At 68.7% G+C, this 57,671-nt stretch carries 42 protein-coding genes and 1 riboswitch (2 of these 43 cut by a window edge); of the genes, 11 read left to right on the forward strand and 31 right to left on the reverse strand.

Annotated elements, in window-relative coordinates; all coding sequences use genetic code 11:
• A protein-coding gene (locus tag TU31_RS26610) for a hypothetical protein (RefSeq protein ID WP_042159044.1) crosses the window boundary here: on the forward strand, window positions 1-808 show its 3' portion. 434 nt of this gene lie to the left of the window's left edge; 808 of the gene's 1,242 nt are visible here — the last part of the coding sequence; its start codon lies beyond the left edge, outside the window; its stop codon occupies window positions 806-808.
• A complete protein-coding gene (locus TU31_RS26615; protein ID WP_042159045.1) occupies window positions 792-1,592 on the forward strand; it encodes an alpha-ketoglutarate-dependent dioxygenase AlkB family protein in 801 nt (266 codons plus the stop codon). Before TU31_RS26610 ends, TU31_RS26615 begins: the two co-directional genes overlap by 17 nt.
• Before the next feature lie 131 nt (window positions 1,593-1,723).
• Here the strand turns inward: TU31_RS26615 and TU31_RS26620 are convergent, their stop codons facing one another.
• The 7 genes from TU31_RS26620 to TU31_RS26670 all read right to left on the reverse strand — a co-directional run bounded on the left by TU31_RS26620 (window position 1,724) and on the right by TU31_RS26670 (window position 15,751).
• Window positions 1,724-3,916 carry an SUKH-4 family immunity protein gene (locus TU31_RS26620; RefSeq protein ID WP_042159047.1) on the reverse strand — a complete coding sequence of 731 codons (2,193 nt, stop codon included), beginning with the start codon at window positions 3,914-3,916 and terminating at the stop codon, window positions 1,724-1,726.
• Between the two features lie 126 nt (window positions 3,917-4,042).
• Entirely contained in the window at window positions 4,043-4,663 is a 621-nt protein-coding gene (locus TU31_RS26625; protein ID WP_042159048.1) for a hypothetical protein, read from the reverse strand.
• A gap of 7 nt (window positions 4,664-4,670) precedes the next feature.
• Window positions 4,671-11,882, reverse strand: a complete 7,212-nt coding sequence (locus tag TU31_RS36060; RefSeq protein WP_245698854.1) for a toxin glutamine deamidase domain-containing protein — start codon at window positions 11,880-11,882, stop codon at window positions 4,671-4,673.
• A gap of 291 nt (window positions 11,883-12,173) precedes the next feature.
• Window positions 12,174-12,485, reverse strand: a complete 312-nt coding sequence (locus TU31_RS26655) for an SUKH-4 family immunity protein (protein ID WP_042159057.1) — start codon at window positions 12,483-12,485, stop codon at window positions 12,174-12,176.
• 234 nt (window positions 12,486-12,719) lie between these two features.
• Window positions 12,720-13,190, reverse strand: a complete 471-nt coding sequence (locus tag TU31_RS26660; RefSeq protein WP_042159058.1) for a hypothetical protein — start codon at window positions 13,188-13,190, stop codon at window positions 12,720-12,722.
• Between the two features lie 420 nt (window positions 13,191-13,610).
• On the reverse strand, window positions 13,611-14,036 hold the full coding sequence (locus TU31_RS39945; RefSeq protein ID WP_042159060.1) for a hypothetical protein: 426 nt from the start codon (window positions 14,034-14,036) through the stop codon (window positions 13,611-13,613).
• A gap of 284 nt (window positions 14,037-14,320) precedes the next feature.
• On the reverse strand, window positions 14,321-15,751 hold the full coding sequence (locus TU31_RS26670) for a cellulase family glycosylhydrolase (protein ID WP_042159062.1): 1,431 nt from the start codon (window positions 15,749-15,751) through the stop codon (window positions 14,321-14,323).
• A gap of 333 nt (window positions 15,752-16,084) precedes the next feature.
• Between TU31_RS26670 and TU31_RS26675 the strand changes: the two genes are divergently transcribed.
• The 3 genes from TU31_RS26675 to TU31_RS26685 are packed head-to-tail and all read left to right on the forward strand — an operon-like array spanning window position 16,085 to window position 19,166.
• A complete protein-coding gene (locus tag TU31_RS26675; RefSeq protein ID WP_042159065.1) occupies window positions 16,085-16,474 on the forward strand; it encodes a hypothetical protein in 390 nt (129 codons plus the stop codon).
• Window positions 16,471-18,303 (forward strand): GMC family oxidoreductase, encoded by a 1,833-nt coding sequence (locus tag TU31_RS26680; RefSeq protein WP_042159066.1) that lies wholly within the window; start codon window positions 16,471-16,473, stop codon window positions 18,301-18,303. The genes TU31_RS26675 and TU31_RS26680 overlap by 4 nt, the downstream gene beginning before the upstream one ends.
• Window positions 18,300-19,166, forward strand: a complete 867-nt coding sequence (locus TU31_RS26685) for a hypothetical protein (RefSeq protein ID WP_042159067.1) — start codon at window positions 18,300-18,302, stop codon at window positions 19,164-19,166. The genes TU31_RS26680 and TU31_RS26685 overlap by 4 nt, the downstream gene beginning before the upstream one ends.
• 95 nt (window positions 19,167-19,261) lie before the next feature.
• On the opposite strand, the gene TU31_RS26690 is transcribed toward TU31_RS26685, so the two are convergent.
• From TU31_RS26690 to TU31_RS38815, 5 genes are all read right to left on the reverse strand, one after another.
• Window positions 19,262-20,728: an IPT/TIG domain-containing protein gene (locus tag TU31_RS26690; protein WP_245698856.1), complete on the reverse strand. Its 1,467-nt coding sequence runs from the start codon at window positions 20,726-20,728 to the stop codon at window positions 19,262-19,264.
• Window positions 20,729-21,077: 349 nt separating this feature from the next.
• On the reverse strand, window positions 21,078-21,695 hold the full coding sequence (locus TU31_RS26695; RefSeq protein WP_245698768.1) for a LysE family translocator: 618 nt from the start codon (window positions 21,693-21,695) through the stop codon (window positions 21,078-21,080).
• Window positions 21,696-21,758: 63 nt separating this feature from the next.
• Window positions 21,759-22,973 carry an MFS transporter gene (locus TU31_RS26700; protein WP_052719069.1) on the reverse strand — a complete coding sequence of 405 codons (1,215 nt, stop codon included), beginning with the start codon at window positions 22,971-22,973 and terminating at the stop codon, window positions 21,759-21,761.
• A complete protein-coding gene (locus TU31_RS26705) occupies window positions 22,970-23,632 on the reverse strand; it encodes an HAD family hydrolase (RefSeq protein ID WP_042159071.1) in 663 nt (220 codons plus the stop codon). The genes TU31_RS26700 and TU31_RS26705 overlap by 4 nt, the downstream gene beginning before the upstream one ends.
• A complete protein-coding gene (locus TU31_RS38815; RefSeq protein ID WP_158894730.1) occupies window positions 23,629-23,784 on the reverse strand; it encodes a hypothetical protein in 156 nt (51 codons plus the stop codon). The genes TU31_RS26705 and TU31_RS38815 overlap by 4 nt, the downstream gene beginning before the upstream one ends.
• A gap of 211 nt (window positions 23,785-23,995) precedes the next feature.
• Between TU31_RS38815 and TU31_RS26710 the strand changes: the two genes are divergently transcribed.
• Window positions 23,996-25,300, forward strand: coding sequence for a helix-turn-helix domain-containing protein (locus TU31_RS26710; protein ID WP_158894733.1), 1,305 nt, complete (start codon window positions 23,996-23,998; stop codon window positions 25,298-25,300).
• A gap of 111 nt (window positions 25,301-25,411) precedes the next feature.
• On the opposite strand, the gene TU31_RS26715 is transcribed toward TU31_RS26710, so the two are convergent.
• From TU31_RS26715 to TU31_RS26760, 10 genes are all read right to left on the reverse strand, one after another.
• Window positions 25,412-26,536, reverse strand: a complete 1,125-nt coding sequence (locus TU31_RS26715) for an LLM class flavin-dependent oxidoreductase (protein WP_042159072.1) — start codon at window positions 26,534-26,536, stop codon at window positions 25,412-25,414.
• The gene (locus tag TU31_RS26720) at window positions 26,533-27,924 is read right to left on the reverse strand and encodes an NtaA/DmoA family FMN-dependent monooxygenase (protein WP_042159073.1); all 1,392 of its coding nucleotides are present in this window, start codon (window positions 27,922-27,924) and stop codon (window positions 26,533-26,535) included. Before TU31_RS26720 ends, TU31_RS26715 begins: the two co-directional genes overlap by 4 nt.
• Window positions 27,925-27,942: 18 nt before the next feature.
• Entirely contained in the window at window positions 27,943-29,193 is a 1,251-nt protein-coding gene (locus TU31_RS26725) for an LLM class flavin-dependent oxidoreductase (protein ID WP_181018670.1), read from the reverse strand.
• Window positions 29,194-29,280: 87 nt separating this feature from the next.
• Window positions 29,281-29,832 carry a flavin reductase family protein gene (locus TU31_RS26730; RefSeq protein WP_042159950.1) on the reverse strand — a complete coding sequence of 184 codons (552 nt, stop codon included), beginning with the start codon at window positions 29,830-29,832 and terminating at the stop codon, window positions 29,281-29,283.
• A gap of 94 nt (window positions 29,833-29,926) precedes the next feature.
• Window positions 29,927-30,664, reverse strand: coding sequence for a GNAT family N-acetyltransferase (locus TU31_RS26735; protein WP_042159076.1), 738 nt, complete (start codon window positions 30,662-30,664; stop codon window positions 29,927-29,929).
• A gap of 187 nt (window positions 30,665-30,851) precedes the next feature.
• A complete protein-coding gene (locus tag TU31_RS26740; protein WP_042159077.1) occupies window positions 30,852-31,877 on the reverse strand; it encodes a transporter substrate-binding domain-containing protein in 1,026 nt (341 codons plus the stop codon).
• A 76-nt stretch (window positions 31,878-31,953) separates the two neighbouring features.
• On the reverse strand, window positions 31,954-32,823 hold the full coding sequence (locus TU31_RS26745; RefSeq protein WP_245698769.1) for an amino acid ABC transporter ATP-binding protein: 870 nt from the start codon (window positions 32,821-32,823) through the stop codon (window positions 31,954-31,956).
• Window positions 32,820-33,869 carry an amino acid ABC transporter permease gene (locus TU31_RS26750; protein WP_042159078.1) on the reverse strand — a complete coding sequence of 350 codons (1,050 nt, stop codon included), beginning with the start codon at window positions 33,867-33,869 and terminating at the stop codon, window positions 32,820-32,822. The genes TU31_RS26745 and TU31_RS26750 overlap by 4 nt, the downstream gene beginning before the upstream one ends.
• 343 nt (window positions 33,870-34,212) lie before the next feature.
• A riboswitch (SAM riboswitch) is annotated at window positions 34,213-34,321 on the reverse strand.
• A 241-nt stretch (window positions 34,322-34,562) separates the two neighbouring features.
• On the reverse strand, window positions 34,563-35,069 hold the full coding sequence (locus TU31_RS26755; protein WP_219819226.1) for a DUF6640 family protein: 507 nt from the start codon (window positions 35,067-35,069) through the stop codon (window positions 34,563-34,565).
• A gap of 123 nt (window positions 35,070-35,192) precedes the next feature.
• Entirely contained in the window at window positions 35,193-35,681 is a 489-nt protein-coding gene (locus TU31_RS26760) for a luciferase domain-containing protein (protein ID WP_042159079.1), read from the reverse strand.
• A gap of 178 nt (window positions 35,682-35,859) precedes the next feature.
• Between TU31_RS26760 and TU31_RS26765 the strand changes: the two genes are divergently transcribed.
• Window positions 35,860-36,243 carry a winged helix-turn-helix transcriptional regulator gene (locus TU31_RS26765; protein ID WP_042159080.1) on the forward strand — a complete coding sequence of 128 codons (384 nt, stop codon included), beginning with the start codon at window positions 35,860-35,862 and terminating at the stop codon, window positions 36,241-36,243.
• 131 nt (window positions 36,244-36,374) lie between these two features.
• Here the strand turns inward: TU31_RS26765 and TU31_RS37320 are convergent, their stop codons facing one another.
• From TU31_RS37320 to TU31_RS26780, 4 genes are all read right to left on the reverse strand, one after another.
• A complete protein-coding gene (locus TU31_RS37320) occupies window positions 36,375-37,241 on the reverse strand; it encodes an ATP-binding protein (protein WP_158894736.1) in 867 nt (288 codons plus the stop codon).
• A 576-nt stretch (window positions 37,242-37,817) separates the two neighbouring features.
• The gene (locus TU31_RS36065) at window positions 37,818-38,336 is read right to left on the reverse strand and encodes a response regulator (protein WP_158894739.1); all 519 of its coding nucleotides are present in this window, start codon (window positions 38,334-38,336) and stop codon (window positions 37,818-37,820) included.
• 46 nt (window positions 38,337-38,382) lie between these two features.
• On the reverse strand, window positions 38,383-42,264 hold the full coding sequence (locus TU31_RS36070) for a GAF domain-containing hybrid sensor histidine kinase/response regulator (protein WP_158894744.1): 3,882 nt from the start codon (window positions 42,262-42,264) through the stop codon (window positions 38,383-38,385).
• Window positions 42,265-42,351: 87 nt separating this feature from the next.
• Window positions 42,352-45,228, reverse strand: a complete 2,877-nt coding sequence (locus tag TU31_RS26780; RefSeq protein ID WP_158894747.1) for a helix-turn-helix transcriptional regulator — start codon at window positions 45,226-45,228, stop codon at window positions 42,352-42,354.
• 467 nt (window positions 45,229-45,695) lie between these two features.
• Between TU31_RS26780 and TU31_RS26785 the strand changes: the two genes are divergently transcribed.
• Window positions 45,696-46,736 carry a hypothetical protein gene (locus TU31_RS26785; RefSeq protein WP_042159083.1) on the forward strand — a complete coding sequence of 347 codons (1,041 nt, stop codon included), beginning with the start codon at window positions 45,696-45,698 and terminating at the stop codon, window positions 46,734-46,736.
• A gap of 110 nt (window positions 46,737-46,846) precedes the next feature.
• A complete protein-coding gene (locus TU31_RS26790; protein WP_042159084.1) occupies window positions 46,847-47,443 on the forward strand; it encodes a hypothetical protein in 597 nt (198 codons plus the stop codon).
• A gap of 194 nt (window positions 47,444-47,637) precedes the next feature.
• Here the strand turns inward: TU31_RS26790 and TU31_RS26795 are convergent, their stop codons facing one another.
• Entirely contained in the window at window positions 47,638-48,657 is a 1,020-nt protein-coding gene (locus TU31_RS26795) for a glycoside hydrolase family 113 protein (protein WP_078886001.1), read from the reverse strand.
• Between the two features lie 323 nt (window positions 48,658-48,980).
• On the opposite strand from TU31_RS26795, the gene TU31_RS26800 reads away from it, so the two are divergent.
• A complete protein-coding gene (locus tag TU31_RS26800; protein ID WP_052719074.1) occupies window positions 48,981-49,394 on the forward strand; it encodes an SRPBCC family protein in 414 nt (137 codons plus the stop codon).
• Here the strand turns inward: TU31_RS26800 and TU31_RS26805 are convergent.
• The 3 genes from TU31_RS26805 to TU31_RS26815 form a co-directional block, all read right to left on the reverse strand.
• Window positions 49,359-50,771, reverse strand: a complete 1,413-nt coding sequence (locus TU31_RS26805) for an MFS transporter (protein WP_042159086.1) — start codon at window positions 50,769-50,771, stop codon at window positions 49,359-49,361. The genes TU31_RS26800 and TU31_RS26805 overlap by 36 nt on opposite strands.
• Window positions 50,772-50,834: 63 nt before the next feature.
• Window positions 50,835-52,277, reverse strand: coding sequence for a pentapeptide repeat-containing protein (locus tag TU31_RS36075; RefSeq protein WP_052719075.1), 1,443 nt, complete (start codon window positions 52,275-52,277; stop codon window positions 50,835-50,837).
• A gap of 348 nt (window positions 52,278-52,625) precedes the next feature.
• Complete coding sequence (locus tag TU31_RS26815) at window positions 52,626-53,777, reverse strand: ABC transporter substrate-binding protein (protein WP_042159087.1); 1,152 nt, start codon at window positions 53,775-53,777, stop codon at window positions 52,626-52,628.
• A gap of 716 nt (window positions 53,778-54,493) precedes the next feature.
• Here TU31_RS26815 and rph point away from each other — a divergent pair.
• On the forward strand, window positions 54,494-57,118 hold the full coding sequence (rph, locus tag TU31_RS26820) for a rifamycin-inactivating phosphotransferase (protein ID WP_042159088.1): 2,625 nt from the start codon (window positions 54,494-54,496) through the stop codon (window positions 57,116-57,118).
• Window positions 57,119-57,257: 139 nt separating this feature from the next.
• Here rph and TU31_RS26825 read toward each other — a convergent pair whose 3' ends face one another.
• A protein-coding gene (locus tag TU31_RS26825) for a PI-PLC domain-containing protein (RefSeq protein ID WP_052719076.1) crosses the window boundary here: on the reverse strand, window positions 57,258-57,671 show its 3' portion. The gene runs 579 nt beyond the window's last position; 414 of the gene's 993 nt are visible here — the last part of the coding sequence; its start codon lies off the right edge, out of view — the gene reads right to left on this strand; the stop codon is at window positions 57,258-57,260.

Here is a 57,671-nt window from a genome sequence, read left to right on the forward strand (position 1 = left end):
CCGGCGCAGCGGAATCTATCTGACGCCCGTCACACGAGACGGAGACGCGCTGCATTTCCGCCTGCTCCGGTGCTCCACGAATCTCTCGGGGCCCACCGAGAACTTCGGGCCCACCGACACACGTATCGTCGAGGATCTCAATCGCGAGGCCGCCACTGTCTTCCGGGACCAGGCACCGCTCAATCACGTCCTGGCCCAGATCTACCACAACACCCTTGCCACGGCGGAGCGCAAGCAGTCCAAGGCCCGGATCTCTGCGCATGCCGACAAGACCAAGGACATGCCCGTCAACGGCATCATGGCCTTCTGCACGTTCTACGACCGGCTCGATCACCTGCGGCCGCTGGCCGAAGACCCCTTCGACTTCGGGAGGAAGGGTGTCAGCGGTCTGACCCGGCTCCACTTCCGCCTCAAGGACCGGGCCGAAGAACGCGACGACGTCTCGTTCCCCGCGCAATTCACCGTGACGCTCCACCCCGGCTCCGTCTTCTTCATGCCGCTGTCCACCAACCGCCTCTATACGCACGAAATCCGGCCGTCGGCGTTGGACGCCGAACTGATCCCGACCCGACTGGGATACGTCGTCCGCTGCTCGAGCGCCGAAGCCGTGCATGAGGACGGCCACACCTACCTCAAGGCAGCGGGAGGGGCCGGCGGCCGGGCGCAGCTGAGGCCTCCCACGGAGGCCGGCATGGACGAGCTGCGCAGGTTGTACGCCGAGGAGAACAGGACCTCGTCCTTCATCGACTACGGCGACGCATTCCTCTTCAGCATGAACACGGGAGACTACATTGCCCCCCGAGCCTAGGATTTCGGACGAAATCTTCTCCTGCCCTCTGCCGACTGAAGAGAACCTCTTCGCGGAACTGTCCGCGTCGGTGCGCTGGGAAGATGTAGGAAAAGGCCGGCAAGGCGCCGCACTCACGAAGCTCGGCACATCCGGTGGGGTGCCTCTCGTACGTACCACCGCTCAATACGGCAGCGCGACGCAGCGTTTCAGGCCGGTGCACGAGCGGCTGGCGCAACAGATCCAGGAACGTGCGGAACTTCCGGTCGGCTTCAACAACGCCCTCATCGAGCGGTACACGAACGCATACACGAGGATGGGCAGCCACTCCGACCAGGCCCTTGATCTGGCGGAAGACTCATTCATCGCTGTCTTCTCCTGCTACCGGTCCCCCGAATCCGGGCCGCCAAGGAAGCTGATCTTCGAAACAAAGCAGCCCGGTGGCGAGCAGCTTGAAATCCCTCTCGACCACCACGGCATCGTCGCCTTCTCCGTAGCGTCGAACCGGCGGCTCAAGCACAGGATCGTGCTGGACGCACCCGACCGGGCGGCGAACAACCAGTGGATGGGCGTGACGTTTCGTACGTCGAAGACCCTTATCCGGTTCAGCGGCGGTCTCCCGTACCTGCCGCAGGGCACGCGGCTCACGTCGGCCGACGAAGAGCAGAGGCGCGACTTCTTCCGAATGCGGCGCCGCGAGAACACAGAAACGGACTTCGTCTACCCCTCGCTGACGTACACCGTCAGCGAAGGAGATCTGATGCCGCCCGATGCACCCGAAGGCGCAATGGACAACCTTCAGTGACGATGCCCATCAAGCGAGTTGCCAACCAGTGAAAGGCCTGGCCGATCAGTCACTCGGGCTCCTGAGGAGTGGGATCGATGAGCGGTCGAGGCCCGCAGGCAGGGCGAAGCCCTCGCGGTACGTGGTCGGCATCACGTGTTGTGGAGTACGTACGACCAGGCGGGCTGCTTACCGCCCGCCTCGTCGACTTCAGCGAGCGCTCCCAGCACCCAATAGGCGACCTGCTCCCGCTCGGAACTGGCCGGGGGCGCAAGGTCCCGCGTACGCCACCCGGTGACGTACAGCGTGACCATGGTGAGGAAAACCTCAAGGCTGTGCGCGACGGGAAGGGCGGCGAGGTGATCCTGACCCGGCTCCGTGGGAACGCGCAGGACGTGTCCGGTGGGCCCGTCGACGACGAGCTTGCCGCCCATCCACTTGCCGATCTGGAAGAAGGGCCCACTTTCGGGTACGGGCTCGATTCCCTCGGGCCAGGAGGGCAGTTCGTCGAGAATTCCCATCTCCCAGTTGCCGAACGGGAAAATCCCCATGGCCCCTTCGTTCATGTAGGGCAAACCGAAATCAAGGAGAATTTCGCGCGTCGCCGTATGGGTGAGCAGATCCGGAAGGTCCTCGACCTCGATGGGATAGAGCAGGTCCTCGCCGAACACTGTGATGAGGTCCTCGTGACTCGGTGCCGGCGCGTCGATCGGACTGCACGGCCCCGCGTCCGTGTAATCCCCGCTCAGGGGGAGCAGCCGGGCACCGAAGCCGGAGAGGTCAACGCCGTCCGCGGGCCTGATGGCGATCAGTCCCATGTCGCCCGCGAAGACCACGACTTCACCCACGGCCAGCGGCGCGCAGGGCAGCATGAAAGCGCGGTCGTCTCGTCGGGGCGGCGACGCGGCGAACAGCTCTTGAACACGAGCAGGCGCGGCGGAGCCGCTCCCGGACGACGCGGGCCAGGTGAGACGCGTGCGCTGCTCCTGCGGAATCTCGTCGTGGTCCCAAGGGCCGGCGACCTGGTCTCCCGTCTCCACGTCCCAGATCGAGACGTACGGCTGCTGTTCCTCGTTCACCGTCCGCTGCTGCAAAGCGGCAATGGCGGGTCGCCCCTGCCATCGCACCTCCGACAGGGCGGCGAATCTCCCCGCCTGCAGAAAGCGCGGGTGATAGCCCCCCGGCGGCAGCCAATGCGCCCACGTGGCCTGCCAGGACAGTGCCACACCAGAGGAGGCGACCGCTGACGCGAACTCGAGATCGTCGCGTGAGAGCGCCATCAGGTGCAGCCACGAAGCCCACTCCGTCTGATGCCGCGGAGTGACACCCCAGCCCCACAGATGAATGGCGTCGGCGGCGGCCGTGTTTCCGGGGATGAGGAAGGTGATGCTGCGTGCCGCGTCCATGAGTGCCGTTTGCGGCAGATTGGCGATGACGCGTCCGTCCCGAAGAACTTCGTCGTACTTTCGCGCCTGTACGGCGTGCATGGCGAGCCCAGTGGCCGCGTACAGGCCGACGGCACCGCGCCTGGCCCATCCCTCGGGGTGGCGAAAGTCTGGAGCCGAGCTCGTCAGCCAAGCAACCACATGCTCATGGACATGGCGGGTTTCGGCGGATTCGGCCTCCCGGCGCAAGGTCTCGGCCAGGCCCTCGTCGACGAAGGAAACCCCGAGTGGCCCGATCCGAAGAATTCCGGACTCTTCCCTCGCGAATTCGGCGAGTTCGTCTTCGGATGCCGCTTCACCGGTGAGCGCGGTGACCAGTTGGGCCCAGACGGGGAGAGGCACGATACGGGGCTCGGCCAGGGCCAATGCCCGTAGGGCGGCCGAGTCCGGCGCCACCGTCGGCTCGGTGGCGGGCGGGGAAACCCGGAACACCGCCTTGGTATCGGCCCTCGTAGGTAGCAACCGGGGAACCACATGGACCATCACGGCCAACTTGCCACGCGCCAACTCCCGGAGAGTCCGGGTCACCAACCGCTCGGCCTCGTGCGACCGCCGTGTCGGCCCGGCACGGTGGGCATTGACGACCAGCAGCAAGCGCTCTTCGGGCCACGCGCCGAGCGCGAAACGCCAGCCCTCCCGCTTGTCCGTGGACAGGTCGACTCCGAGCGCCGTGAGGGCCTGCTGGAGGACCTGCTCGGCGGTGAGACCGGTGGCGTCGACGAGGACGCTGTCGGGTACGTGCTCGTGAATCTCCCGCACGACAGCCGAGGCGTCATGGCCGGCCAAAGCGACAAGAAACGCCACTTGGCCGGCGTGCCCACCCTCACGCCACCATGCGCCGACGCGACCGGCGACCTCTTCCTCGGGGATTCCGGGGGTGTCGGTGGTTGGCTCGGGCACGATGCCCCTCCCTGGCTTGCGTCGACTCTTTGCAGCAGGGGACGGGCTCACGGATGCGTGTACAACGTGCCCCTCCCGCGACATTCAGAGTGTCACGCGGTCACCCGCACTGCTCCATGACCCCGACTACCCGCCGAGGAGCGGGATCGACGAGCGGTCGATGCCCGCAGGCAGGGCAAAGCCCTCACGGTAGAAGTCCGGCATGTCAACGTCATCAAGGGCCGCCGCCAGCTGCGGCGTGCTGCCCTCGGGCGAGTCATGGATGCTCACGACGTCACCCTCCGGGTTGTACTCGAAGACGTAGTGCAGTTGACCGTCGCTGTCGTAGGAATTCTTCTCGATTTTTTTCAACTGCCGCTGAAGGTCGATCTGTAGCGTCATGAGCGCGGCATCGTAGGTGTTGATTCGCTCCAAGTGGACCAGATATCCGGCGAGATCACCTGAATTGGCGTACCTGTGAGAGACGCTCCAGCAGTAATTGCCGATGTGTTGAACGGTCAACTGGATTCCGAAGGGGATGCCCGGATGGTGCAACAGGTGATTATTCCTGACGCTCTCCGGATCGCTCGTCCAGTAATCAACGTGGAAAAGACGGCCGGAATCGTAGAATTCGGCGAACAAGGGTGCGCCGGATTCGTTGAGCTGGGCCCGCGTGTAGTCGCCCTCGTCCAGGGCTTCCTCGCGAGTTACCTCTTCGCCGGGGTAGATTCCCCAATCCAGGTAGAAGCGCTGAATTTCGCTGGACACTTGGACCTCACAATTCCATGCTCGGGTACATGGCGTACCTGCTGCTCTCACGCATGACCGAAAAATCGATTCCCGGAAGACCGAATTCTTCAGTCAGTCTATATGCCTCGCTTGCGAAGGTGCGACCAGGATCGCCAGGGATCCTGTCTAGCAGGAAGCTGGGGACGAAACCCTTGTTGTTGTATCCGCGGAGGTCCTTCCGCAGCTTGCGGCTGCCCTCCAACGTGGTGCGATCGATGAGGCCTTGCTTGCACTTCTCCACGTATGTGTCGAATGCTTCGTCCGGCACGAAGATCGCGAAGTCGACATCCTTTGCATCCGGCTTTCGCAGGGAAGACCCTTGTACCACGATGTTGCCTTCGGGGAGGCCGAATTCCCGGGCGAGATCTCGCAGTCGAGAGGTGAACCGATCGAATTGCTCTTTACTCTCGAAGTGGTACGGATAGCCTCGGGGTTCGACCTCATTGGACCAGTTTTGCATCTGTTCGATCACGTTGGCATCGGATATGAGGGTATCCCCTTCCTTTGCCTTTTTGTTCTTGATGGCGGCCACGTTGACGAAATCCGCGATCTGTAGCGGACTGAGTCCGAGCTCTTGGCCGACACGGAACACCCTGATCAGATCTCCCGGGAGCGACGGGAGGGGTGTGGCGTTGCTGCCCGAGTTCAGAGGGATGAAGCTCTGCGATCCCGTCAGCGGATCGGTATAGACGATCTGGCCGTTCTGATTCGTCGCGGTCAGTGGGTGGCTCTGGTTGTTGGTGTCCTGCGTGATGAAGACCCTTTGAGCGCCGTGGCCCTCATTGGCGAGCGAAGTTTCCAACTCGCTGATCGTGGTGCTTTGTTGCTGATTGGGCCGTGGAGTGCTGCCGGTCGCGTCGCGTGTGGCGGTCGCCTCGGGGGTCGACCGGGCCTCCGCCCGCTGCGCATCCGGCCGGTCTGACGATTCCCGCTGTGCTTCGTTGTCTTCCTGGGTTTCGTTGCTCGTCCGGTCGTTGCTCTCCTCTGGGGCGCGCGACGGTGTGCGGTCGGTCTCGGCCGGTTCGGCCGCGGGCGTACGGTCGGGGCCCTCTGGGTCGGCCGGGGGCCTGCGGTCCGTGCCTGCGGGGTCGGCGGGGGGCCTGCGGTCCGTGCCCGCCGGGTCCGATGGGGGTGTGCGGTGGGGGTCCGTGGGATGGGACGGGCCCGACTGAGGCGCCTGGGTGGGCGGTGTGTTCTGGCCGGGCGTCGGGGCCGGCGGTGTGTTCTGGCCCGGATTCGCCAGCGTCTGTGCCAATTCGTTGACGAAGTTCAGGTGTTGCTGAATCTCCGCGTCCTGGATCTGCTGGCTCGGCGTGCGGTACTTGCCGAGCGCAGTCCTGATTTGAGACTCGGTCTTGCCTTCCGCGCGCAGCCTGTCCCGCTCGGCCGCCTTGAGCTTCTTGAGGTCCGGGTCCGCTCGATAGGTCGTGCTGTAGTAGACGGGAACGCCGTCCATCGCCTGGGAATCGTTGATTGTCCTGGAGCAGTTGGCGTGGCCGGTGGGATGACCGGATTTGGTGTTGGGCAGGCCACAAGGCTCACGTTCGGTGTAGAGGCCCTTGACCTCGACTTTGTTCTGCTCCCGAGCTTCGCGATTCTCGTTGAGCTGGTCGATCCAGTTGAGGATGTGGGACTCGGAGTGCATCGGGTCGGCGCCGTCCACGGCAGGGGGAACCGACGAATCGACGATGTAGTGACTTTCCTTGGTGTCCGGGTCGAAAACTTCCACGACCGCGTAGTTCTTGCCGGAGAAGTCGGGCGAATTGCCATCCGTCTCCTCAAGCAGCCGCTTGAGGTCCTCCACATCCCGAAGGTTCGTCCCGTCCGGGTGCGATGCGAGTTCACGTCGCCAGGGAGCCGCTGATTCGTGGAACTTTCCGTCATTGTACGCGTCGTTGTTCGCGGCCGGGTCAGGGTTCACGCCAACGGCGTTGTTGGCATGGAAGGACTGGCTGATGCGGGCCAGAGTGGCGATCGCGGCGTACCGCTGGCCGTCGTTCATGTGCGACCACGCGGGATCAAGATGCTGCCGGAGATCACTCTCGGTGAAGTTTGTCGACGGCATCGGAACATTCCGGTGCGCCGTCATCGCGGCCTTGTGGGCGGCCGCAGCCTCGGGGAGAGCCTGCTGGGCATTGGCGAGCCGCTGCTCCGCCGCCGCCCGCTTGGCCTGAGCCGCCTGCTTCGCGTCGTCGGTCTTGGCTTTCCGCTCCGCGGTCGCCGCCCTGGTCCGCTCTGCCTTGGCGTCGGCGACTTCCTTCAGCGCCCTGTCATAGTCCTGCCTGGCTTCACGTACCTGCTGCGCCGACTCCGCGTGCGCCTGGCGGCGATCGATGGATTCCCGCAGCACGTCGGCCAAGGGCACCCGGGGCGGGTCGCCTTGCGGCTGCGCCCACTGCCGCATCTGCGCCTGGACCGGGTCCAGACCGATCCGATGGACGTCGTGCGCGTCTCGAAGGTCGCCCTGTGCCGCGTCCGGAGGAAGGTTCGCATGCGAATCGGTCCGTGATTCCGGGTCGGGAAGGCTCTGGTTCCGCCGCTCGCGAGTGGCTTCCGCGCTGGGGTCGTTGGACCCAGGGGTCGAACCGGCCGGGCGCTGGGGCGATGTGTGGTCGGTATCGGCAGGTGTGGACTGACTCTGGTTTTGCGTGGTGGGCTGGTTGGTGGTCTCGATGGGGCGACGGTTGGCGTCCAGCGGGATCGCGAAGACGCCGTTGTTGCCGTTGTGGAGCGGGGTGGTGCTGCTCTGGCCCGTCTGCGGGTCGGCGTAGACGATCTGGCCGTTGTGGTTGACCACGTTCCAGGCGTGGGCACGGCCGTCGGCGTTCTGGGTGATGATCACGGCCTGTGAGCCGTGGCCCTCGTTGAGGAGGGCGGTCTCCAGGTTGTTGTACGCGTCGCGGCCGTCGCCGAAATCGTCGAACTCGGCGCCCAGGGCGTCCTCGATACGGTCGCGCCCGTTCGGCTCGGGAGTGTCGGCGGGGGTACCGTCCTCATTCGGGCTGCGGCGGGCGGCGACCGTGGGGCTGCCCGCGTACGACTCGACGAACGCCAGTGCTCCGTCGGGGCAGTTGACGTCGCGACCGGACTCGTCCGGGTTCTGGCCGCGGATGTCGTCGAGCCAGGTGCCTTCGCGCGGGTCAGGGGCCCGCTGGAACGAGCCGTCCTCGTTGCGCGGGAATCGCTCTTGCTGCGCACGGTTGTCGGCATCGGTGGGGTCGTCGTAGCCGTCCGGCGGACCGGAGGGGCGCGTGGCGGTGGACGGGAAGACTGGTTCCGTCGACTCCGGTTGCTGGTCGGTGTCGTGAGGGTCCTGGGTGTCCTGGGAATCCTGAGGGGCTTGGGATTCCTGGCTGTCCTGCGTGTCCTGCGCGTTGTCGGGCTGCGGGCTGTCCTGGTCCGTCGCGTCCGAGTCCTGGGTCGTTTCCGAATCCTGGGTCGTTTCCGAGTCCTGGGTCGTTTCCGAGTCCCGGTCCGTGGTGGAGTCCGTGTCCGGGGCGGTCTCGGACACCTGGTCCGGGTTGGACTCCTGGGTGGTGTTCGTGTCCGGAGAGATGCCCTCGTTCTGCGGTGATGACGTCTCCGGGGTCTGCGTCGTCTCCGGGGTCTGCGTCTTTTCGGGGGCCGGCGTCGTCTCCGGCGTTGTGGAGGATTCCGGGGTCGTCGACGGCGGTGCTGTGTCGGTGCTGCCGTCGTTCGCGTTCTGTTCGGCGGTCGAGTGGTCGTTGTCAGAGGGCGTCTCGTCGGTGGACGGCTCAGTGGACGGCGAGGTGTTGGAAGGTCCGTCCGACTGAGCGTCGGGAGTCGACTGATCCGTTGACGAGTCGGGGCCCGGGCTGTTGTTGGTGTCCGGAGTGTTCTGGGTGGACGGTTGAGGCGTCGACGGGGTCAGGAAGTACGGAGTGATCGGATTCCGATTGGCGTCCAGCGGGGTGTAGAAGACCTCTTTGGCGCCCAGGTGAATCGGATTCTCGCTGACGACGCCTGTTTGCGCGTCGACGAACAGGATCTGGCCGTTGTGGTTGACCGCGGCGAAGGCATGGCCGCCACCACCGGGCCAGTTGACGCCGATCACGGCTGCCGAGCCATGCCCCGCCTGCGACAGCTCGTGGGCGATACGCGCGTACGGGTTGGGATGGTCATCGCCCGCATACGTGCTGGGTGCGCCGGCCCAACGCGCCTGGTTGTCGACCGAGTCACGCTCCGCGGAAAAGGTGTTCAGACTGCCGTCCGCATTGAGGTCCAAGGTGCGCGGGGCGGATACCGTCGGGCGGCCGAACCATGTCTCGAGGAACGAGCGGGTGCAGTCGGCACAGTTGTTGGACCGGCCGGGCACCCCCACGCCGCCGTCGTTCTGCAGACCGACCCAGTTGCCTTGCCGCGGGTCCGCGTACACCTGCGGGGTGCCGTCGGGGTTCCTCGGGTGGGCGTTCTCAAGGTCCTGCTGATGGGCGGGGTCGGGTGTGGTCAGACCTTCGAACGGGATGTTCAGGTTGTTCCGGATGTCCGAGAGGTTGTCTGCCTGGGGCGGAGGCGGAGGCGCCGTGGGTTGCTGGGGCGCACTGTCGTCAGCGGGGGGCTGGTTCTGATCGGGCGTCTGGTTGGTGGCGTCCGGCTGCTGATTGTGCGGCTGCTGGTTGTTCGGTGCCGGCATCCCCTGGTCGTTCGGCGTGGAAGCGGGGGACTCGGCCGGTGACTGCCGGTCCGTCGGACGGTTCGTCGGCTGCTCGCCGCGGGGCGGCGTGGTCGGGCGCCCGGGCGTCTCGGTCCGCGGAGTCTCGGCACGCGGCGTGTCAGTGCGTGGTGGTGTGGTGGGGCGGCTGGGTGTTTCAGTACGCGGTGTGTCAGTGCGCGGCTGCGTGGTCGAGCGGCTCGGTGTCTCGCTGCGCGGCGGCTCGGTGCGCGGCGGCTCGGTGCGCGGCGGCGATGCGGGACGGTTCTGCTGGGTGTCCCGCGACGGCGTCGTGGGCCTGGTGCTCGGCTGTTCCGTACGCGGCGTCGTGGCGCTGGGCGTGGTGGCCCGCGGTGTCCTCGTGGGGTTGCCTGCCGCCGGCGCCTGCGTCGGGATGGGGCCGGCCGCCGGTGGTGGCATGGCACCCGGGGTCGACGTTGAGGGCGTCGCGGACGACGGGGCCGCCTGCTGCGGGATGCCCGCCTCACCGGGCTGCGTACCGGGGGCCGGGGGCGTCGCCGTGGCGACGTTGCCCATGAGGCCCATGTTTTCGTCGTCCGGGTTTTGCGGGGTCGGTGTTGACGGTGTCGGCGCGTGGCCCTGACCAGGGCTGGGGTTTGCGTGGGGCGTGTTGCCGGGCATGGCGCCGCTCGGCATGGCGCCGCGTCCGCCGGCCTGGTTCTGGTTGTCGTTGGTGGTGCCGTCGTTGTTGGTGCCGTCGTTGGAGTCGCCCGGCACGGGGCCCTGGTCCGGTGCGGGCATGGCGCTGACCGAGTCGCGGTCGCCCTGATGCCCGCCCGGTTCAGGGCGGGAGTCGTCGGGAGCCGGGGCCGGTGCGGCCTCGGGGCGGTCTGTCTCCGGCGGCGGGGACGGCATGGGCGCGGGCTCGGCGTTGCGCGGGTCCGGGATCGACGCGCCCTGCTCCGGGGTGTGGACGTCGACGCCGTCCGGGCGGCTCGGGCGAGCGCTGTCCGGAGTGGTGTCCGGCGCCGGGGAGCCATCGACATCCGGCGTGGTGCCCGGGCCCTCGATGGGCGAGGAGTTGGAGGGCATGGACGGCTCGTTGCCCGGTGCCGTGCTCGGCGGAGCGTCCGGTGTGCTGTCCGGGCGGGCTGGGTCAGGGGTGGTGTCGGGGGCCGGTCCGCCCTCGACGTCCGGCCTCGTCGTGGTGGACGACGTGGAGTCCGGAGACGAGTCGGGAGTGGCCGAGTCGTCGCCCAGAGGACGACCGATGCTCTCGTTGTAGGCCTGGGTACCCACGTCGAAGGGGCTGGGCGAGTCGGAGCCGCGGCTTGGTGAGGGCGAGGACGACGAGGGGTTCGACGAGTCCGGGCTGCCGGTGCTGTTCGTGCTGCTGTTGGACGGCGTACTCGTCGAGGAGGAGGGCGAACTCGAAGCCGACGGGCCATCGGACGACGAGGACGGGCTCGACGAAGAGCCGTCCGAACCGCTCGACGGAGACGAGGACGACGGACCGCCGATATCCGGCGCCCTGCGCCCGGAGTCGCCGCTGCTCGAACTCGGCGAACTACTGGAACTCGGGGAGTTGCCCGACGAACTGCTGTCGTTCGATGACGAGTTGGACGAGCTCGGCGAGTTCGACGAGTTCGACGAGTTCGACGAATTGGAGGAGCTGGGAGAGTTGTTGGACGAACTGCTGTCGTTGGACGACGAGTTGTTGTTCGACGACGAGGAATCGTTCGACCGCGAATCGTTGGACGAAGAGTCGTTGGAACTGCTGTCGTTCGACGAGCTGTCGTTGCCGGAGTCCGACGAGTCGTCGCCGCCGTCGTTTCCGCTGTTGGTCAGTCCGTGGCGGGCGCCATGCCCCGCACGGGAGCCGGCGCCGTCGCGCAGGGACTCACCGAAGGTGGAACCGGAGTTCTTCAGGGCCTCCTTGCCCTCTTCGTAACCCTTCTTGGCGGTGCGGCCCAGGTCGTAGCCCGACTGCTTGCCGAAGTTCTGCTCGACGGTCTGGGCGACCACGTCGGAGACCATGGCTTCCAGAGCGGAGACAAAGGGTTCCTTGGCGGTCTCCAACACCGCCTGCAAGATCTGTTGGGCTATCTCCTTGAGGAGTTTGCGCAGGATCATCCGCGTGGCGGCGGCCGCGCCCATCGCACCGAGTTCGGACAGACCCAGGGTAAATGGAGCGGCGGCCTGGGCCGCGGCGATCTCGATCGCCAGGATGACCAACTGGGCGATCACCGCCACTTTTAGCCCGATGATGAGCATCGCCGCGGCGTCCATGCATATGGCGATCAGCTCGGCGCCCTGGCGGGCATCGTCGAAGTAGCCCGAGCCGCCGGAGAATTTCTCCCAGGTCTTGTTGAAGCCCTCGATGGAGTCGCCGGCGCTCTCGGCGAGGACGTTGCCGGCGGCGCTCACGCCACGGGCCTGGAGGCTCTCCACATCAGCGGCGAACTGGCGCCAGGTGTTGGCGCACTCCATCATCTTGTCTTCGTTGCCTGTGGGCCAGTCGAAGCCACACATCTCGAGAACCCACTCAAGTGCGTTCGGCAGCATCAAAGCCACGACGAAGACCCCCGTTATCGCCCATGTAGTTCATGTTGTTCCGGCCCTGTGGGCCGACCGACCCCATCCGCCTCACCACCGACGGAAGGGCCCTGCTTCTCTGCTGCTGCCGGAGGCGCCATTCGGAGCCTCGTGAGTGCTCAACCCGGCTTGCGTCGGGGCAGAGCCATGCCCCTGCCAGAGCCTACCTACCCAACGGCCCTTATGATCCCTCAACTCTGTTGTGCCACAGTGCTGTAGCAGACATCCGGTCCAAAGCTGTCCAGCCCTCAGGCGGCAGCCCTAGCCATTGGGCCGGCGCAGGCTGCGGTACAGCTCGATCGCGGAGTCCGGCGGAAAGTTGGGGACATAGGTGACGGCTCCGTCGCTTTTGGAGATCACCATGTGACTGCCACCCAACGGCGCCTGAGTGCCGGGCGGCGGTGGGGGCATGACGGCGTGGACGAGGAAGCCGATGTCGAACTCCACCACGTACAACGGCGCCGGGTTTCCTTCCAGATCCAGTACTTCGAATCGGGCGCGAGCGGCAGCCAATGCCTCCTCGGCAGTGGTGGGGACGGGCTGTACCGGTTCCGGCGCGGCGGGATGCGACACGGACTCTCTCCTATCAGTGAAGGGGCGGCTGTGGGTCAGGCGCGGTCATGCGGTTGTGAACTCGGACAGGACGCAGGGCAGTTGGTCGTCGAACGTCGAGCCGAAGCCGAGCCGGCGCGCCGAAACCGACACGGCGCAAACACTCAACCCTGGCTGCCGCGCCCGTGCTGCTCTGGCGGCCCTGCGACCCCGCTCGCTGTACGGTCGCCACACACCCCCGTGGTGCGGACCGTGTCACTTGCTCGCGGACTTCAGAATGTGCACCTCGCCGCCGAACTGGTTCTCCGGCTTCTGCTCCTTGATCAGAGCGTTGTTGAAGTCCTCGTTCTCCTCGTGGTTCTTCGCCATCCGCCCCAACGCCTTGCCGATTTCGTTGAGCTTGGTGGCCAGGTGCTCCATCGAGTCCGTCATGCCGTCGCGCAGGCCTTCGTAGACCACGCCGAACTTCTCGCCGAGCTCGTCGTCACCCCACGGTGGGGTGCCTTCCTTGTCGCTGAAGGTGGTCAGGCCCTTCCAGGCGTCCTGGGCGACACTCGAGAACGTCGTCTCCTTCGGCGCTTCGCCTCCGCCGCCTCCACCGTCACCCTGCGCGGCCAGGCCGTTCTTCAGCCTGGTGGTCGCCTGGTAGAAGTCCCTGCCGATCTCGGAGAAGTTCTTCCCCTCGACCTTCAGCATCTCCGGATTGCTCTTGAACCCGTCACCCATGACTGCGCCCCCGTTCACCAACCGGCGTCATCGAGCTGCTGCCGGCTCACGTCCGTTTCATGCCTGTGCCAGCGTACCCAGAGGCACTGACAAGCCCTCAACCCCTGGGTGTCACAGTGCTGTCCCGGGAGCGTCCGGTCGATACACCTTCCGGGACAAAGCGATCGCCGCGTTCGGGGTAGCCGGTGCCCACCCCCCGGCCCCCTCTTCGGCCACGTGACCAGGTTGGTCGAAGGACCGGCGTGCTCGGCGCGCTCCTTCTGCTCTCCCTCGTCCCGCTTGCGCTCCCTCTGGTGCAGACGAGGGTTGCGATGCCAGCTCGTGAGGTGCGATGGGCGCCTGCTCCTGGCGGGCGCGTGCGGACATGCGCAAGGGGCCCGCTCCTGGCGGGCCCCTTGCGGGTGGTGTTGTGCTACCTCATCAGCAGCCCGGGAACGTCGCCGCCGGGGTTTCGAAGGTCCCTTGCCCCTGGACCTTGAGCAGGCCAACGGCCTTTTTGCAGGGCCAGCTCATCTTCCAGGTACTGGTGGCCCGGTCGCCGTCGCTGATGGTCTCCAGCCTGTCGTACGACGACGAACCGTTCATGCGATACCCGAGTTGCGCCTTGATGTTCGCGCCACCCTTTTTGGTGTAGAAGACATCGATGGACTGGGGCCGGCTGTTCATGGCGATGCAGAGTTGTCCCTTGCTCAAGCGGGTGCACTTGACATGGTCCGACCCCGACATCACCTTCTGCGACGCGTGGGTGGGCGTCGCCTCGGCTCCAGCCGCATGAGCCGGAACAGTGAGAAGCGAGAAACCAACGGCCGCACACGCGGCGGCTGCCAGTGAGACACGACGAATCATGAAGATCCCCCCCCGTTCGGAATTTCTCTGACCGTACAAAGGATTGATCACTGGAACGACCCATTTTCGGACAAGCTTCAGCCTTGTTCGAGCCGAAGTCATGAGGGGATACGAAGTCGACCTGGGGCCTCGCGCTGACGTGTGAGGTGAACGTCGATCGCATGGCCTGGAGGAGGTGGTGTCACCGGCTCCGGCGGCAGATGCTTGCCGCAGTGATGTGGAGAAGGCGTTTCTTCCGTTGTTGCGGGGGCCACGGGCCGCAGCCCCCGGGCGAATCGGGTGGGCTACCTCGGGCTGATCGTGACCCTGTAGGTGGCTCCCGCCCTGCCGTGGGTGCTGACGGTGACGGTCTGGCCGTGGTCGTCCCAACTGGCCTTGCTGCCTTTGATGTCGACGCGGTAGCCGCCTGGATAGGTGTCCCTGGGCACGGTGATCTGGGTGGGCCCCTCTGCGTGGTCGCGGGTGCGGAAGGTGAGCGTGTAGGTGCGTGTGGCCGGGTCGTACGCGAACGTGAGCGGGTCGCCCGCGACGGCCCGCGCGTACGGCTGGACGAGCAGCTGGGCGTTGGGCTTCGCGGCGCCCGTCTGGTCGAGGAAGCAGTAGCCGCCGCCCCGGCACCACTGCCACCACGTCCAGCCACTGGAGAAGCGGTCGAGGGAGGCCGTCATGTCGGTGACGAACTGGCGTGCGTGCGGAACGTAGGGGTTGCCGCCCCACTCCCCCACGATCACCGGCATGCGGTGACGGGTCGGGTAGTCGCTGATCGCGGCCTCGTAGGCGGGGATGAAGGTGCCGTTGGGGTCGTAGTCGGCGCCGGTTTCCATCCCGCTCTCGTAGAAGTGCGGCGCGTAGCCGGCGTGCGGGTCGTCGATGTGGCCCATCCGGGTCGGGACGCCGAGACCGACGATGACGGTTGGTTCGACAAAGACCCATGACCTGTGGTCGACCAGGCGGATCGCCCGGGCAAGGCGGTTCCACAGCTCGGTGAGCTCGGTGGCCTCGAAGCGGGCCGCGGCGGCGGGGAGGTCTTCGCCTTCGAGGAACTTCGCGAACGGCTCATTCATCAGGTCGTAGCCGAGCAGCGCCGGGTGCCTGCCCAGGGCGGAGGCGACCGTCATCCACATGCGAGCGTGCGCGGCGCGGAGGTCGGCGTCCTTGTACAGGTGGTCGAAGGCGGTCTGTACGGAGGGCTCGAAGTACTCGGAGAACCAGTCGTCGGGTATCGGCCAGAACGGTAACCCCTCGTCGCGGGTGGCCCAGTCGGGGACGCCGCGGGAGCCGAAGTGGGGGCCGTATACGTCCTGGTGGGCGTCGAGGATGACCTTGATGTGGTAGCGGTGGGCCCAGTCGAGGATGCGGCGCATCTTGGTGAGGTAGCCGCGGTCGTAGTGCCCGGGGGTGGGTTCGAGGTCGTCCCAGAAGAACGCGAGGCGTGCGAGGTTGAAGCCCCGGGCGGCCATGTCTTTGAGGTCGCTCTCGTGGATGGTGGCGAACGCGTTGGTGCCTCGGCTGCTCTTGTCGGCGAGGTTGAAGCCGCGCCACTGGAGCGCGCGGCCTTGGCCGTCGGCGATGAAGGTGCGGTCACCGACCGTGACCCGGTCGGGGGCGCGGTCGGGGGCGCGGTCGGGACGGGCCTGGGCCTGCGCGGGGAGGACGCCGAGCAGGAGAGCGGCCACGGCGAGGACGGCGGGGGCGACGCGGGAGGTCAAGCGCATGCAGGAGCCCCTTTCGAGGAGGGCTGCTTGGGCGACGTGCCACTGGCCGGCCGGATGCTACTGGCGGGTGGGTGAAGTTCCCAGGAGTTCACGGGAGTTGGCGGGAGTTGGCACGAGTTGACGGGAGTTGACGGGAGTCGGCGGGGCTTCCTTCTTCAAGGGCTTCCCGGCGTCATCGCCGCGGGATTCCCCAGGGTCTTCCTCTGGGTCTTCCCCTGGGTCTTCCTCAAGGCCTTCGCTGGGGGTTAGCCGTCCTCATCCTCCGCGTGTGGAACAAGCCAATAACGCAGCGACACCACCTGATCACCGCGCCTTCGTGGCACGGTTGGCCTCGTGCAGACTTCAACTGACGAGACGGACGGCTTCACTGACTTATCGGCGCAACTGACCGGGTTCGATGACGCCTGCATTCGTGCGACGGACCTCGTCGAGGTGTATCGGGCCGTGGCTGTGGAGCAGCTCGGGACGGACCTCTTCGAGCGGCTCCTGGGCGAGCGGGGTCGGCCGGCAGAGGAGCTGAACGGCGACCTGCTGGATGCCGCCCGTGCAGTAACTTTCCTGTGGTATACGGGCAGTTGGCCCGGTCCGCCGCCGTACGTGGTGTCGCCGGGCTCCTACGCCCAAGGACTCGCCTGGAAGGCGGCCGGGCTGGCGGCCCCTGCTACTGCACCTGCTGGACACGGGAGTTGGGCCGAGCGGCCAACCGAGTCGGAGGTCCGGTGAGCCGGTACGACGTGATCGTCGTGGGGGCGGGCGTCGCGGGCTCGCTCGTCGCGCACCGGCTCGGCCGGCACGGTCGCCGTGTCCTGGTGCTGGAAGCCGGTCCGAGCGCAGCCGGGGCCGGACCGGGCGAACCGGACCCTCTCGCCACGTACCTGACGGCGTCCGCGAAGGTGCCCGGCTCCGCCTACCGGCCCGAGCCCGCCGCAGCCTGGCCCGAGGTGACCGACCTCGTAGGCACGGACGACGCCCCCGGCTTCCGAGCGGCCGGACACCTGCTCCAGAACGGCCCGCTGCCGTACGCCAGCAGCTACGTCCGTGTCAACGGCGGCACCGGCAACGTATGGACCGGTCTGGCGCCGCGCATGCTGCCGGAGGACTTCGACACCGAAGCCTTCGGGTACGGCCGGCGCTGGCCGCTCACGTACGACGACCTGGAGCCCTACTACCGTGCGGCCGAAGAGGAGCTGGGCGTGGCGGCCGACGCCGCCGAACTGCGCGCACACGCAGGGCTGCCGCTCCCCGACGGCTACGTCTTCCCCATGCGCCCCCTCCCCGCCAGCTACCTGGACCGGGTCCTCGGGGCACACCTCGACGGGCGGCGCGTCAAGGACCCGGTCGCCCTGAGCGAGACGGCACTGCGTGTGGTCGGCACCCCGCACGCCCGCAACGGCACCCCCGATCCCGCGTACGACCACGGACGGGGCTACGTTCCGCGCGGAGCGCACGGGAGGCCGGATCCGGCCAACCGGTGCGTGGGCAACGCTTCGTGCATCCCGCACTGTCCCGCCTATGCGAAGTACACCCCGCTCAAGACACAAGGGCGCTGGAGCGCCTCGGTCTCACTCCGGGACCGGGCCGTCGTCAGCCGCGTGCTCGTCGACGGGAGCGGCCGGACCACGGGCGTGGAGTACCGGGCGTACGACGGCACGGCGACGGTCGTGCGCGCCGATGTCGTGGTGCTCGCCGCACACACCGTCGAGAACGCCCGGCTGCTCCTGCTGTCCCGGCTCGCCGACCGCAGCGGCCAGGTCGGCCGCAACCTGATGGACCACCCCGTCCTGCTGACCTGGGGCCTGTTGCCGCACGCCGTCGGCCCTTACCGCGGGCCCGGCTCGACCTCGGGCTTCGAGGGCTTCCGCGCCGGGCCCGCGCGCCGGCTGCGGGCGCCGTTCCGTATCGAGATCGGCAACTGGGGATGGGTCTGGGCCAAGGGACCCGTCGACGGCGAGGTGGCCCGGCTCCTCACCGAGCAGGGGCTGTTCGGTGAGGAGCTGCGGCGCGCCGTAGGCGACCGGATCCGCCGCCAGTTCGCCCTGCAGTTCGAGATGGAGCAGAGCGCCGACCCCGCCAACCGTGTCACGCTCCACCCGCACGAGCGCGACGCGCTCGGACTGCCCCGGCCTCTGGTCACGTACGACCTCGCAGGCCACGTCAAGGACGGCATGGTCGCCGCACGGGCGGTCTCCGACCAGATCTTCGCGCTGCTCGGTGCCGAGGACCACACCGACTACGCGCCCGCAGCGGCCTGGCCCGGCCGCTTCTCCCATGGCGGCCGTACCTACGGATACCGCGGCGCGGGGCACGCCGCCGGCACCCACATCATGGGCGACTCCCCCGCCACCTCGGTGGTCGACTCATGGCAGCGCTGCTGGGACCACCCCGGGCTGTACGCCGTCGGCTGCGGCAGCATGCCGTCGATCGCCACCTCCAACCCGACCCTGACCATGGCCGCCCTCGCCCTGCGCAGTGCCGAACGCATCGAGGCGGACCTCGTCGCACGCGACCGCCCCACCCCTCTCACCCCGAGAACCCCAGGAGCGCCCGCATGAGCCCGCTGTCCTTGCCGCCGGTGCCCGAGGCCTTCCAACTGCCGTTCCACTACGGGGCGTTGCATCACCTGGGCATCGACTGGCTGGTCGCTCCGGAGCCGGTCCGTGAACTGCTCGCCACGCACCACCCCGACCTGTCCGCGGCCGAGTTCGACGGGCGGGCGCTGGTGTCGTTCAACTACCAGCTGTACTTCGCCCAGTACGCGTTCGGCGGTGGCGTCACCCAGGAGATCGAGTACAACGTCATCGCCTTCCCGACCGCCGAAGGCGACCGGATCCCGCAGCTGACCTACGCGCAGTACGCGCAGGGCTGGGACCAGACGAAACTGCTCGGTATCGCCCGCATACACGTCCTGTGCGACAACCCGTTCGCCATCAGCGCCGGGCGCGCACTGTACGCGGAACCGAAGTACCCCGGTTGGTTCGAAGTCGATTTGCCTTCTCTGAACGGGCCCGCGGGCGAGACGTGGACCGTGCACGGCAAGGCGGCCGGCACCAGCCCGGACGGAACCCTGGAAAGGAGTGAGACTCCGCTGTTCTCCCTCAGGGCCGCGCTGGACGACACCGCCGCCGCCCTCGCCAACAACACCCCCATCACGGGCTACGGCACCTGCCCGGACGGTCGCGTACTCGCCGGCCCCATGAACGTCTACCAGCCCTACCGCTGGTACGACCTCAGCGCCCCGGAGCACGCCGACCGCGTGCACCTGACCGTCCACGCCGTGGATCACGACCTCGGCCGGGACCTCCGCTCACTCGTCACCGACACCCCGGCCGCCGGCGCCTGGACCTACCAGTCACCCCCCGTCGCGGCTCACAACCGCCCCTACTACCTGCCGACCCGGCGTCCCGCCGATCGTTGATGAGTCGCCGGACCACGCGGCCGGCCACGGTTCAACCGGTCGACGGCAAGGGCCCGGGGCTGCTCTAAGGGCCCCGGGAGCGGGGCGGGCGGACGCTACCGTCCGGTGTAGGTGAACTCGTCGGCCGGGCTGGTGGGAGAGGTGGCCTTGCCGACCGTCACGGTGATGTTCACCGTCTGTTGGACGTCGAGCTGACCGGGCGCTGTTGCGGTGAGCTGGCCGGTGGAGACGAACTTGACCGAGTCGGATGCCTTGTCCTTGAAGTGCACGGTGGCGCCATTGGCGAAGCCCGAGCCGTTGATGGTGACCGGGGTGCCGACCTTTCCGCTGGTCGGGCTGACCGCACTGACCACCACAGGTGCGGGTCCGCCATAGGCGAACTGCCCCATCGCGACGGCCGGGGATGTGCCGAGGGTGTTGGTGACGCGGACGTGGACGACGCCGGATCCGGTGGGGGCCTTGACGGTGATCCTCGTGCCGGAGGGGTCGATGTCGGGCTTGGTGCAGGCGAAGTGGCCGAAGTCGACCATGCTGTCCTGACTGAAACCCGAGCCGTTGATGGTCACCGTGGTGCCTGCTGCGCCGAAGGTGGGGGTCACGTCGGTCACCACCGGCCCGGAAGGGACGTCAGGCGCCCCCACCAGGTCCAGGTAGGTGGAGTTGGCGTGCTGGAAGGCGACCTGGCCGAGGAAGTCCTGGGTGGTCTTGTTGACCAGGTTCTTGGCGAGGCTCGTGTATCCGGTGTTCATCAGGCAGAGCGTGCCGGGCTGGACGTAGACGTTGCCCTTGGTGCGCTTGGAGATCGTCCCGATGAGCAGCTTCACTTCTTCGGTCGCCTGCGGTCCCGGGCTCGGGTACCAGCCGGCGGTGGTGTCGAGATCGGCCCACGCGTGCGGTACCAGGTCGTAGGCGTTGTTCTGGCGCTCGTCGATGACCCACGGAATGGAGTCGAAGTAGTCGACGAAGCTCTGCACGCCGGCGGTGGGAGCGGCATAGGTGATCACCGCGAACTTCGGCTGTTTCGGCCAGGTCTGTGCCTGTAGGTACGGCGCGAGCATGGTGGCGATGCAACCGCCCAGGCTGTGACCGGTCAGATAGACGGTCGGCTGCGGCGAGGAGGGCGCCGACTTGAGCGCGGCGGAGAGCGCCTGAGCGAGCGTGGCGTTCGGAGAGGGGGAGGCGATCGAGCGGGCGTTGACAACTCGTGTGAACGCGTCCTTTGCCCCCTTGGAAACGGCGATGGGCTTCGGCGATCCGCTTTCGGGGAACGGGACGACCGTGCCGACATCGAGGTCTTCGAGGATGTCGGTCGGATCGGCGTCCGTTCCGCGAGCGACCACGGCGAACTCGTTCGAGCCGTCGGTGCTCCGTGCGAGGTAGGCCATATTGGCGTTGGCCTCGCTCAGGGCCAGCCACACCAGCTCCCACGCGCCCTGCGTCGCAAGGGTGGAATCGCTCAGTTGCGCGTCGATGCCGGTGATGATGCGTGTGGTCTGCTGCTCCAGGGGCTCCCCGGACGGACGCGGGGTGGCCCCGGTGGCTGCGAGGGCAGCCAGGGTCATGGTCACCTGGGCGATTGTCGGGTCGGGTGCCATCGTCGTTCCTGCTCCTCGGATGTTTTGCCGGTGCGGAGGCGGGACGGCCTTTCGGCAGCATCAGGGCAGCAGATGTGTGCCGAACCAACCGCCAGAGTGGATCGCAGACCATCAGACCTCCCCTCTGCGTTGTCCGGTGCTTTTCCTGCCTTCAGGTGGGCCAGGTTCACCTTGTTGGCCCTTCGCCATACGTGCATGCGGTTCGCCGAGCCATGTGCTGCTGAGGCTTTCCACGTCGATGTCGCCGCTGCCTCCGCCCGCGGCGTGGCCGTCGTACCGGTCTTCGGCCGCCATGCCTCGGTCGCCCTCCCCCGTGTCAGCCAACCCAGCCGACTTGCCCCGCGGTTGCGGTTCGAATCCCCAGGACGACCAGCACGGCTCCTGCCAGGCGGCTCATCCGGCGTCGGAACCGGGGGGTGTCGATGGCCGTGCGCGCAGCGGCAACCACTGACGTCAACAACAGCAGCCATACAAGGACGACGGTTACATGCGCGACCGCAAGCGCCGCGATCTGCGGCGCGACCTGGCGGGTCGGCATGAGGAACTGGGGTACGAGAGTGAGATAGACCGATGCCGCCTTCGGGTTGAGGGCATTGGACCAAAGCCCCTGGCTGAAGCTCCCGCGCTGGGCCCACGGCAAGCGCCATCGTCTTTGTCCCGTTGCTTCGATGCCTTGCCGTGCCGAGCGCCAGGTGGTCACGCCCAGCCAGATGAGATAGATGCCGCCCAGGAGCTTCACCGCCGTCAACGCCTGAGCCGACGACATGACCAAGGCCGACAAGCCGGCCACGGCAAACGCCGCGTGCACCAGAAGTCCGCACACTGAGCCGAACGCGACGAGCACGCCATCAGACCTTGAGCCAGCGATCACCCGCTGCGTGACAAGGGTGAAGCTGGTGCCGGGGATCAGCGTGAGGGGAATGACTGCCGCCACGAAGCTGACTACTTGGTGCCACTGCACGCGATATGCCCAGCCTCTGGAATGCCCCGAGCCACTTCATTCCCCCTTTCGTGGGGGCCGTCGCCGCGAGAAGGAGAGGCTTGCGGCTGCCGCGCCGCACAGCGCGGCAGCGGCGAATGCTGCGGTGGGAGACGTCAGGTCGACCAGCGTTCCGGCGAGTGCCGATCCTCCGGCGTTGCCTGCGCCGAACGAGGTGATCATCCACGCGTGGGCCTCGGTGAGAGTCCCCTCCGGCGCCAGCCCGGCGACGAGAGCGAACGCGGAGGCCAGGACAGCGGGCAGGGCGAGCCCGCTGGCCAGGGCGAGCGGCGCCATGCCCGGAAGGGCAGGGGTGAGTGTCAGGGGCAGATAGCCGATCGTCAACAAGACCAGAAGGAAGAGCAGTCGTCGGTCTTCCCTCCGCGCCACCGGGGCGGCGGCGTAGAGGACACCGCCGAGCAGCGCGCCGACCGCGTTGAGCGCGATGAGCCAGCTCGCCGCGCCCAGGCTGCCCTCCGCGTCCGCGTAGCCGGGCGTGGCCACGGTGAAGACGCCGATCGCCGCGCCGACGCAGACGAGCGCAGCGAACAGCCGCACCAGGCGCCCGCTGCGCAGCGGGCCCGCCCAGTGACGGCTGCCGGGCCGCGCCGCGCGCCAGGACCGGGCCGGGGAAGCGGTGGCGAATCCGACGGTACCCGCCAAGCAGATCACCGCCGCGGTCAGCAGTCCGCCTGACGAGCCGAGGAGGTGTGTCGCGCCCAGCACCAGCAACGGGCCGCACACGAAGATGAGTTCCTGGGTGGCGGCATCCACGGCGAACGCGGCACGCACCGCGCGCTCGCCGTGCAGAACGTGCTCCCACAACACCCGCAGACACGGTTCGAGCTGAGGTGTGGCGGCCCCCGCCACCACAGCCGCAACGGCGGCGAGCCCCGGGGAGCCGACCGGGTCCAGCACCATGAGTGCCGCAAGCGCGGCGCCAGAGGTGATGGCGCCGCCCAGCAACAGGGGAGGCTGTCGCGTACGGTCGATGAACCGTCCCATAACCGGCCCGCCGACGGCGGCGCCGACAGCGTAGAGCGCCGTCAGCATCCCGGCCAGCCGGTAGTCACCGCCGTGGTGGCGTACGACGAGGACGAGTGCGAGCGGCACCATGCCGGTCGGCAGCCGGCCGATGAGCGAGGCCGACAGGAGTCGGGGGACATGGGGTGCGCGCAGCACCGTCCAGGTGGTGGCGGCGGCCGCGTCCGAGGCGGTGTCGGGCATCGTCATGAGGCGGGCGAAAGAGCGGTGGCCAAGGCATGCTCCAGGGTGTGAACGACGGGGACGCCCTCGGCGTGGAGGGCGTCGGGTGAGTGCAGGCCGCTGGCGTAGAGCACACAGCGGGTGCCGGCGGCCGCAGCCGCACGGGCGTCATCGACGCTGTCGCCGACGAGCAGGACGTCCCCGGGCCGACGGTCCAGGGCGCGCAGATGCGCCACGAGATGGTCCCGCTTGTAGCCCGCGTCCGCGCCCCGTTGCCCGTCCACACGCACCAGATACGGGCGCAGCGCAAAGCGGTCGATCAGCGCGGTGAGGGCGTCGTGCGGATGCATGGACAGGACGGATTGCGTCAGCCCGGCCTCCGCGACGGTGCGCAGCGCGGCGACGGCGTCGGGGGCGAGGCCGATGCCGGGTCTGCGGCGCAGGTAGGCATCGTGGAAAGCGGCGTGCAACTCGGCGCGCAGAGCCGGTGGGACGGGACGGCCCAGCAGCCGGTCGTAGAAGGCGTCGATCGGCTGAGTATGCAGTGTCCGATAGCGCTCGGCCGTGACCGGTGGCAGGCCCAGCCGCGCGAACGCCTCCACGGTGCAGGCGATCAGGGTGTCGGCGTCGTCGAAGAGGGTGCCGTTCCAGTCCCAGACGACGTGGGTGACTTCGCTGTGCGTCACGTGCCGACCTGCCAGGAGCCGAGGTGGTCCCGCCGGCGTGGGCTGAGGCAGTCCTGGGGAATCGCGGCCACGTCGTCCTTCATGCGGCTGTATGTGAAGTCGGCCTTGCGGACGCCCTCGTCGGCGCGCGCGGGATCGCGCACTAGCGGCATGGGATTCCTTCCCCTCGGATGTACGGACGTACGGATCGGGTGGACGACATCGAGTTCACCTGCCGGGCGCGCCACGGACCAGGGCAGGAACCCGGCACTTGCCCTTCAGCGGGTGCGCACCCGGCACACACCAGGCACGCACGGTCTCGCGCCCGTACGCGTCGGCACCTGCCCGGCCGAGGAGCACAGACCACAGGGCTACCCTTCCCCCGTGCCCCCTCTCGCTTCCTCCGCCCTCGCTCGGCAGCGCCGCAGCCGCGGCCATACGCAGGAGTCGCTCGCGCAGCGCCTCGGGGTCGATGTGTCCAGCGTCGCCCGTTGGGAGCGCGGAATCTCCGCCCCGTCACCCGGCATCCGCCGTGCGCTGGCCGGCGAACTCGCGCTCTCCCTGGACGAACTCGACGCGCGGCTGGGCCCGTCTCCGAAGCCGTCCGCCGCACACCGCGACGAAGCCGATGAGCCCTCGGAGTTGATCAAAGACATCTGGGGAGCGGCGGAGCGCGACGACCTCGCCACCCGGCTCGGAGCCGACCCCGCACACACGGGGACGGTCTCCCGCGATCACGTCGTACGGGTGGTGCACCAGTGGCTGATCACTCCGCCCCCGCCCCTCGGCGCGCACCGCTCGCACGGGCGGACCCACCGCATCGGCGCCGCCACCCTGGAGCGGGTCCGCGCACGGCTGCGCTATCTGCACGAGGCCGACGACACCGTCGCCGGCGGCGATCTGTACCCCGCCGTCCGCGACGAACTCGCGCGTACGGCGGCCCTGTTGCGCACCTGCACGTACACCGAAGCGGTCGGGCGCGATCTGCTGCGCATTCTCGCCGAGATGTGCCAGCTCGCGGGCTGGTCGGCTGCGGACGCGGGAAACCCGCGGGCGGGCGAGCACTACCACCTGTACGGCATCAAGGCGGCGCACGCGGCCGACGCCCCCGCACTGGCCGCGCAACTGGTCTCCAGCCTCGGCTACCACCTCGCCGAGCACGGCCACGGCCGCGACGCCGTCACGGTCACGCGTTCCGCGCTCGCGCGGCTGAACGCCCTGGAACGCGGCACGCCGGCAGCGGCTCCGGCCACCCCGGCCGTCCGCGCGCTGCTCCACGCCCGCGCCGCGTGGGCCCACGCTGTCGCGGACGAGCCCATGCGCGCCGACGAGGCGATCGGCCGCGCCCAGGACGCCTACGCCGCCCGCCGCCCCGGCACGGACCCGGACCCGGCCTGGACGTACTGGCTCACCCCCGACGAAATGCAGATCATCGTCGGCCGCCTCGACATCGCCCTCGGACGCCCGCTCGTGGGCCGCGAACGCCTCAGCGCCGCACTGGCCACGTGCGATCCGCGCCGGGTACGCGAGACCGCCCTCTACACGGCCTGGCTCGCCCACAGCCACCTGCACGGGCACGAACTCGGCGCCGCCACGACACTGGCCCGCCACGCCCGCCGCCTCAGCGCCACGATCCGCTCGGCCTACAGCGAGCGCGCCGTACGGCAGCTCGACCAGCATCTCAACTGAGGCGCCCCCTCCATCGGCCGACGGCGGAAAAGCCCGGTTCTGGAAACCGGCAGCCCCGTGCGCGGTGGGGCGGCCTCCGGGTGACCTCCCCACCGCGCACGGGCGCCCCGCTCATCTGCGCTGCCACTCCTCGGCCAGCAGTTCGTAGGAACGCACCCGGTCGGCGTGGCCGTGGGTGATGGTGGTGATGAGCAGTTCGTCGGCGCCGGTGGCCTCCTGGAGCTGCTCCAGTTGGTCGGCCACCCGGCCCGGTGAGCCGACGAACTGCGTTTCGACGCGGTCGGCGACCAGTGCCCGGTCCGCGTCGGTCCACGAATGGGCCCGGGCCTGTTCGGGCGTCGGGAACTCGATCGCGCCCTCGGCGGAGCGGATGCTGCGGACCCACAGGCCGTAGCCGGTGGCGAGTTCGCGGGCGGTCTCGTCGTCCTCGGCGACGACGACATCGGCCGAGACACTCACATGCGGCTTGTCGAGCACGTCGGAGGGCTCGAACGCGGCCCGGTAGCCTTCCGCCGCCTCCAGCACGGTGGCCGGGCTGACGTGGTAGTTCGCCGCGAACCGCAGACCGTTGCGGCCGGCGGCCTCGGCGCTCTGCCCACCGCTGCTGCCCAGGATCCACACCTGTACGTCGGCACCCTCCCCCGGTACGGCGTGTGCCTCGATGCCGTCCGCGGACCGGTACGTACCGGCCAGCAGCGCGAGGATGTCGTCGATCTGCTCGCCGTAGTCCTGCGACTCGGCGCCCGGCTGCTGGAGCAGCTTGCGCTGGAGTGCGACCCTCGGTGAGCCGAGCAGATGCTCGAAGGAGAAGCGCGGCGGGATCCGCAGCCCGTTGGGGGCGCGGCCGTCGACGACGACGGGCGCGGTCGGCAGCGGGGTGGCGGGCGGTCCGGCCGGGCGGCCGCCGGAGCGTCCGAGGCCCAGGTCGAGACGCCCGGGGTGCAGCGCGTCGATCAGGCCGAACTCCTCGACCGTGGACAGTGCGGTCCGGTGGCCGAGCTGTACGGCGCCGGAGCCGAGCCGGATCGTCGACGTCGCGGAGGCGGTCAGGGCGAGGACGACGGCGGGTGAGGTGCCCGCCACGCCCGGGTTGAGGTGGTGTTCGGCGAACCAGTAGCGGGCGTAGCCGAAGCGCTCGGCCTGCCGGGCCAGGTCGATGGAGTTGCGGAGCGCCTCGGTGGCCGTGGAGCCGGACGAGATCGGGACCAGGTCGAGGACGCCGAGGGGCGCGCTCATGAGGCCACCCGCCGGACCCGTGTCCCGGTATCCGGGTGGTCCAGGCCGAGGTGGTCGCGCAGGGTGGTGCCCTCGTACTCCGTACGGAACACCCCGCGCTCCTGGAGCAGCGGTACCACGGTGTCGGCGAAGGCGTCGAGGCCGCCGGGGGTGAGGTGCGGGACGAGGATGAAGCCGTCGGAGGCGTCCGCCTGGACGAACTCGTTGAGGGTCTCGGCGACGGTGGCCGGGGAGCCGATGAACGACTGGCGGCTGGTGGTCTCGATGACCAGCTCACGGATGGAGAGGTTCTTCGCCTCGGCGCGCCCGCGCCACTCCTCGGCGACGGCGAGCGGGTCACGGAACTGCCGTACGCTGGCCCGGCCGAGGGCGATGGTGTTCTCGCCGGGGACCGGGTCGACGTCCGGCAGCGGGCCGTCCGGGTCGTACGCGGACAGGTCCCGGTTCCAGACATGCTCCAGGTACTTGATCGCGGTCGCCCCGCTGACCTGCTGGCGCCGTACCTCGTGGGCGAGTTCCCGCGCTTCGGCATCCGTGTCGCCGAGGACGAACGTCGCGGCGGGCAGGATCAGCAGCTGGTCGCGCCTGCGCCCGTAGCGGGCGAGGCGGGCCTTGACGTCCTGGTAGAACGCCTTCCCTTCCTCGATCCTGCTGTATCGGCTGAAGATCGCGTCGGCGCCGGCGGCCGCGAACTCGCGCCCCTCGTCGGAATCACCGGCCTGGAAGATCACCGGCCGTCCCTGGGGGCTGCGCGGGACGTTGAACTGCCCGCTGATGTCGAACTGCTCACCCTGGTGGGCAAAGGCTCCGGCCTCGGCATCGCGCAGGAAGGTGCCGGTCGCCCGGTGGGCGATGATCTCGTCGCCGCGCCAGGAGTCGAACAGTTCGTGGGCCGTGGCCAGGAACTCCTTGGCCCGGGAGTAGCGCTCCTCCTGCGGCAGGAAACCACCGCGGCGGAAGTTCTCGCCGGTGAAGGCGTCCCAGGAGGTGACCACGTTCCAGGCGGCGCGCCCACCCGACAGGTGGTCGAGGCTGGCGAACTGGCGGGCGACCTCGTAGGGCTCGTTGAAGGTGGAGTTGATGGTGCCGGTCAGGCCGAGGTGTTCGGTGACGGCGGCGAGCGCGGTGAGGACGGTGAAGGTGTCGGGCCGTCCCACGACGTCGAGGTCGTAGATCTTCCCGCCCTGCTCGCGCAGCCTGAGCCCCTCGGCGAGGAACAGGAAGTCGAACTTGGCCCGTTCCGCCGTCCGCGCCAGGTGCGCGAAGGAGCTGAACTCGATGTGGCTGCCGGCCTCGGGGGCGCTCCACACGGTGGTGTTGTTGACGCCCGGGAAGTGTGCCGCGAGATGGATCTGCTTGAGCGGCTTGTCCGTTGACGATGTGCTCATTCCTCAATTCCTTCCGGCTCAGGCGGTGGCAACGGCGTAGCGGTTGGCGGGGCGGGCGAGCCCGAGCAGCCCGCGCAGGGTGTCGGCCTCGTAGGAGCTCCGGAACGCGCGCCGGCGCTGGAGTTCGGGGACCAGGCCCCGGGTGATCGCGCGGAGGTCGTGTCCGAGGACGGCGGGGCGCAGCCGGAAGCCGGACAGCCCGGCCTGCTGCAACTCCAGCAGCAAATCGGCGAGTTGGGTGGGCGTGCCGGTGAAGATACGGGCGTCGCCGGTGTACGCGTACCCCGCGAGGGCGTCGAGGCGCTCCCGGCGTGCCTCCGCCGCGGTGGGGTCGTCGTCCAGGAAGACCACCAGGTCGCCGAAGAGGTGCAGCGGCTCGTCCGCGCGCCCTGCCGCGTCCTGCTCGGACCGCACCGCGGCGACGACGGCGCGCGCCCGCTCGGTGTCGTGCGGCGTGACGTACCCGACGTCGGCGGAGCGGGCGACCAGCCGGAACGGGGCGCCGGTCGCGTGCTCGTGTGCGAGCGCGCTCACCAGGGGCTGGCCCTGCGGCGGCCGGGGCGTGATCGAGGGGCCCTTGACGCTGAAGTGCCTGCCCTCGAAGTCGATGTGGTGCAGCTTGTCGCGGTCGATGAAGCGGCCGGTGGCGACGTCCCGGATCTCCGCGTCGTCCTCCCAGCTGTCCCACAGCCGGCGCACCGCTTCGACGTAGTCGGCGGCCTCGTCGAGGAGGTCGGTCGTCAGTTCCCGTACGGCCGGGCTGTCCAGGTCCCCGGGGTCGAACCGGGGGAACGTGCGGCGTCCGAAGTGCACGGCCTCGTTCGGGCGCGCCGTCACCTGCACACGCAGGCCCGCGCGACCGGTGCTCACGTAGTCGAGCGTGGCGATCGCCTTGGAGATGTGGAACGGCTCGGTGTGGGTGGCCACCACGGTCGGCACGAGCCCTATGTGCCTGGTCAGCGGGGCGACACGGGCGGCGATGAGGACGGCGTCCAGCCGGCCGCGCACCTGGTCGGTACGCCCGTCCGGTTCCAGGAAGTGCGAGGACTGGAGTCCGAGCGAGTCCTCGATCGTCACGAAGTCGAGCAGACCGCGTTCGGCCTCGGCGACGAGGTCGGCCCAGTAGCCGGCGGTGAACAGGTCCCGGGGGCGGGCCACCGGCTCGCGCCAGGCGGCAGGGTGCCAGCCCGCGCCGTCGAGCGCGACGGCCAGGTGCAGCGGAGCGGAGGTAAAGGCCGAAGGGGGTAGCGGAGAGGATGATGAGGACACGATGGGGCGCCTTCCTGAGGGGTCGTACGTACCGGGAGTGGGCTCATCTCGTCGTGTTCGTGGTGAGCGTGGTGTTCGTGGTGATCGTCATGAAGCGCGACGGATCGGTTGTGGGAGCAGTGGACGGGCCGCGGCGAAGGCCCCGTCGTGATGCACCAGTGCCGTCGCCTCCTGATGCACCGCGCCGGCCTCGACCTCGCCGACGACCAGCAGGTGGTCGCCAACGGCCTGACGAAGCGTCACACGGGCGGCGAGCCAGGCGGGTGCGTCGTCGAGTACGGGCAGGCCGTCCTCGTGCGCGGTCCAGGCGACGCCCTGGAACCGGTCGGCGCCGCTGCGCGCGAACTGCCGTGCCACTTCGGCGTTCCGGGTGCCCAGGAGGTGGACGGCGAACCGGTCGGCTTCCCGTACGGCCGGCGCGGTCGATGCGCCGAGGCTCAGGCAGAAGGACACGAGAGGTGGCCGCAGCGATACGGAGGTGAAGGAGGTGGCCGTGAAGCCGGCCGGGCCCGGGACGGTGATCACCGTGACTCCGGCCGCGTGGCGCCGCAGGGTGCTGCGGAGTATGTCGTCGGCGGCAACGTCCGTGGCGGCAAAGGCTGTTGCGGATCGGGCGGGGCGGTTCTCGGAGGTGATCACGTCGGTTCCCTTCGGTGTCTGGGCGTGGTCGGGCACGGCGTTGTCTGGCACGGCGTTGTCTGGCACTGCCTTGTCGGGCACGGCGGCAGTCCGTTCAAGGCGTCGGTGCCGGATGTCGGCCCGGGGTGCGCACCAGCAGGAAGTTCGTATGCCGGCGCAGGGTGAAGCCGATCGACTCGTAGAGGCGGATGGCGGTGGTGTTGCTCGCGTGGGTGTGGAGGAAGGGGGTCTCGCCGCGTTCCCTGATCCCGGCCGCCACCGCCCGGACCAGTCGCGTGGCCAGGCCCCGCCCACGGTGTGTCGGGTGGGTGCAGACGGCGCTGATCTCCGTCCAGCCCGGCGGATGCACGCGTTCCCCGGCCATGGCGATGAGCCGTCCGCGGTGCCGGATGCCGAGATAGGTGCCGAGTTCGACGGTGCGGGGCAGGAAGGGACCCGGCTTGGTCAGGGCGATCAGGTCCAGGATCTCGGGGATGTCGTCGAGCCCGAGCCGTACCGCTTCGGGCGCGGGTTCGGCGCGGAGCCCGGTGTCGACCAGTTGGACGCCCTGCCCGCTCTCCACGATCTCCCATCCGTCGGGGACGGTCCGCGCTCCCGTGACGGCGGTGACGGTGTCCGGGCCGACCAGCGCGGCGAGGTCGTCCCAGGCCCCCGGGTCGGCCGGGTCGGCGAGGGCGGTGAAGGGGCACACGTCCAGGGGGTAGCGGGCGGCGCGGCCGACGCGCTCGGCGATCCGGGCGTGCGGCCCGGTCAGCGCGGCCCAGACGGCGTTGTCCAGGACGTGCGGTGCGGCCGGGCTCTGGGCGAGGGAAGGAGAGACGCTGGTGGACATAGCGGTGAGAAGGCTCCGTGTCATCCGTGGCATCGGTTCATCCGTGGCATCGGTTCATCCATGGCATCGGTGTCGTCCGTGGCAGACATGGCATCGGTGTCGTCCGTGGCGGACCTGGCGGGCCGGTGCGCCCGGAACTCGACGTGACACCGGAGTCCCGGGCGGCAGACGCCCGCGCGAGCGTTGATCAGGAGTTGTCGAGCGGCAGGCCGGGCGGGTTGACCTGGGAGGTCTTGACGGCCTCGTTGGAGAGGTTCCAGGCGGCCAGCCACTTGGCGTACTGGCCGTGCCCGATCAGGTAGTTGATCGCCTCGGAGACCGGCTCGGCCAGCCCGCTGTCCTTCTTGGAGGTCGCGGCGATCAGTCCCTGGAGCTTCGCTCCGGCGCCGGAGAACTTGCCGGCGTTACGGGTCGCGTTGGGGGTCTTCGCCGTGTGGGTGGTGTGATAGGCGATGCTGGGGTTGGGGCCGAAGTGGGCGTCGATCTTCCCGCTGTTCAGTGCCAGGTAGACGCTGTTGTTGTCCGGGTAGTACTTGACGGCAAGGTCCTTGCCCCCCTTCTTCAGCTTCGCCTTCCACTCCAGCAGGACCTTCTCCTGGTTGGTGCCCCGGCTCACCGAGACCGTCTTGCCGGCCAGGTTCTTGTAGTCGCCGTCGAAGTTCCAGGTGCTCTTCTTGGGCACCTCGAACCCCAGGTTGTCCTGCCGGTAGGTGGCGAACTCGTACTTCTTCTTGCGCTCCTCGGTGTCGGTGACGTTGGAGAAGGCCGTATCGACCTTGCCGCTGTCGATGCCGACGAACAGGTTCTCCCAGGTGAAGTTCTTCACCTCGGGCTTGAGGCCGAGGACAGCGGCCACCAGTCGGCCGAAGTCGGGCTCGGCTCCGGTGAGCGTCTTCTGGTCGTCGCCAACGAAGTTCAGCGGCACGGAGCCGGTGGGCAGGGCGCCGACGCCGATGACCAGCGTGCCCTTCTTGGCGACCGACTTGGGCAGCTTGGCGCTGATGGACTTGACCTCGGAAACCTTGAGTTCGGTCTCCTCGGCGGCACCGTTGGAGAGGGCCCCCACGGTGACCTTCCCGGACTGCTTGCTGTCGGACGTACCGGCCGCGTCGCTGTTGCCCCCGCAGGCGGCGAGGCCGGTGGCGAGGGCGGCGACGGTGGTGCCCGCGGTGAGGCCGCGGAGGAGTCTGCTGCGGAGGCTGAGGGTGCGCATGGCTGTCCTTGGTTCGGTGAGCGGTTGTGGTGGCGTGTTGCTTGTTCTTCGGGGGGGCTTCGGTGACGTGGCGGGGTCAGAGCACCTTGCTCAGGAAGTCCCTGGTCCGCTCGTGTTCCGGGTGATCCAGCACCGCGCTGGGCGGGCCCTGTTCGACGATCCGGCCCTCATCGAGGAAGACGACCCGGTCGGCGACCTCACGGGCGAAGCCGATCTCGTGGGTGACGATGATGAGGGTGGTGCCGCTGGTGGCCAGGTCCTTGATGACCGCCAGCACCTCGCCGACCAGTTCGGGATCGAGCGCGGAGGTGGGTTCGTCGAAGAGGATGACCCCCGGTCGCAGGGCGAGGGCGCGGGCGATGGCCACCCTCTGCTGCTGGCCGCCGGACAGCTGTCGCGGATAGGCGCCGGCCTTGTCGGCCAGGCCCACCCGGCCGAGCAGTTCGCGGGCCAGTTCCCGGGCCTCGGGCTTGGTCAGCTTCCCGGTGGCCACGGGAGCGGCGGCCACGTTGTCCAGCGCGGTCAGGTGCGGGAAGAGGTTGAAGTTCTGGAAGACGAAGCCGATCCGGCTGCGCTGGCCCAGGATGACCCGTTCGCTCAGCTCCTTGAGCCTCCCCCGGCCCGCGGCCGGGCGGACCCCCGCCTCGCTGCGCTCGCCGTGCCGGCGTACGCCGATCAGCTCACCGTTCACGCTGACGTACCCGACCTCGGGCTTCTCCAGGTGGTTGATCACCCGCAGCAGGGTGGACTTGCCTGACCCGGACGGCCCGAGAATCACGGTGACCTCGCCCGGCCGCACGGTCAACTCGACGCCGTCCAGCACCCGGTGGCCGCCATACCACTTGTGCACGCCGTGCACCTCGACCGCGGCAGGCCGTATCTCGGTGGTGTCGGTGGTGTCGGTGATCTCAGTCAGCTCGGTGCTCTCAGCAGTCTCGGTGGTCATATCGCCGCCTCCCTCCGGGCTCGCGCCCGCAGATCACGCAGACCCGTCCGCACCTTCTGCAACGGCGTCGGCGGAAGGGTGCGCGTCGCGCCCCGGGAGAAGTACCGCTCGACGTAGAACTGGACGACGGAGACCGCACTCGTGAGGATCAGGTACCAGACGGTGGCGACCAGCAACAGCGGGACGATGTCACCCGGGTAGGTGCTGCCCATGCTCTGCGCGGAGCCGAAGAGATCGAGCAGCGACACGTAGAAGACGAGCGAGGTGCTCTTGATCAGATTGATCAGCAGATTGACGTAGTTCGGGGTGATGGACCGCAGCGCCTGCGGGAAGACGATCTTCGTGAACTGGTAGCTCCTCGGCAGACCGAGTGCCGATGCCGCCTCGTGCTGCCCCTGGTCGACCGCGAGGATGCCGCTCCGCACCACCTCGGACGCGTACGCCGCCTCGTTCAGGCTGAGTCCGACGACCGCGACGACGATGTCGGTGGCGAGCCGGGACTCGTCGAAGGTGAAGAAGGCGGGGCCGAACGGAACTCCGAGGCTCAGCGTCTTGTACAGCGCGCTGAAGTTGTAGAGGAACAGCAGCACCACGATCAGCGGAACCGAACGGAACAGCCATGTGTAGGTCCAGCTGACCGCCCGCAGCACCGGGCTCCGGGAGAGCCTGCCCAGGGCCACCAGGATCCCGCCGAGCAGACCGAGCACGGCGCTGTACGCCGTCACTTCGAGGGTGATGAGCAGACCGTCGAGGATCGTCGGGCGCAGGAACCAGTACTGGAACCGGTCCCACTGATAGAAGGGGTTGGTCACCAGTCCGTGGGCGATCTGGGCGACCAGCACCAGCACGATCGCCGTGGCGATCCAGCGACCTGGTCGGCGCTGCGGCAGCACCCGCTGTGCCGCCAGTGGCCGCGGTGCGGTGTCATCGCCCGGCCGTTCGGTTCCGGCAGGGCGTGCGGTACGAGGCTCGGAGGCGGGCTCGGGGGTGTCTTCGGCAGGAGGCGCTGAGGCGAGGGACACCACAGCGCCAGGGGATTCACTCATGGAGGGCTCCAGCGAATTCGGACACCCCGGACCACGGATGCCGCGACGGCACCGCAGAGCCGTCAGGACTCTGCGTGACGATGCGCACGGGACACGCGGCACGTGGTACGGGGGCTGGGCAGGAAGGGTGCACACCGCGACAGCGGTGGCATCAGAGGTTCAGAGAGCCGTCAGCCTCGGCAGAAGGCACGGCAGGTGCAAGTGCCGGTACACAGTGCGCTGTTGACGCGGAGCAGGTCGACCGTCCGGTTCGCGCACAGCAGCAGGCAGCCGCGACGCCGCCATGCGGCCGTCTCCAGAGCTGCGTACATTCCGTCACCGTCACTGTTCCAGCCCCATGGGGGCCTCGCGCTTACCGAAAGGCTTCCGGTCCGGTCGTCACCTGGGGCACCCCACCGCGGCGCGAGGGTTGCCGGTCAGCAAGCCAGGGCTTGTCGCTGACACTCATGACCGATCTGCGGCGTAAGTTAGACAGATCTCGGACATGGTTGTCAAAGCCTGCCCGACCTGTGGGACGACAAACCGAGTCGGGACGGTCCACATCGACACTGGATGTGCTGGATCACCAGGTAGCGGCACAGGCCGCACCATGGCTGCCGGTTCCCTCCACACCGGCCCGGCGCACCTCGCCCAACTACCGGACACATTTGGATAGTTGCTCATAGCTGGCCGGGCACACGGGTGGGCGGGTGGTCAGTTGCTGTTCTCCGGCACACCGGAGCCCGGCGCCGGACGCGAGAGCAGGACCGCGCCCCCGATGAGGGCCAGAGCGACGATCTCGATGACCGCCTGCACCGGCAGACCGGCGACGTACATGTCGGGCTTGTCGAACTGCGGGTCGAAGTAAGCGGCACCCGGATAGAAGATGGCCAGCGCCTGGCTGACCCAGTACAGGCCGGCGAGAACGACCGCGGCGCGCAGGTTGGAACCCGCATCGCCCCGGCGGCGCCAGACGAAGTACAGCGTGGCCAGGGCGAGGAGGGTCCCCATGGCCATCGTCTGACCGTTGTGGAACTTGGCGTGTGCGGGCCAGAGCGGGTTGAGGACGTGCGTTTCGTTCCAGTCGGCGATGTAGGGCGAAACACCGGTGAAGACGGCGACCAGCGAGAGCATCGCCTTGCCGATCACCGCACGTGAAGGGATGACGGACTGGGGGGGCGCTCCGCCGGAAGCAGGCGTGGAAGAGAGGGAGTTGCGCATCGGAAGCGGCCTTTCGTCTCGTTCGGGCCGGCCGGGCACGGCCGGCCTGGGAAGCCCAGGAGGGCCGGCATGCCCGACCGGCTCGGGAAGAGGTCGGGAGCGGGGGCGGAGGACGGCGCGGTGTCAGGCCGCGGCGGCGTCGGACATCGGCGCCCGGCCGGTCGCGTAGGCATAGGAGGCGGTGATGACCTGCTTGGCCACCTCCAGTTCGGTCCGGTCTCGCGGGGCGTAGAGCATCACGACGTTGATGCCGAGGTCGTAGAGCGGGTGCTTCTCTCCCCAGCCGGAGGCCAAGAAGGCGGCATGGTCGGCCGGGTCCAGCGCCAGATGGAGACTGCCGTCGGCGTGCACATGCGTGAATTCCTCGTCGGCGTTCGGCGGCATCAGCACCGCCCCCGGGGCGGGAGGCGCGCCGTCGAGGAACAGCGCGCGGGAGCTGGGGGCGGACACCTTGCTGCGGCCCCAGGCGGTGCCGGGCAGTGCGGCGTCCATCCACCGCAGCAGGTCCTGCCTGACCTCGGCCGGACTGGTCTGGCTCAACTGCAGGTGCGGGACTTCGGGGCCCGTCCGGGGCCGCTCGCCCTCGCGGGGCGGGAGTGCCGGGAATGTCATGGTGGTGCCTCTTTCATCGTCATGGGACAGCCCGCCTCCACAGGGGCGGCCTGCCTCCGTGCGACCTCCGGGGAACCGGGGTCGCCGTCACACCACCAGGCTAGTTTCCTCGGTATAGTGGTTTCCTATGGGAAAGTGCCCTGGCCGCGATCGTGGGCCAGGAGGGAGAGGAGGCGTCATGACCGATGCGGTGGAGCAGGCGTGCCCGATCAACCCGGTGATCGACCTGGTGTTCAGCCGCTGGACGACGCCGATCCTGTGGGTCCTCGAACACCACGGCCGGCTGCGCTTCAACGAGTTGCAGCGGCACCTGCCGACCATCACCCCCAAGGTCCTCACCCAGCGCCTGCGCCAGCTCGAACGCGACGGCCTGGTCGTCCGCACGTACCACGCCGAGATCCCCCCGCGGGTCGAATACGAGATCAGCGACCTGGGCCGCACCCTGACACCGCTCTTCAGCGCCATCACCGACTGGTCCGCTGCCCACCTCCCCGCCGTCTCCGCCGCCCGGCACGCCTACGACGCGGCACGCGAGGAAGAGGAGAGCTGGGCCCAAGGCTGAGCGGACGACCGGTGCAGAGGACGTCCCGAGCCTTCGACGGGAGCCACGAGCACCGCCCCTCAGGCCGTCCCCCGCACCCTCCAGGACGGTAAGCACGGCCGCTGGAGGACCGCCTGGGCGTGGGGCCCCGCTCACACCCTGCACGCACCTGGCGCTCGACTGCGCCGTTGACGACGAGACAATGCCGACAGCCCCGCGCCGGCCGGATGCCGTTCCGGTCGCGGAGCAGATCGCGTGGCCCTCCCCCGTCTCGATGACGCGGACTCGATGACGAGGTGTCCGAGGTGGACGACGCCGAAGACGGACCGGGCGTCATGCATGGTCATCGGCGACCGGCCAAGAAGACGGCGCACAGACGGTTCTCTCCGCCGCGGCGGAACTCCTTGGGCAGGCCGATCCTGCGGTGCGGCGAGTGCGGCCCGGACTCGGGGCGCGCGTAAGATCCGCCGCCGCAGACGCCTCAGCCGACGGGCCCTGCCGGGGGTGCGCAGTTCGAACCAGATGAGCTTCCCCGCGGGGGTGCGCAGGATGCCCCAGCGGGTCGAGAGCTGCTCGACCAGGTGCAGTCCTCGGCCGTGTTCCTCGTCGGTGCGCGCGGGCGGGCGAGCTGCGGGCGGGGTGGCGGGGCAGCCGTCGGCGATGTCGCAGCGCAGTGTCCGACCATCGACGGAGTGGGACATCCGCAGTCGGATGGGGCCCCAGGCATGCTGGAGTGCGTTGGTCACCAGTTCGCTCACCAGGAGTTCAGCGGTGTCGGCATGCTCGTGCAGCCCCCATCGGGCCAGCTCGGCCCGGATGATCCGGCGGGCCTGAGGCACGGCGCGTACATGGGGGTCGAGCAGCTGGGAGACCACATTGCCGCGCGTCTTCCGCAGGTACCGGGACAGCTGAGTGACCCCTGCGGCGGTGGCCGCCGCCAGCCGCCCCAGCAGACGACACAGCGGGAGCAGGACGCCGTCACGTACGGCATCACCGAGTGCGCGAACGACGGTACTCATGACGATGTGGTCCGGGCGAACGGAATCCGCTGCGGCGGAAGACCGGGATCGATGGGGCTGAGGCTGCCGTACGAGAGCCCTTTCCTGAGGCACGGAGCCGGCGAACGCATACGGGGTCACCTCGGTGCCCGCCATCGGCGGTCGGGTCATGCCTGGGAACGGCTCTGGTTCCGGGAACATCTGTCTTTCCTCGCTTCACGGTGGGGCAGCGGGCGGCCGGGCGAGTCCGGAGGTCACACGGGCTCCGCTGGTGTCCCCGGGAGGGCTGTGGCGTGCGCACAGCGACCCGGGTCATGACGTCCACCCCACCTCTCATGTCCGCTCCATCGGTGGTGACGGGGAGCTGATGTAAATCAGCGTGGACCGGCACCGCACGGGTGTCGTTAGGGGAACCCCCCAGTACGCCCCCTAAACAGGCACGGTGCGGCGGTGTGCGGGAGCCTACGGGTGCGGTGGCGAGGAAGCCGGGGACGGGCCGGTGTCCGCGTACCACGCCCGTCTGCCGGGGCTGATTGCGTGCGGTAAGCGTGGGCTACTCAGCGTGGTGGCTCGTCCCTCACCCCCGCGTCGATGTGCTCATCGCTTCGAGGTCACGGCCGCGAGCTGCTGAAGCTGCCGCGCCAGACGGCCCACGGAGTCGGTTCGCCCGGCGAGCTGGTCCAGGGCCCCGGCCGGAAGCGCATCGCCGGCCATGGCCTGCACGGCGTCAGTGAGGCGACCCAGTCCCTGTTCCACCTGCTCAAGCCGGATCTTCAGCAGGATGTTGTCGACCCTCGATGTCAGCAGGAGGTGATCCAGGGGCTTCGGCAGATAGTCCTCGGCACCCATTTCGAGGCAGCGGACGACACTGTCCAGATCGCCGACGGCTGACATCATGATCACGGGTGTGCGGCTGAGCCGCTGATCGTGCTTCATCACCTCAAGCGTCGCGTAGCCGTCCATCCCCGGCATGAGGATGTCAAGCAGCACCACATCGAAGTCGCTCTCCCGCAGCATCTGGAGAGCCTCGAGCCCGTTCTCGGACGTCGCCGTCTCCAGCCCGGCCATTTCCAGGCGATAGGTGAGCATCATGCGGTTCGTGCGGTCGTCGTCCACGACCAGAACGCGCCCCTTTCTGCCGGTTCCGTCCGTCACGGCGTTGCTATCCGCCACAGCGTTTCCCGTCATGGTCAAGCTCCGCTCTCTGTGCGACCAGCCCGTCTCTCGCCGCGCGGTATTCCCCTTCGATACGGGACACCAGCGGTGCTGCTTCGCTCAGATCCCCGGTGGCGCCGAGGTCCTCCGCGTCCTGGCACGGCTGAACGAGCCGCGGGAATCCAAAGGTGTGTGCGTGGGACTTGAGCGTGTGAGCTGCCCGGCGCAGTTCGCTTGCCTCCCCCTCGTCGAGGCTGCGGTGAAGACTTTCGATCAGTTGGGGGGAGTCCTCCAGGAAGGCATCGACGAGTTGACCGACGAATTCCTCGCCGAAGGAGCCGACCAGGCGCCGGAAAGTGGGGGTGTCGAGGACGGGCGGCGCTGTCTCCTCCGGGCCGGATGCGGGCGCTGCCGCCTCCGGGCCCCGTGCGGGCTGCGCAGCCTCCGGGCTCGGCGCGGGGGGACCGTGTGGCACACGGTCGAGTGCCTCGGCGAGATCGGCGCTGTGCAGGGGCTTGCTCAGGTAGTCGTCCATCCCGGCGGCGAGGCAGGCGTCGCGGTCCTCGCTCATCGCGTTCGCGGTGAGGGCGATGATGTACGGGCGGTCCGCGGCGGACACGGACCGGTGGATCCGTCGGGAGGCGTCCAGGCCGTCCATCACCGGCATCTGCACATCCATCAGGACCACGTCGTAGGGCGTGTGCCGCAGCGACTCCAGCGCTTCGGCTCCGTTGCCGACCGTATCCACTGCGTGGCCGATCTTCCGGAGCATCCGGACGATCAGCTGCTGGTTCACCAGGTTGTCCTCGGCCAGGAGGATGCGCAGGGGCGCGGGGCGGCTCTCCGTTACCCCCGGCCGCTGTGCCGCGCGGGGCGTTTCGATGGATGCCGCGGTGCCGAGCAGTGTGCGGCAGAGGTCCGCGTAGAGTTCAGCCGCCCGGATGGGTTTGGTGTGGTATCCGGAGAACTCCGCCAGGCTCCGCTGGGACGTCAGGGGGCGGCCGACAGAGGTCAGCAGGAACAGCGGCAGTTCGTCCCTGCTCCGGTGGTGGCGGATCTCTTCCGCGAGCATGACACCGTCCATGTCCGGCATCTGCATATCCAGAATTCCAATGTCGAACGGATCGCCCTGCCGGACCCATTCGAGGGCTTCCTGCGGGGATCCGGTGGCCCGTACCACCATCCCCCAGGCGCTCGCCTGGTGGGTGAGGATCATCCGGTTCGTGGATTTGTCGTCCACGACCAGAAGGTGCTTTCCCCGGAGATCGACACGGGGGACCACATGGCTCGTACGCATGGCTTCGGGGACTTTTCGCGCTTCCACGGTGAAGTGGAAAGTCGACCCCACTCCCAGTTCACTCTCGACCCACATCGTGCCGCCCATGAGCGCGGCCAGCCGCTTGCTGATGGCCAGCCCGAGTCCCGTTCCGCCGAAACGCCGGGTGGTGGAGGTGTCGAGCTGTTCGAAGGGCCGGAACAGCTGGCCCAGGCGGTCCGCGGCCATTCCGATTCCGGTGTCGCTCACGGAGAAGTGGAGCCGGATGGTGTCGTCCGCATCCTTTGCAGCGGGCCCGTGGCCCGTTTCCGGCGGCTCCCCGGAGGCGTCCGGTTCCGATTCGGCCAAACCGACCCTGAGGACGACCTCGCCGGTTTCCGTGAATTTCACGGCGTTATTGAGCAGATTGATGATGATCTGGCGCAGCCGGTCGATATCTCCGATAACTTCTTCCGGCAATTCCGGATCAATAATGTACGCCAGGTCGAGATCTTGCTTCTCCGCCGCCATCGGGGAAACGAAGTCGAAGGCCGATTCCACGCACTGACGGAGCTCCAGCGGCTGGAGTCTGAGATCGAATTTCCCGGCCTCGAACTTCGAGAAGTCAAGGATGTCGTTGATGATGGTGAGCAGGCTGTTACCGCTGTTCTGGATGATATGCGCGAATTCGGTCTGCTCGGCATTGAGCGGGGTGTCGAGCAGAATCTCGGTCATGCCGATCACCGCGTTCATCGGCGTGCGGATCTCATGGCTCATGGTGGCGAGGAAGGCGCTCTTGGCCTGGGTGGCGACTTCTGCCGCCTCCTTGGACGCCTGGAGCTCCGCGGCGGCGCGGGACCGTTCCAGTACCCGCCCGAGCTGGGTGCTCACGTCGAGCAGCAACCGCAGCAAGGCGTCATCCGGCTCCATGGCCTCGGGGGTCAGAAAATCGAGGACCGCCGCGACATCCCGTCCGATGATGACCGGGAGGGCGATGCGGCCGGTCACCCCGGAGCTCTCCGCGACCACGGGCGACGGCTTGCCGGCCCCGGAGGAGTCCGCGGTGATGTCACGCACCCAGGCGGGGCGGCCGGTCGCACGCACGGTGGCGGGGAGGCCGTTCGGCTCGTACAGCCCGGCCGCTGCGGCGATGTCGTGCAGCGGCATCCGCAGGTCGCGTTCATCGACGTGCCAGATGGACACCACGGTGAGCTCCGCGTGCGGGGCGGGCCGGCCGGTGCGGGAGCCCGAGCCGGACGCGGGCTCGACGAGGTAGACGTGGCCGACCGGCCACCCCATGTGCCGGCACACCAGGTCCAGGACCGTCCGCATCGCGTCCTCCCAGGTCTCCGCCTCGTTGGCGGCGGAGGCCACATGCTGGAGCAGGCTGAGGGATTCGGTCTTCTGATGCAGCTCCGAGGTGCGCTGGCGGACCTCCTCCTCGACGGCGGAGTAGCTCTCCTGGAGCCTCCCGGCCATGACGTTGAAGGCGGTGGCCATCGCGCCGACCTCGTCGTGGCTGCGTACCGTCGCGCGGCGGGTGAGGTCGCCCGCGGCGAGGGCCTGCGCGGCGCGCACCACGGCCGCCAGATTGCCGGTGATACGCCGGGAGAGCAGCGTGGCCGCCACGATGATCGCGGCGAGGACCGCGGCAATGCCGGCCAGGACCCGCAGGTTGCGGTCGTGGAAGTTGTCCAGGCGGGCGTTCAGCATCCGGTCTTCCTGGTCGAACAGGGCTTTCCACAGGTTCGCGTTCGCCCGGATGGCGCCGGTGGCCTGGGCCGCCCAGGCCACCCGCGGGATATCGCTCCGGTCGCCGTTCGTGAACTGCCGGTTCACGGTGCCGGTCACCTCACGGACCGATGAGGTCGCCTTGGCCAACAGGGGCTGGATCGCGGGGCGGAGTCCGGTGTGGGAGGTGGACTCGAAGGCCCGGTTCAGATCGCTGTTGAGCTGAAGGAGGTTCTGGTTGAGCCCCGTGGTGTCGTAGGCGATGCGGACCCGGTCGCTGTCGGACTTGCCGCCCTGGGCCAGGATCGAGTCTCCCGTGCCCGCCACCTGGTAGAGCTGGTTCATCATCTGCGGCTCGCGGAGCAGCAGGCCGGCCATCGTGTAGTACGTGTCGAGGTCGGGGTCGAGAATCAGCTTCGAGGTGTCTCCGACGTAGGAACCGAGCGCCAGCAGCTTCCCGATGAGCCGGTTGTACCGCGATACGTCGGCGCGGACGCCGGACGGAGCCGAGGACAGCTGTGCCCAGTCGTGGCGCAGGGCCGCGGGCGCCAGCGGGGCTTTCCCCTTGGCGGCGAGGTCGGAGACGGTCGTTCGCAGCGGCTCCCTCAGCCGTCGGTCGACCTTCGTGAGCGCCGTGAAGCCTTCGCTGACGGCATGGTCGGCTGCCGCGACCCGGCTCCTCGGCACGGGCTCTCCGGTGCTCTCGCGGTGCAGCAGTGCACGGCGGTCGGAGAGGTCCTGTATCAATGCGCTCACGGGACGCAGGTACTGAACGCCGCTCAGCTCGGTACGGGCAAAATCGATCTTGCTGTTCTGCTGGTCGACCAGGTAGAACGTGGCCAGCCCGAGCGGGAGCATGAGGGCGATGCAGATGGCCAGCAGCTTGTGCCAGATTCGGGGCACGAAGCGCATTCCGCGGCTGCTGCGCGGCCCGCTCCGCGGTGGGTCCGGGGCTCCGGGCGGCTTCGCATCGGGCGCGGCGGGCATGAGTCACTCCGGTTCTTCTGTCGCGTCGGTCTGCTCGGACAGCCCGCTGAGCTGGCGCCGGCTGGTGACGCCGACCTTCCGGTAGACGTTGGACAGGTGCGCCTCCACGGTCTTGGCCGTGACGAACAGCTGCTGGGCGATCTCCCGGTTGGTGCGTCCGGCGACGGCGAGGTCGTAGACCCTGTGCTCACTCGGTGTCAGCGAATGCAGACCGGTGACGGCGTGGCGCCGCGGGCGGATCCCGGCCGCATGCAGCTCGTCCTGGATCTGCTGGACGAGGGGGGCCGCGTTCCGGGCCTCGGCGATGTCCAGGGCGTCGCTGAGCGAGGTCCGCGCCTGGTTGCGTACTCCGTGCCGGCGCAGTGCCGCCCCGTAGTCCGCCAGCGCCTTGGCGTATTCCAGGCGGGCCGGGGATCCCTTCAGCCGGGTGACGGCCTCGCGCAGCAGGCCGACGTCCGCGTCGCCCTCGCTCAGGGTGCCGGCGATGCGCAGAGCGCGGCCGAGGGCCCGGGGCGCGCTCCAATAGCGGGCCAGCTTCAGTTCCGCGTCGGCCAGGGCCCTGGCTTCTTCGTCCCGGCCGAGCAGATGCAGACACAGCGCGGCTTCCGACCGCCAGGGGACGATGGCGGGATTGTCCCCGCCGGCCGCGCTGAACGACTGGCCCGCGGCCAGCGCGGCGTGGAATGCCTCCGTGGTGCGGCCCTGAAGGCGCAGCAGATGGGACCGGCTGTACAGCACGTAGTACATCAGCCCGGTGAGCGGCGCGGGATCGGGAACTCCGGTCCACTCCAGGGTGGCCTGCGCACGGGGCAGTGCGCCCTGCTCTATCTGCACCTCGGCCTGGACGGGGCCGAGTACCAGCCGGTGCAGCCCTGGTGAGGACGTTTCGACGGCGTGCATCGCGTCCGCGGCGTCCGCGGCGGCCTCTTCGAGATTGCCCCGGTACAGCCACGCCATCGCGCGGTAAGTCAGCGCCCCGGTCAGGTCGTTGACCGAGCCCTGCCGGTGCGCCTGCTCGACCGCGGCGTCCAGACTGGCAAGGACCTCTTTGCGGTCGGCGCTGATCAGGGCCAGCCAGCCGAAGGACAGGGACGACTGTCCGTCGGACGGCCGGGCCGGGGTGTCCTCGTGGAGTGCGCGCTGTGCCCGTACGACCGCACGCGGGTCGCCGATGACGGCGTCATGGCCGGCGATGACGCAGTCCAGGTACCGGCCGCCCATGTTCTCGCTCGGTTTGGGGGATCGCAGTTCCGCGACGCGGCTGAGGATGTCCTGTCGCAGATCCGGCCGGCCGGGTTCGTAGAGCGGAATCGAGAGAATGCAGGCGTTCAGCCGGTAGAGCAGTTCGGTGTCCTCGGGCGCTGTACGGGCCAGGGCCTGTTGCCAGACGGCCAGGGCCTCTTCGGAGCGCCGGAGCGCGAGCAGCGCGTCGCCGAGGGCCAGTGCGATTTCGACGCGCTGCCGTGACGGCCCGGCCAGTCCGTGTGCCTCGCTGAGGTACTGAACGGCCGCCGCGCTGTCCACCCGCCGCATGGCGTTGCCGAGATCGAAGAGCAGGTCCAGCCGGTCCCCGGCCGGCGGAGGCTCGGCCAGAGCGCGGCGCAGATACGTCGCCGCGGTCTCCGGCGAGCCGCGGGCCAGGGCGCTCCGCGCCGCCGACCACAGCATGGTCACGGTCGCGGCGTCACCGGAGGGCAGGGTGCGCAGCAGGTGCAGGGCGACTTTCTCGATCTGGGCCTGGGAGTCCCGGAGCAGGCGTGCGGCGGTCTTGTGTGCGCGGTGGGAGTCGGCCGGTGCGATCTCCTCGTACACGGCGGCCCGCACCAGCGGATGCACGAACCCCATCCGGGGCTTCATCTCGTCCGAGGGGGCGGTGTAGAGGATCCGGGCGTGCTCAAGGCTTTTCGCGGCCTGCATCGCATCGTCCCGGTCAAGCCCCGCCAGCTCCGCCGCATGGCTCAGGTCCGCACCGTCCCCGAGCACCGCGATGGCCCGGGCCAGTGGGGCACAGCCCTTAGGGAGGCGCCGCATCCACATCGCCACTCGCCGGGCGATGGCGCGCGGGCCCAGGGCGTAGACCTGCGGGATGTGCGCCGCGGTGGGCTCGACATGCTCGGTGGTGAGTGCCTCGGTGAGCTCCTTGAGCAGGAGCGGGTTCCCGCCGGTCGCGGACCAGCAGGCGGCGAGAAAGTCCGCGTCCTCCGGTTCGGGTGACCCGGACTTCGCGAATTCACTGATGATGAGCGAGGCCGATGCCTCGGCACTCAATTTGGACGGATAAACGATCACCGAGGGCGGTGCGGTGACGATCTGGTCGAGTGTATTCGACTGGGTATATTCTCCAAATTGCCGCAGAGTGCCCACCACGCAGGTCGGAATGTCCTCAAGACGCGGCATGAGATAACTGAGAAATTTCAGCGAATCGCTGTCCGCCCAGTGCATATCGTCGACCGTAATGGCCAGCGGCTGCTTTTCGCAGATATCTGCGGTCAGCCAGTACAACCCATGAAGGATGGAGAAATCGCCGCCCAGGGAATGCTCGGGCACGACTTTCTTGAGCACGATCGCCGCCTGGCCGGCGGTGCCGGAGAGAATACGCTGCCGATCTTCCGCCGTCATCCGCGCAAGGAGCGGTTCGAAAATCTGCCGCACCACACCGAAGGGGAAATCGCTCTCGAGTTCCGATCCTCGCGCGCCGGCCACCTGGAAACCGGCGGAAACAGCGAGCCGCTTGGCTTCGGCCAGCAAACTGGTTTTGCCGATTCCGGGCGCACCCTCGATCATCACGGCTTCTCCATGGCCGCCAAGGGTCGCATCCATAGCTGCCCGCAAGGCCTTGAGCTCGCCGCTTCGTTCGTACAGCCCGCCCATATGCGGCATACATTCCAGTATGCGCGCCAGCCCCCTCGGGCGGCCCGTCCTGGAGCGCCCTTGGAGCCCGTGGGACCCAGGCATCCATCGAGCGATGCCCCTTCCCGGCGGGCCGGCCACGGCGGCCCCCACACACCGTCCCCGCGGCCTCGAACCCGCCCGGCGGCGCGCAAGCCGAGGCCCTGCGCTCCTCGCCCGGAGCAGGTGTGATGCGAGTGTGACCGCCGCTCCGCAGGAGGTGGCGGTCTTCTCGTATCGATTGGCGACGCCGCGTCGCCGCCCCCCTATGCGTCACTTCAGCGACTTGAGTGTGGAACCTCCTCGCGGTGCGAGTCCTCCTATATGGGGAGCAGGTGTGCGCATATACGCATATCCGCATGCGCACTCACGCACGCCATGAGTCATGCACGACCTGAACCTGACGAACGTCAACAGGTGCCGCCCAGACGGCACTTGGGATACGAAAGGTCTGCTGGATGAAGATTCGCCGCACGCTGACGGCCGCCGCAGCGGCTGCCGTGTTAGCGCCCGCCGCCTTACTGGCCGCGCCCGCCCCCGCGTTCGCAACGGAGCCGGTGTCCGGGGCCGGTCCCCGCACGCCCACCTCCCCCAACTCCCCAGCCGCTGCCGGTGACTCGGCACCCCAGGACCGCGACGGGGCCGCCCGTCGCACCACAGGAAAGCCGCCGAAAGCCGCCGGGACCGCCGAACGGACCGCTGAGGGGACCACCGGCGCGGGTGGCGCCACCGGTGGAGGCAAGGACGCCGGTGATTCCGATGGCGCGGGTCAGTCCTGCGCATTCGAGTCCGACCAGTTACAGGCGGCCGTCCGCGGGCTGCCGCGCCAGCTGGCCGCGGGCGGCGCCTGGACCCCCTTCTCCATGACGCTCACCAACACCACCGGCAAGCCCCTGGAGAAGGTCCTGCCCTTCCTCCTCGTGTCCTCCGCCGAAGATGTCGACCGGCCGTACTGGGAGCTGGAGACCGAGTACCGCGACGCCAAGACGGGGCGTTGGAAGACCTTCCATGACGCGGAGCCCGAGGACCTGTTCGGCTTCTTCGCCGTCGGTCCGCGCAGCACCATCACGCTCCAACTGCGCACCCGCGTGGTCAAGGACGCCAAGCCCGGCGCCGGTTACGCGCTCGCCGCCGGCGACTACCGCAACAGCGACGGTTCCTGTGGTTCGGCCAAGGAAGCCTGGTACGACTTCACCATCCTCCCCGCGGGCGCGAAGCCGGCGCAGCCCCCGACCAAGCCGGGTGAGCCGGGCAAGCCGGGTGGCACGGCCGAGACCAGCCAGAGCGCCGCGTCCGGCGGCGGTACGGGCGGTTCCGGTTCCACCGGTGGCCTCAGCCCGCAGGGCGGCGCCCAGCTCGCCGCGACCGGCTCCTCGTCCGCGCTCCCGGCGATCGCTCTCGCCGGCGGAGCCGCGATGGTGGTCGGCGCGGGTGCGGTCACCGGCGTGCGCCGCCGGAAGGGCGTGGCCGGTCCGGGCGCCACGGACGTCACCGCGTAAGCCCAGTCATTTCTCCGAGTACCTGCCAACCCAAGGATCCACGGCCTGAGAACTCAGTGACACCTGGAAACAAGGCTGCAAGGGTCCGAAGAACCAGGAAAGAGATCTTCATGAAACTGCGCCGCGCCCTGTCGCTCTCGGCCGCGACGGCCGCCCTGCTCCCCGTCGTGGTGGCCGCCGCGCCCGCCTCCCAGGCGGCCCCTGCCGCGGACATCCCGACGTGCTACGACGTCAGCAACGGGCAGTACCACAACAACGCCTTCGTGGGCCGCACGTTCGGCATACCCAAGTCGATGACCCTCGGCCCTCACTGGACGACCTACACCGCCACGCTCACCAACACCTCGGCGAAGGTGCTGAAGTCGTTCGAACTCAGCGCCAAGCTGGGCAGTTATGTCTACAACGAGGGCGAACGCGACCTGAGCCCGTACGGCGATTTACAGTACTGGGACACCTCGCAGCGCGCCTGGAAGACGCTGCGCCAGGCCGATGGAAAGGCCCGCGGCACCATCCCCGGCCCGAAGACGCTGAAGCCCCGCGAGTCCGTCCACGTGCAGCTGCGGTTCAGGGTGAGTAAAGACCTGCCCATGGACCAGACGTACGAGGCGTTCACCGGCCTCACCGGCACCTTCGTCGACCGCTACCGCGACACGGACTGCACGGCCCACGGCGACGCCACCGGCGTTTTCTACCCCCGCGAGGGCTGAAACCTGCGGGGGCTGAAACCTGCGGAGGGCTGCCGCCGTCGCGGCCCGACGGCGGCAGCGCCCTGGGCTCCGTCTTCAACAGCAGCACCATCACCGCCCGCACCACTGTCCAGCCCCGGCCGCGCAGCCGGCCGGGGGCCTCGCTGGTCACGGACCCGTGTCACGAGCCCGATCGGTGACCACTCCGAAGAAGCTCAGTGGACCCTGTAGCGGGTGGCGAGTGCGTGGAACGCTTGCTTCGGTTCCCAGGGCATGCCGGGGTAGGCGCGCTTGTCAGCGGGATAGCCGCTGTGCTCGTCCAGGACTTTGACGATGCCGTAGGAGGCGAGGTCCTCGTCCGGTCCGGATGTCCGGTGGGGTGTGCTGAAACCGGCGAAGCTGAACCAGAAGACGGAATCGACGCCCTCCCCCTCGAAGACGGTCATGAGATCGTCGAGGTAGCGGACCTGCTCGCCCTCGTCGCGCACCAGACCGGGTTTGAGGGTGACGCCGTCGGCCTCCCTCGCCATGTACCAGCCGGCGCCGCCGTGCTCTCCCGCTCCCCGGTAGGTGCAGCAGCCGGCCTCCATGATGGCGACGGGCTTGCCGTGGCCGCATTCCTTGCGCAGGTCGGTGCGGTAGGTGGCCGCATTGCGCAGGCTACGGAAGGCGTCCAGGCCGACGATGTCGAACGGGGCCCAGTCCACGCCGTCCAGAGGACAGGAGGCGTAGCTCACGCGGCCGCCGAAGAGAGGCCGCACGGCGTCGACGGCCTCCCCCAGGAAGGCGTTGACCTTGTCGGGGATGCCCTGGAGCGCGGCTTCGCGGCCGGGGCCCGCCAGGACCGGAATGCGCTCGTTCAGTGTGTCCCCGGGCAGGTATCCGCGGGCGAACACGCTGAGTTCGCAGCCGGTGACGAGGACGACCTCGGCGCCGTCGCGCCGCAGTCGCTCCGCCCGCTCGGCGCAGTCGGTGAACAGCGGGAGCATCTCGGCGTTCGACAGCTCGCAGGGAAACGGCGAGAACCAGACCTCCAGGCCCGCCTCCGCCGCGTACCGCGCCGTGGTCTCGATACGGTCCGGATCGCCCCCGGTGATACGGACAGCGGTGCAGTGCAGGTCCTCCGCGACGACACGCATGTCCCGTTCGACGTCCCGCACGTCGAAGACGGGGCGCGACGTGTCGCCGTTGGGAAAGGTGCCGGTGTCGTAATGGATGCCCTTGCCGCGCAACATGACGAATGCCTCCGGTGGAGTGACTGTGTCTGCCGTACGGCGTCATCGTCCAAGCTGCCGCTGCGTCAGCGTCAAGGCCGCACTCCGGCCCCATCAGGCAACCTGTCTGCTGCGCGCCGCCCGGCGCATCGCAACGGCCCCGATGCCGCAGCCCGACCCCGCCTCGCCTCGCCGAGCAGCTGGCGTGGTGCAGCAGTCGCAGGGGCCCGGCGACTCCCCCGGGCGGCTTCACTCGACGCCGGACTCCGTCGTGGGTTCACCGCCGTCCCCCGGCCTGATCGGATCGATGAGTCCACGCCGCAAGCTGGCCGCTGTGGTCCAAGGTGGACAGTCTGGACACGACACGGTCGGTCGACCTCGACCCCGGCGGCGACGACGGCGTGGGTGCCGTCCGGGCTTTCCGAACGGGACGCACCGTGACCGGGGAACGGCTGACCGAGAAGGTCGAGCGACGCCTCTTGGCCTACGAAGACGCGTTCAATGCGTCGATGCACAACCATCACGCGCGCATCGAGCTGACGCCGACAGCGAGCTCAGGCACGGTCATCCACTGGTACGGCGAGTACGAGACGAGCCGGCTGCTGGGCTGGTTCATGCCGCGCTACCTCCAGAAGTTCATGCAGGGCATGGCAGATGGGCTGGCCCGCCCGAGGAGTGCAAGTAAGAAGTCGTGCGACAGGAGCGCGAGGGTATGCCGGCGGTCAGCGCGCCACGCCGTCCGCCGCCGAAGGCACTGACTCCTGCGGCTTCCGAGCGCTCGGGCAGCGCCGGGCCCACATCCACAGGGCCAGCAGGAGGCAAGCCGCCAGGCAGCCGGCTCCCGCCACGGCCAGGGGCCCGTGGTCTCCAGTCACCGCGGTGCCGTCAGGGTCGGCCGCGGGGCCTGCGGCGACCACGCCCAGCCCGGCCGTGACGGTGATGACCGTCTTGGTCAAGCCGGATGCCTCACCGGCGCGTTCGGGCCGGATGACGCCCTGGGTGGCGGTCAGTGTCAGGGCGTTGCCGACGCCCAGCGCTGCCCCGCCGGCGGTGACCGCGGCGAGATACAGCGGCAGTCCGGAGACGAATGCCGCGCCCAGCAGGACCACCGCGCCCACTCCCAGGCTCGTCGCCATCACCGGTACGGCGCGAACGCTGGTCACCCGGCCCGCGAAGGGCCCCGCGGCGGCCATGGCCGCCGCGGGGGCGAGGAAGGCCACCCCGGCCGCCAACGGCGTCATCTGCTGGCCCTCTTGGAGGGAGAGCGGTACGACGAAGAGGAACACCACGGTCGCGGCGTTGGCCACCGCGCCCGCCGCGGTCAGCGCCACGAAGGCGCCATTGCGGAAGAGCGCGGGTGCGATCAGCGGATCGGCCGTGCGGAGTTCGATCCGTACGAAGGCCGCCGGCGCCAGCACCACCAGACACAGCACACCGACTCCGGCGGGCGACGCCCAGCCCCACACCGGGCCGCGGTCGATGAAGAGGGCCAGAGCCGCGATGGCGACGGTCCCGGTGGCCAGCCCCGGCCAGTCGACGCGCCCGGAGACCGTGGTGTCCCGCGACTCCTGGGCCCGGCGGGCGCAGCTCGCAGCCATCACACCCAGCGGCACGTTGAGCCAGAACACCGCCCGCCACGACACCATTTGGGTCAGGGCGCCGCCGACGAACGGGCCGCATGCGGTGGCCAGTCCGCCCATGCCCAGCGCCCACCCCGTGGCCCGGCCGCGCACGGCAGGCGGGAAGACGTTCGTCAGTAGCGCCAGTCCGGCCGGCATGATCAACGCGCCGCCCGCGCCCTGCACCACGCGGGCCGCCACCAGCACCGGCAGCGAGGGCGCCAGCGCGCACCACAGCGAGGCCAGTCCGAACAGCGCCAAGCCCGCGATCAGCAGTCGGCGCCGGCCGAACAGGTCGCTCATCCGGCCCGCGCCCAACATGAGGGTGCCGCACGACAGGAGATATGCGCTGACCGCCCACTGCAACTGTGCGGTGGATACGCCGAGTTCCTCCTTGATGTGCGGCAGGGCCAGGTTGAGGGCGAAGGAGTCGAGCTGGATGCAGAAGACACCCAGCGCGACCGAGACCAGCGCCCAGCGGGCTCCGCTGCGCCCCTCAACTCCCCACGCAGTCATAGAACTTCCCTCCCTGCCACCTGGCCGCGCGGCGGCGTCATCTCATGAACGTCTCCTCGCCACTCACGTCGACTGCACCTTCGTCATGGCCTCGTGTGCGCTGCGCTGCCATTCTTCGCGAAGGGATGGATCCAGTCGTGTCTTCTCGATCGAACCGGCAGCCCGCAGCTGCTCTACCGTCAGCCCCTTTGCCATGCGAAGGTCGGCTCCGGTCAGGTCAGCGCCTGTGAGATCTGCGTCGGTCAGGTCGGCGTTCCGTAGCTTCGCCCCGATGAAGCTGGCGTTTCTCAGTACGGCATTCTTGAGGCGCGCTTCGTTGAGAAAACTTCCGTCGAAGCACACTGGCTCCTCGCCTGCTTCGACATCTGTCAGATCCGCTTGGGACAAGTCGGTGCTCACCAGGCGCGCGCCCGACAGTCTCCCGCCGCACAAGAAAGCCAGTTGCAGATCCGACTCGGACAGGTTGGCGTTACGCAGATCTGCGTCAGCGAGGTCACAGGCCACCATATCCGCCCGTACGAAAACCGCTTCGCGCAGATCAGCGCCGCACATCTCTGCCTTGTAACAGCGGGAATGCACTGCCCACACCCGGCGAAGGTCGCAGTCAACAAGGACGGCCCGTTTCAGCACAGCATGGTCCAGGACTGATTCTGTCAATACAGCTCTACTCAGCTGTGCCCTCGACAGAATCTGGCGGGCCATGTGGGAGCCCGCGAGGTGATACCCGCTGAGGTCGATTCGTGACGAGTACAGCTTGGCGTGCCTGGTGTTCAGCGCAGTCAGCGCTGCCTGGACATCGGCTGCCGGCCTCTGTGGGCCCGAGGGCGACTGTAGCCGGGGCCGCCGCAGGCCGGATGCCGCTGCCTTCGTGCTGCGGGGCGAGGGCTGTCCTGCCTTGGGTGCCTGGCGGCGGATGAATGTACGCACGATGTGCGTCACATGCTCGGCCTGTGCCGGCGCATCCTGGATGATCTGCTGCAATGCGATGACGCCGCCGAGCCGTACGAACTCTTCTTCGGACTCCAGGCTCTCCAAGGCCTTGGAGAGCCGATCTGTCACCTGGCCACGACGAATGAGGCGGTAGTTGCGTGCGGTGTAGAGCAATGCGATCACGCCGCCGGCAGCGGCACAGGACTGAACCACGGCAAGCCGGTACTGGCCGACCGCCTGGGCGCGCTCCGCAGGCTTCAGACCCTCGTACTGCGGCAGGACTGTCGAGGAGATCGCATCCCACAGGTGCTGCCCCCATAACCAGGCCAGGACCGCGGCCAAGAGCATGATCACGATGCTGATCTGACGGTCGCGCCGGTACCGCAGCCAGAGGATGAGGCCGATTATGACGCTGAGGGCCGCAACCTCCGTAGCCAGCCACCAAGCCGCGACCCCATTGCCCCTGACCGCCTCAACAAACGAAAGGTATATGCCGACAACGAGACCACTACCCGGTATTGCGATGACTACAGCGAGCGCGCCGCGAACATTGCGTACTTTCCTCTTGTAGGCCACCACCTCATTTCAGCCGAACCAGGCGGTGAACGCGCGCTTTTGAGGGAAATTTACCTTGAGGCAGGTCAATCATCGTCGTTGCCTCGGGTCCGTGCTCCTGCTGTGGCGCATCCCGTGGTGGCTCGACGGTAAGTACCTGGCCACCAGGGACCCCGCAGCGGACCAGTTGCACTCGCCACCGGACTGACACCGGCGTTGCCGAGGGGCCGACGAAGGCGAAGGCCGGCGCAACGCCGCCGAGGTAGGCAGACGGGACGCTCGCCGAGGTTCCCGAGCACCAGCCGGCCGCGCGGCGCCGCCGCTCCGAAGAAGCGGCGGGCACCGCGTCGGCCCGGGTGAGAGTCGCGATTACCTGGAGACGGCCTTGCTCCAGCCCTGGGCAATGTCATCCTTGGCATAGCCCAGCTGCGATTCGGTCGGGATTCTCGGCGTGCCGGAGACCTTCGGCAGCTTGGCGGCCGCGGCCTTGTCGAGCGTGCCCTTCTTCTCCATGGCGGCCATCAGGGCAGGGCGGGCGTAGCCCTTGAGCCAGAGGTTCTGGCCCTCGGCGCTGTAGAGGTACTCCTGCCACAGTCGGGCGGCCGCCGGGTGCGGGGCGTCCTTGTTGATGGCCTGCGAGTAGTACTGCGAGAACTTGCCGTCCTCCGGGACCGTGACCTGCCAGTCGAGTCCCTTGCTCTTGAACTCGTCGGTGTACCTGGCGTTGAGGTAGTCCCAGTCGAGGACGATCGGCGTCCGGCCCTTCGTGATGGTGGCCGAGGTGGACTGGACGGGCGTGTAGTTGCCGTTCTTCTTGAGCTTGGCGAAGAAGTCGAGGCCGGGCTGGATGTAGTCGAAGGAGCCGCCGCTGGCGAGGGCGGCCGCGTACACACTGGCGAAGGCCGAACCCGACTTGGTGGGGTTGCCGTTGAGCGCGACCTGCCCCTTGTACTCCGGCTTGAGCAGATCCTTGAAGGTGGTCGGGCAGGTCTTCACGCGATTGGCATCGCAGCCGATGGAGATATAGCCGCCGTAGCCGTTGTACCAGCGGCTCATCGTGTCCTTCTGGCCGTCGGGGATGTCAATGAAATCGGCGACCATGTACTGCGCGAGCAGATCCTGCTGGGCGGCGCTGTACGCGAAGGAGCTGCCGAGGTCGAGGACGTCGGGCGCCCGGTCCTGGCCCTTGTGGGAGGTGACGGCGTTGATCTCGTCCTGGCTGGCGCCGTTGGGGTTCTCCACCTTGACCTTGATGCCGTACTTCTTCTCGAAGCCGTCGATCAGCGCGCCGTAATTGGCCCAGTCGCGGGGGAGCGCGATGGCGTTCAGCGTGCCTTCCTCTTTGGCCGCCTTGACGAGCGCGTCCATGCCCCCGAAGTCCTCCGCCGTGATCGCGGTGGCCGCGCTCTCTCCGTCGGCGTTGGTCGACGCGTCGGAGCCCGCGCTACAGGCGCTGAGGACGAGTGTGGCGGCGATGAGGCCGCCGGTAAGGACGGCGGATCTCGGCAGGATCTCAGTCACGGTCTCTCCAGAGGGGTACAACAGGGGACACACGGGGATTCGCGTGGGGGGTGAGAACTTGTGCAAATAACTCGTCTGAACAAGCTGGCCATAGTAGGCACGCTGCCGATGTCTGGTCCGTAACATCTTCAAAACTCTTGGCTGCCATTCCTGCACATCTCCGGCACACAAGGACGTTGTCACGGCGTCTCATCCACGCTGCTGGTCGCGCTGCGCACGCAGCTCACTACTCTGCGCAATGAAGGGCTGGGCCACGATCTGGGCGGGCCGGCGTGGGGCCGTTCACTTGGGTGGGGAAAGAACGTCTGGTTCCGCGGCTGCATCCGTAGGCCGACGGGACATCCCCCTGGGCCGACGCCCCGTACCCATCCGCGGCGCCACCGCTTCGCGAGCGAGAGGCTTTTCAGTTCCAGCGGGCACCAAAAGACGAAGGCAAGGAGAGATCTCTCCTTGCCACTCTCAACTTATAGCGCACCGGGGGGCTTGCGGCAAGACCCGGGGGGTGGCGCAAAATCATCCGCCGAGGCCACAACCTGCGGAAATGGGGGGCATGACGTGCGTGTGTTGTCGACGTATGGGGGACGCGGTGACGTCGGATCAGCGGTGGGACCGGCTGTGCGGTCGCGAGCGGTCGGGGCGGTGGTGCGGGGGTGCGCGCCGCCCGGCTGGGCGGAGCGATCGGCCACGGGGAGCACGGCTGCATTGGAGGAATCGCGATGAACGAGCGGTATGTGCTGGGTCTTGAAGAGGTTGACGGGACACAGGTCGCGGTCGTTGGCGGCAAGGGCGCGCACCTGGGCGGGCTGTCGCGGATCGCAGGCATCAGCGTGCCGGCCGGCTTTTGCGTGACGACGGACGCGTTCCGGCGGATCATGGCGGAGGCGCCGTCGATCGCCGATCGGCTCGATCAGCTGTCGCGCCTGGACCCGGACGACCGGGAGGCGATCCGCACGCTCAGCGCGGAGATCCGCCGGACCATCGAAGGGATCGCCGTCCCGGGCGATCTCGCGGCGGCGATCACCCGCGCGCTCAACCGGCTCGGTGAGCAGGCCGCCTACGCCGTCCGATCCAGCGCGACGGCAGAGGACCTGCCAACGGCCTCCTTCGCCGGCCAGCAGGACACGTATTTGAACGTCATGGGGCCGGCGGCGATCCTCCAGCACGTCAGCCGGTGCTGGGCCTCGCTGTTCACCGAGCGGGCCGTGACCTACCGCCAGCGGAACGGCATCGACCACCGTACGGTCCACATGGCCGTGGTCGTGCAGCAGATGGTCTTCCCGCATGCGGCGGGCATCCTGTTCACGGCCGACCCCGTCACAGGCAACCGGAAGGTCGCCACCGTGGACGCCGGCTTCGGCCTCGGCGAGGCCCTGGTCTCGGGCCTGGTGAACCCGGACGTCTTCAAGGTGCGGGACGGCGAAGTCGTCGCCAAGACGATCGCCGCGAAACAGCGTGCCGTTCACGCCCTGGCGGCCGGCGGTACGCAGGAAGTGGCGATCGACTCGCAGCAGCAGGAGCAGCCGGCACTGACGGATGCGCAGGTCGTGCGGCTCGTGCAGCTCGGGCGGCGGATCGAAGCGCACTTCGGCCGCCCGCAGGACATCGAATGGTGCCTGGTCGACGGTGACTTCCAGATCGTTCAGAGCCGGCCGATCACGACGCTGTTCCCGGTCCCCGAGACCGGCGACCAGGAGAATCACGTCTACGTCTCCGTCGGTCATCAGCAGATGATGACCGACCCCATGAAGCCCCTGGGGCTCTCCCTGTGGCAGCTGACGGCCATGGTGCCGATGCAGGAGGCCGCCGGGAGGCTGTTCGTCGACGTCACCCGGCGCCTGGCGTCGCCCGCGAGCCGCGCCGCTCTCCTGGACGTCATCGGGAGAGGCGATCCGCTGGTGAGGGACGCTCTGGAGACCGTCCTCGACCGCGACGGTTTTGTCCCCTCGCTCCCGGACGCGGGTCCCGGCGGGCCGCCGGCCGGCGGTGCGTCCGCCCCGAGCGAGCCGGATCCGGCGATCGTCCCCGAGCTGATCGAGCGCAGCCAGGTGTCCATCGCCGCCCTGGAACGCGATATCCGGACGAAGAGCGGACCGGCGCTGTTCGACTTCCTGCTGGATGCCTTCGAGGAGCACAAGCGAGTTCTCAGTGATCCGCTGAGCATGCAGGCGATCATGGCGGGGATGGAGGCCACGTGGTGGCTCAACGACCAGCTGTGGGAGTGGCTGGGCGAGAAGAACGCGGCTGACACGCTGACCCTGTCCGCCCCCGACAACGTCACGTCGGAGATGGGGCTGGCGCTGCTCGACGTCGCGGACGTGATCCGCCCGCACGCGGAGGTGGTGGCGTTCCTGAAGGACGTCCAGGACGAGGGCTTCCTGGACGAGCTGCCGAAGCTCGCGGGCGGGACCGAGGCGCGCGACGCCATCGAGTCCTACCTCGACCGGTACGGCATGCGCTGCGTCGGCGAGATCGACATCACCAGGCCACGTTGGCGCGAGCGCCCCGCCACGCTCGTGCCCGTGATCCTCGACAACGTCAGGAACTTCGAGCCGGGCGCCGCCGAGCGGCGCTTCGAGGAAGGCCGGCAGAAGGCGCAGCAGAAGGAACAGGACGTGCTGGCACGCTTGCGGGCACTGCCGGACGGGGACCGGAAAGCCGACGCGACCAAGCGGATGATCGACCGGGTCAGAACCTTCATCGGGTACCGGGAGTACCCGAAGTACGGCATCGTCAGCCGCTACTTCGTCTACAAGCAGGCCCTGTTGGAGGAGGCCGAGCGCCTCGTGCGGGCAGGCATGCTTCCCGAGAAGGAGGACGCCTTCTACCTCACGTTCCAGGAATTCCACGACGTCGTGCGCTCGCACCAGGTGGATGACCGGCTCATCCAGCAGCGCAAGGAGGCGTTCCGGTCGTACCACGCGCTCACACCGCCCCGGGTGCTCACCTCGGACGGTGAGGCCGTCACCGGTGCCTACCGGCGCGACGACGTGCCGGCCGGCGCCCTGATCGGCCTACCGGTCTCCGCCGGGACCATCGAGGGGAGGGCCCGCGTCATCCTCGACATGGCGGACGCGGATCTCGAAGCGGGCGACATCCTGGTCACGCCCTTCACGGACCCCAGCTGGTCGCCGCTGTTCGTCGGCATCGCGGGCCTGGTGACGGAGGTGGGCGGCCTGATGACCCATGGCGCGGTGATCGCCCGGGAGTACGGCTTGCCGGCCGTCGTGGGCGTGGAGCGGGCCACCCGGCTGATCCGGGACGGGGAGCGGATCCGCGTGCACGGAACCGACGGGTACATCGAGATCCTGCGGGACGCAGCGGGCGGCGATCAGGCCGGATAGCGGGCCGCCCGGGAAGCCCGGGCGCTCACCCGCGCCCAGCCGTGACCGTGGACCGCCGCGTACGACTCGGCCCCCGGACACGGCTGGGCAGCAACGGCGCTGACAGGAACCCCGGGGCCGGGCGGGGCAGCTCGGGGCGTCAGCTGCCGAAGGGGATGTCCCGAGGGGTGGCCATCCGGCGGGTGTCCGGGTGGGCCTTCACGTAGTCCGTGATGTACGAGAGCGACTCACGCACCGCGCTGTCGTCCGTGCCGCAGCCCTTCGGACCGCTGACGCCGTCGGGGTAGCACGACATCCGGTTGCCGTAGATCAGGCTGTCCACGGCGGCACTCCCGTCGGAGGAGTCGAGCAGGGTGGCGGCCCGCTCCCCGTCACCCTTGCCCACCGTCCAGCCGACGGTCTGCGCGAGCTCTCCGGCGTCCCGGGCCTTCCGGCCGGCCTCCAGCTCCTTCCGGATGCTGCCGAACTTCAAGGCCATGTTGTACAGCCCGTTGTCCATGACGCGCTGGTTGCCGGGGACGTTCGGCCCGTGCTCGGCGAAGCCGTCCCGGAC

Origin of the sequence: Streptomyces lydicamycinicus, assembly GCF_000829715.2 — a bacterium.
Taxonomy (GTDB): Bacteria; Actinomycetota; Actinomycetes; order Streptomycetales; family Streptomycetaceae; genus Streptomyces; species Streptomyces lydicamycinicus.

Bases quoted from the DNA above. Each gene is read 5' to 3' on its own strand.
- TU31_RS36060 (WP_245698854.1), bottom strand. From the start codon at position 11,882: ATGCTGCCGAACGCACTTGAGTGGGTTCTCGAGATGTGTGGCTTCGAC.
- TU31_RS26660 (WP_042159058.1), bottom strand. From the start codon at position 13,190: ATGGGTGACGGGTTCAAGAGCAATCCGGAGATGCTGAAGGTCGAGGGG.
- TU31_RS39945 (WP_042159060.1), bottom strand. From the start codon at position 14,036: ATGATTCGTCGTGTCTCACTGGCAGCCGCCGCGTGTGCGGCCGTTGGT.
- TU31_RS26670 (WP_042159062.1), bottom strand. From the start codon at position 15,751: ATGCGCTTGACCTCCCGCGTCGCCCCCGCCGTCCTCGCCGTGGCCGCT.
- TU31_RS26685 (WP_042159067.1), top strand. From the start codon at position 18,300: ATGAGCCCGCTGTCCTTGCCGCCGGTGCCCGAGGCCTTCCAACTGCCG.
- TU31_RS26690 (WP_245698856.1), bottom strand. From the start codon at position 20,728: ATGACCCTGGCTGCCCTCGCAGCCACCGGGGCCACCCCGCGTCCGTCC.
- TU31_RS26700 (WP_052719069.1), bottom strand. From the start codon at position 22,973: ATGACGATGCCCGACACCGCCTCGGACGCGGCCGCCGCCACCACCTGG.
- TU31_RS38815 (WP_158894730.1), bottom strand. From the start codon at position 23,784: ATGCCGCTAGTGCGCGATCCCGCGCGCGCCGACGAGGGCGTCCGCAAG.
- TU31_RS26715 (WP_042159072.1), bottom strand. From the start codon at position 26,536: ATGAGCGCGCCCCTCGGCGTCCTCGACCTGGTCCCGATCTCGTCCGGC.
- TU31_RS26720 (WP_042159073.1), bottom strand. From the start codon at position 27,924: ATGAGCACATCGTCAACGGACAAGCCGCTCAAGCAGATCCATCTCGCG.
- TU31_RS26735 (WP_042159076.1), bottom strand. From the start codon at position 30,664: ATGTCCACCAGCGTCTCTCCTTCCCTCGCCCAGAGCCCGGCCGCACCG.
- TU31_RS26740 (WP_042159077.1), bottom strand. From the start codon at position 31,877: ATGCGCACCCTCAGCCTCCGCAGCAGACTCCTCCGCGGCCTCACCGCG.
- TU31_RS26745 (WP_245698769.1), bottom strand. From the start codon at position 32,823: ATGACCACCGAGACTGCTGAGAGCACCGAGCTGACTGAGATCACCGAC.
- TU31_RS26750 (WP_042159078.1), bottom strand. From the start codon at position 33,869: ATGAGTGAATCCCCTGGCGCTGTGGTGTCCCTCGCCTCAGCGCCTCCT.
- TU31_RS26755 (WP_219819226.1), bottom strand. From the start codon at position 35,069: ATGCGCAACTCCCTCTCTTCCACGCCTGCTTCCGGCGGAGCGCCCCCC.
- TU31_RS26760 (WP_042159079.1), bottom strand. From the start codon at position 35,681: ATGACATTCCCGGCACTCCCGCCCCGCGAGGGCGAGCGGCCCCGGACG.
- TU31_RS26765 (WP_042159080.1), top strand. From the start codon at position 35,860: ATGACCGATGCGGTGGAGCAGGCGTGCCCGATCAACCCGGTGATCGAC.
- TU31_RS37320 (WP_158894736.1), bottom strand. From the start codon at position 37,241: ATGAGTACCGTCGTTCGCGCACTCGGTGATGCCGTACGTGACGGCGTC.
- TU31_RS26780 (WP_158894747.1), bottom strand. From the start codon at position 45,228: ATGCCGCATATGGGCGGGCTGTACGAACGAAGCGGCGAGCTCAAGGCC.
- TU31_RS26785 (WP_042159083.1), top strand. From the start codon at position 45,696: ATGAAGATTCGCCGCACGCTGACGGCCGCCGCAGCGGCTGCCGTGTTA.
- TU31_RS26790 (WP_042159084.1), top strand. From the start codon at position 46,847: ATGAAACTGCGCCGCGCCCTGTCGCTCTCGGCCGCGACGGCCGCCCTG.
- TU31_RS26795 (WP_078886001.1), bottom strand. From the start codon at position 48,657: ATGTTGCGCGGCAAGGGCATCCATTACGACACCGGCACCTTTCCCAAC.
- TU31_RS26805 (WP_042159086.1), bottom strand. From the start codon at position 50,771: ATGACTGCGTGGGGAGTTGAGGGGCGCAGCGGAGCCCGCTGGGCGCTG.
- rph (WP_042159088.1), top strand. From the start codon at position 54,494: ATGAACGAGCGGTATGTGCTGGGTCTTGAAGAGGTTGACGGGACACAG.